This is a genomic window from Haladaptatus sp. HS23 (assembly GCF_056892285.1).
Window position 1 is genome coordinate 1 of sequence record NZ_JBXGLH010000002.1, and the last position, 53,589, is coordinate 53,589.

A 53,589-nucleotide genomic window follows, 5' to 3' on the forward strand; every position below is an offset into this window, starting at 1 on the left:
GGGATGGGATAGCCAGGAGATTCCGGCGGGCTCATAACCCGCAGATCGGTAGTTCAAATCTACCTCCCGCTATTTTCACTCGATTCGTTTCGACATCTACCCAGTCTCTCGTTTTACAAAATCACATACGGCGGTCGAATCATAACCCTTAACTAGCCGACGGCAGTACAAACTGGTAGCGGGATGGGATAGCCAGGAGATTCCGGCGGGCTCATAACCCGCAGATCGGTAGTTCAAATCTACCTCCCGCTATTTTCCGACGATACGTTTCGATATCGACTACGTTTCTCGTTTCCCTCAAAAACGGCCGGTGCCGTCCTACTTATTCCTCGCGACCCGGTAGTACCATCCATGGCATCCGCACTGTTCGTGGTTAGCGAGGAAGGATACTGGGGAGAGGAGTGTATCGAACCGCTACAGACGCTGGACGATGCGGGGGTCGAAATTACGGTCACGACCCCGAGCGGCGGGAAACCGGTCGTCGATGAGCGGTCCGTCGATCCGGAGAACGTCGGCGAGGAAACCGCGGAGCGGGTCCGCGAAGCCAACGAATCGGACCCACGAATACAAAACCCGATTCCGTTGGCGACGACGAGCGCTGACGAGTACGATGCCGTCGTGTTTCCCGGTGGACACGGAACGGAGTGGGACGTAAATCAGGACCGTCACGCTCGGGCCCTTCTCCGCGATGCAGTGGAAACGGGTGACACGAAAGCACTCGTCGTCTGCCACGCCGTCGGACTGTTGGCGTTCACCCGCGATAGTGACGATGAGTTCCTCGTGGACGGTCGAAGCGTCACTGGCTTTCCGAACGACTGGGAGGAGGGAATCGTGGACGAGAACGACTGCATGCCCGACGGACGGAAACTCCCGTACTGGGTCGAGGACGAAGTGAAAGCGGCGGGCGGTGTCTGGGATGCGGAACTCGACGCCGAGACGAGCGTGCGAACCGACGGTGACCTGCTGACCGCCCGCGGCCCGGGGTCGTCTCACGCGGCAGCGAAGTCACTTCTCTCCGCGCTCGATATCGGATAACTGGTGAGCAAAAAGCGCGTGATTTATACCCGATTCGTTCCCAGTTGACACGAGATGATAGGCACGCGTAGCGTTTTGGCAGTAATGGCAGGTGGCGTCATGATAACCGCTATCGTTGCCTTGCGCTCCGGTCGAAAGTCGACGGGACTCTGGTTGCTGACCGCTGGGTTTTTCATCGCTACCATCTGGTCCGGGCTAAGTATCGCTTGGACACAGACCAATTCGGGGATGCTGTCTTTTGACTCACATATTCTCCTCGGTTCGACGGCGCTCGCCGGGACGATCTATTATGGGATGTTGGCTCGAGAAGCGGCCACCGAATAATCGGATTGATTCTAGTGATTTGAGGCCTCTTCGTATCGATAACGGTAACTAGTTTTCCACCGAAGAGGACTGCTATAACACTCATAAAACTAAAAAGTTCTGCCAACCAGTAGTTTTAAATACATCTTCTACAAGTGTTTGGTATGCCACGGCGACGCAACCCGAGTGGTGCTGACGATACCCGAAGGAACTTTCTGAAGGCGAGCGGGGCAGGTGCTGTTGCTCTCTCCCTCGCAGGTTGTTCCAGCAATGGAGACAAGGAGACAACCGATGATGGGAGTACTGACGATGGTGGTGACACTAATGAGACAACTCAAGCTCCGAGTACGAACAGTCTGAGCCCCGACGACATCGAACCCGGCGGAACGCTTCGATACGGGATGGCAGAAGCGCCAGACAGTCCGAACATCATGCTGTCCGGCAGCGTTTACTCCGCGGTCGCCCTCTCCCCGGTCTACGATTACGGTATCGAACAGGACCCGGTGACGTTCGAGGTCAAACCGAGCGTCTTCACGGACTGGACTATCAAAAACGCCGACAAGGAGAAACCGGACGTCTACTTCAACGCCCGCAAAAAGGGTCTCGAATGGAACGACGGAGAGAAGTTCAAGACGGAAGATATCCTGTACTCCTACCAGTTCCAACTCGACAACGAACCGGGACAGTTCTCGGTTTGGAACGACTACGAGATGATCGAGGAGGCGAAAAACGACTGGGACTTCCACATCAAACTGGCCCATCAGGTCGGAACGTGGGATTCGAAGGTTCTCGGGTACCCCCCGATCATCCCCAAACACAAGTGGGAAGGCGTCGATTACAAGAACTACGACCCGACGAAGGAGAACGAGGAGGGTCCGGTCGGAACCGGGCCGGGTAAACTCGTCCAGTGGAACCCGGACACCTCGATGCAGATAAAGTTCCGACGCGACTACATCGAGAACACCTACGCACTCAACAAGCTCGACTGGAAGAAAGAACACGACTCGCTCATCCACGGCGGTCCGTTCCTCGACGGCGTGAACTTCAAGGTGTACGGCGGAACGTCGCCACTCACGCAAGCGTTCCTGAACGGCAAGGTCGACACCCACTACGGGAGTCTCGAAACCTCGAAGATTTCGAAGGTCAAGAAATCGGACGACAAGGGTCTCGTAAAGGGATACGACAGCGGTTTCTCCTACTACGGATTCAACTGTCGTCGCGCTCCGCTCGACGACGTGGCGCTCCGACAGGCGATGTCGTTCATGTACGACGACATATACTGGGTCGAGCAGCTGAAAGGGAACTACGTCATCAAGGGTGACTACGCTCAGTCGCCGGGTTACAAAGGCGTTCGTCCGGAAACCGTCTACGGCGGCGAACTCCTCACGGACCCACGGACGAACGCGTTCGACTTCCGTGGGAAGAAAGGGAGCAAGCAACCTAAAGTCGACGGCGTTCGCAAATTCCTGAAGAACGGAACCGTCGTCGACGGCTCGAAAGGTACCTACGTGGGGAAGGACTTCCCCGGTACGTTCTCCGGTATCAAGTCTAGCCAATCGAAAGCGAAGTACAAGTACACGTTCGGTTCGGTCAAATCTGACAACCTCAAAAACGCGAAGGTCGAGGTTGATAAGGAGATCCGCGTAGACGGAAAGACCATCCCGGAGATGATGGACGGCGACGCCATCAACCTCTTCATCGACCCGCCAAGTGAACAGCCACAGGAGGCGAAAGCCATCGAACAGTGGAAGAAGAACATGCAGCAGGTCGGTATCCCGGTCAAAACCGAACCCGTCGCGTTCAACACCATGAGCGGAAAGGTGTACGAAACCGAAGAGTTCGACGTGTACCCGATGGGTTGGGGCGGAACTAGTCCCTACGGGACATCGCTCTGGTCGTTCTTCCACTCCGATAACGCGGGCGAGGACACGGAGAAATTCGCGTACAACTCCACGGGATACGGAATCTCCGGCGGCAGTGCGGACGAACTGCTTGCCAGTGCATACAAAGAAACCGACCCCAAGAAACGCTCCAAGAAGTACGCGAAGGCGATGGAGCGAATCTATCTCGACATGCCGTACATGCTCCGTGACTACGCAAAATACCGCTGGCCAGTCAACTCGGCGAAGTTCGACGGGTTCGTCGAGAACATCGTCGACCCCGGATACGCGAACTGGAGCACCGAGTACAGCAGTATCTACCTCAAAGAGAACCTGAAGAAGTAACCACGTCTTCGGCCTTCGAGAGTGGTTTTTTCGCACTATTGGGAACGGTAGACCGGTGGCTGAATTTAATACCCAACCGACACGAGAATCACTACATTGATAATGAACGTATGCCATGAATGGCATAGTTACGCAAGAGTAAGACGATATGGTAAGTAGCATACCAAAATCAACGGATGACAGAAAATGACGAGGATTAGCACCCGGTATCTCGCGAAACGTCTGGTAGTCTCCTATCTGACGTTACTGGTCATAATGACGATTCTGTTCGTGCTCATTCGGAGCATGCCCGGGTCGTTCATTTCGAGCATGATAACGCCGGAGATGAAACCGGCACAGATCGCACGGCTTCAGGAGCAGTGGGGACTCAACGAACCGCTGTGGCGTCAGTACGTGGACTTCATGATAAACTATCAGACCGGAAACTTCGGTCGGTCGCCGACCAAGCAGGTTCCCGTTTGGGACGTCATCATTCGACGGTTCCCGCGAACAGTCATCCTGTTCGGTGCCGGGTTCGTCATCTCGTACACTGTTGGCCCGCTCGTCGGCATGTATCTGGGCTGGTGGCGAGGGACGAACAAGGACAAGTTCGTCTACACGTCGGGGCTCACGATGTACTCCATGCCCGCGTTCTGGATTTCGTGGCTCTTCATCTGGCTGTTCGACTACAAGCTAAACTGGTTGCGAAGTGCATACATGGTAGACCAGTTCGGGATACAAGATTGGACGCCCGTACTGGCGATGAGTAGTATCTTACACCACATCGCGCTTCCGCTGGTCAGCGTTGCGTTCGTCGGGTGGGTCGGGTCGATGCTCGTCATGCGACCGTCGATGAACAACGTCACCGGGGAAGATTATGTCTTCCTCGCGCGGGCGAAGGGACTCAGCGAACGGACAGTACTGATGAAACACGCGGCTCGGAACGCGCTGATTCCGGTCGCGACGCAGGCCATCGTCGGCCTCGCGTTCCTCGTGGACGGGAGTGTCATCATCGAGCAGGTGTTCAGTTGGCCCGGAATCGGGAAACTACTGGTCGGTGCAGTCTTCGGCCGTGACTACCCCATCACGCAGGCGGCGTTCTTCATGCTCGCCGTCATGATCATCACGATGCGGCTACTCACGGACGTCGCGTACACTTTCCTCGACCCGAGGATCAAATTCGGAGGTGAGTAACTAATGTCAACACAATCCGAAAACGCATCCACGACGAACGCGCTCAAGGAGCGATGGGAGCCACGAATCGAACGGTTCAAACGCGGATGGAGCAGGTACACGCACCACAAGATGGGTGTCATCGGACTCCTCATCCTCGTCATCTACGTCCTCTGGGCGCTGTTTCCGTCGGTATTCGCGCCGCACAATCCATCGTGGCGCGTCTTCATCGGAAACGACCAGTACGCTCGCATGTCACTTCAGCAGACCCAACAGTTGCCACATCCGCCCGCGTTCGGTGACCCGGCCTTCATCCCACTCGGGACGAATAGGGCGGGTCAGGGGATTTTCACCCTCCTGGTGTACGCTGCGAAAGACGCACTCTACATCGGTTTTGCAGCCGGAATCCTTTCCAGCCTCGTCGGGGTTCCGCTCGGGCTCATCAGCGGATTCTACGGTGACACGTGGATAGACGAGACCATTCAACGAATCGTGGACGTGATGTACGGAATGCCGTTCCTGCCGTTCCTCATCGTCCTCGTCTCGATTCGCGGTATCAGCCAGACGAACATCATCCTCGGCATCGCGATTACGTCGTGGCTCAACAACTGCATCCTCATCCGAGGGGAGACGTTGTCGCTCAAGGAACGGGCGTACGTCGAGTCGGCACGGGTCGCAGGTGCGAGCGACACGCGAATCGTGTTCCGACATATCCTGCCGAATGTCATTCCGCTCGCGTTCGTGTTTCTCGCACAGGACGCGGCAGGCGCGATCATCGCACAGGCGTCACTCGCGTATCTCGGTCTGGGCGACTTCACGAACAACTCGTGGGGAATCATGATCCAGAACATCAAATCCGAAAATTACGTCTTCGAGGCACCGTGGTGGCTCATCCCGCCAGGGCTGGCGATTACGTCCATCGCGGCGGCGTTCTACTTCATCGGATTCTCGGTGGAGGACCTCGCTAATCCACAGGAGTAAACCATGTCACTACTAGAAGTAAACGATCTCTGTGTTCGCTACGACGCCGGGGACAAGCAAGTTCACGCCGTCGATGGCGTCAGTTTCAACGTCGAACACGGCGAGACGTACGGTCTCGTCGGTGAATCGGGTTGCGGAAAGACCACGTTGGCAAAGTCGCTCATGCACTTGCTCGACTCGAACGGGTACGTCGAGAGCGGCGAGATTTGGTTCGACGGGACACTCCCCGAGTGGGAAGACGAACGCGGGAACGCACGTCGAGAGATAATCGACGACGACCGATATCCGGTTCGTGCGGACGGAATGACGGACCTCGCACAGTTGGACAACCAGCAGATTCGAGATATACGGTGGCGAAATATCGCGCTGATTCCACAGAGTGCGATGAACGCGCTCAACCCGGTGTACAAAGTCGGCGACCAAATCGTCGAAGCCATCTTGCGCCACGAACCGGATACGCCGCCGGAAGAGGCCCACGAACGTGCGCGCGACCTCATCGAGCGAGTCGGTATCGACCCCGACCGTGCGGACGACTACGCCCACCAGTACAGCGGCGGAATGAAACAGCGTGCAGTCATCGCGATGGCGATGGCGTGTAACCCGGACATGCTCATCGCGGACGAACCGACGACGGCACTGGACGTCATTATCCAAGACCGCATCTTGGAGGAGTTAGAAGAACTCCAAGAGGAGTTCGACGTCGCCATTCTCGTCGTCAGCCACGACGTCAGCGTCATGGCCGAGATTTGTGATCAACTCGCGGTCATGTACGGCGGAAAGATGATGGAGAGCGGCCCGATGCAGGACGTTCTCGTCGATTCCGCGAACCCGTACACGCTCGGTTTGAAGAACTCGTTCCCGACGGTCGAGGAGGTAGACCAGAACCTCATCTCGATACCCGGGTCGCCGCCGACGTTGCTCGACCCTACCGACGGATGTCGCTTCGCTCCACGGTGTCCGTTCGCCGTGGACGAGTGTCATTCGGCACATCCACCGATGTACGATACGGAGCAGGCAGAAGCCGGAAAACGAACCGAAGCGAGTTCGCCGCACGTCCACCGGTCGGCGTGTTATCGTGTAAACGAACTCGAAACGATGCGCGCGGAGGCTCGTAAGGAGGAAAAATGGCAACAAACAACGCAGACTCACTAGTAGAGATACAGAACGTCTCGAAGTTGTTCGACCTGTCGCAGAGCGCTATCGACCAACTACTCGGTCGAGAGGCACAGCCGGTTCGAGCCGTCCAGAACGTCGATTTGACCATCAACCGAGGCGATATCATGGGTATCGCCGGCGAATCCGGTTGTGGAAAGACCACGCTCGGAAAGTTGCTGGTCAAACTGTACGAACCGACGGAGGGGAGAATCATGTTCGACGGACGGGATATGTCCGAACTGCTACGCGAGAACCAACGGGAGTTCCGAGAGCGCGTCCAAATGATCTTCCAGGACCCGTTCGAGAGTCTGAACCCCCGGATGACGGTGTTCCAGTCGGTCGTCGAGCCACTCAAAATAAACGACATCGGGGACGGCTATCAAGATCGCCGTGAACGTGTCGTTCAGGTGTTGAACGACGTTGGACTCGCCCCCGCGGAGGCCTATTTGAACGAGTTCCCCAAGGAACTATCGGGTGGCGAGCGCCAACGCGTCGCCATCGCGCGTGCGTTGGTCGTCAACCCTGACTTCATCGTCTGTGACGAACCCGTGTCGATGCTCGACGTGTCGATTCGTGCGGGAGTGTTGAACCTGATGAAGGAACTACAGGACGAGTACGGGTTGACCTACGTGTTCATCAGCCACGACCTCTCCCTGATTCGCTACATGTGTGACCGTACCGCCATCATGTATCTCGGGAGCATCGTCGAACAGGGACCGACTGACGACGTGGTGAACGACCCGAAACATCCGTACACGGAAGCGCTGTTCGACGCGGTACCGGAAATCGAACCCGGCGCACAGCGTCGGCGAGCGAACGTGACCGGCGAAGTGCCGAACCCGAGAAACCCGCCATCCGGATGTCAGTTCCATCCCCGATGTGCGAACATCATTCCTCCGGAAGATTGGAGTGGGAGTCAGGAAGCGTTCCGGCGCGGATGCAATTTCAAACGTCGCGTTCAGACCGACGATATTCCGGTGGAAGAGATCACGGAAGAGTACGCCGAGCAGCGAAGGGCGGTCGACGCCACCCTCGAAACGGGTCTCTCGCTGGAACTCCCCGAAGAGCACCAAGTCGCCGGTGACGGAAGGGGAACGGTCGATGTCGATTCGCTCGATATGCCAAGACAGGCCGAAAACGCCCTCCGGTCGGCCACGCGTGACCTCTTAGAAGGAAACGAGGAGGACGCGTTGGAGCAACTCGATAGAGTGTTCAACTCTATCTGTGAGCGACAGTCCCCGGAACTCCGCCAGTCGGGCGAACAGGTGACGGCATGCCATCTCTACGGTTCGTCCGCCGCGAACCGGAAGACGATTGCGCCGGACGCTTCGGACTGAGCGTCGAGATCGCCTCGCACCTCTTTTTTGTGAAAAAGGAAACCCTTACGGTAATGACACGCATAGACAATGTCATCGAATGTCAGGTTCAACCGCTCGTTCCGTCCTCCGGCCAGAACGGCCTCTTCTCGTCGCCGCAATCGTCGTTACGGCACTCGTCACTGCGTGGTTGTTCGTTCCGACCATGCAGGGACACGTTGCAATGATGAACGTCGGTTCCGTCGATGTGACGACTTCGAATACGGCTGTGACCGACGGCGGTGAGTCCCTCACGACGACGCTTTCCATTCACAACCCGACGAGACGGGATATCGTGTTCTACAGCGGGTTGATACACGTTTACGATGGCGAGACGCAGTTATCGGACGGAACGACGACGCCGTTCGGCGAGACGACGATTCCCGCGAAGGAGACGGTGACATTGCAGGTCGAAATCGACCTAAACCCTGACCGGGTTTCCCAGACGAAACGTGCGGTACGCTCGGGGTCTGTATCGTTCTCGGGGAGCCTCCGTGGTAGAATCGGACAGGAAAGCGTACACGTTCCTCTGCACGCGGGAGGTTCGAACTGATGACGGAAACGGAGACGAACAGGAACACGAACTCCGAAACGGAAACGAACGGGTGGTCGACCGATCGCCGTCGCGGAAGCGTCCATCATCGACGATTTGCACTCGTCGGAAAAGGAGCGGTAGTCGGCCTCATCGGCGGAATGGCGGCGTTCACCTACAATCTGTCGGAGCTGATGGTGGTTTCGATGGACCCGACGCTCGTACTCGTCCCCCTCGCTCTCGCGGGCGTGTTTGCTCATCTCGTGGCGCACGATTTGCACGAAAGCATCCGCGTCGGACTCGTCGGGTTCTTCGTCGGTACTGTCGCCTTAGTTTTGGCGTGGGTTGCTCCGCTTTGGATTCTTCCGTACACGGCCGGTGCCCGTGACATCCTGCTTCCGAAACTGACCGGGACGGCTATCGTCGCCGCCATTATCGTCTACGGGGCGGTGTATCTCGGTGCGTATCTCTCCACGCTCATAGTGAGCGCGTACGTGTCAAGCTAAAACCGGGACAGTTTTGGTTCGGCCATCGGTACCCTCGTTCGTGTCGAAAGACGTACCAACCCGGGAGCGGTCGGTTCGTGAGCGTGGAACCTTCGCAAAGCATGGCGACGACCCGACGCTGGCGAGTTACCTCTCTTCGCTCTTTTTCGTCCTCTCGGTACCGGCACTCATCGTGCTAACCTACGGTGGATACTGGTACGGACTCTATTCTTATAGCGCCATCATTCCGGTGTTTGCGGGACTGCTCGTCGCTTCGATTACGCTCGTCTTCGCCATCATGCACGTCCTCACGCGTTAGAACGTGCTGTTGCGAAGCGTCATGTAGAACATGACGACCATCGCCGATACGAGGAGAGCGAACTCCAACCGTGTCGCCGACCGCTGGTTCGAAACCACGAACAGGACGAGACTCGCCCCCCCAAGGAGCGCGACGACGAGGAACAACAGCAGCGAAAAGTTAGCCTCGTCGCTCACCCAGTAGAATAACCGGTTTCCGAGGTCGTCCATGGTGGTTTAGAAGCGCAACCCCTCGTAAACGCACTCGACCGGTTCGAGGACGAGTTGGAGTGCGAGCGCATAGGTCGTCAGCGCGAGTTTCGAGTCGGCGGTAAACGCCGTCTCCTCGTCGCGCCATTCGGCGACGCTGGCAGCGAATCGGACGTGTGAATCGTGAATCGTCATGAGCCACTTCGTTGGCAGTTCATCGGGAGACCCCTTATGCGTCACCCGAAAGAGATATTTGAACGTAGCATCTTCCCGGCCACTGATGTCCTCTCCAGCCTGCAGTTCGGGTAGCTGTGGGGTTCCGAACAACTGGACGAGACGGTACAGCGGAACGCCGATGTTGTCGGTATCGGACGCGTTAGGGTCGCCGCTGAGGTAGGCGACGACGTTCAAGTCCTCTCGTTCCCGAACGTTGTCCTCGACGAGTACGTCGCCAGCGGTCCTTCGTTCCTCGATTTCCTCCCGCGGAACGGGTTCGATGAGAACGTCTTGGAGTTCCTCGAAGTCGGGAGCATCAGGGTGATTTCGAATATCCATACGTCAGTACGCGAAGTAGTGGAATCCTTTCCAGCCGCTGTAGCCGACCGCGATGACGGCGATACCGGTCACGATTACGACGAGCGATTCGCTCTGCGTCATCGTATCGTTCATCTGCGGAATCAACTGGAAGTACAGCGACAGCCCGAACAGGAGGAAAATGTAGCCAATAGCCGCACCAAGTAGGGCAACGATTATCGATAGCAGCCCAATCGGACCACGCAGTGATTTCGGGACACTAGTCTTCAACGCCATGCTTTGTGCTAATGGGGCACAAGCATAAACGTTCTGCAACGAGTTCACTCATTTTTATTCCGCTCTCGTTCGCGAGATTCGAGGTTCTCCATGCTCTCGTCCGACAGCGGAGACATCCGCTGGTCGAACTCCTCGCCCGAATCGTCGGGCCTCGCCGCCGCTTCCCGCCCCGCAAAATACGAGTTGAGGAATTTCTCGTGGTGCTCCCGCAGGGTGTATCCGACCCAGATGAACGCGAGACCGGGCAGTAACCGGAGGACGAACGCAGGCGACGTCACGCCATATGCGCCCACCACGACCGATCCGTGGATGGCGTCACCGACGAGGAGCGCTCCGATTACGAGCGTGGTCGTCGAGGCCATCGACAGGAACTGGCGGGAGAACATCTCACCCGTCGCCGTTTTCGTCGATGATGACGACTTCTCCGTCCTGTACGTCCACGTTGATGAGCGTCTTCACCTGATAGTCGGTATCGTCCAGCTCGTTCGCGCCGACCTTCTTGATGACGGCACACACGTCCACCACGTCCGCGCCGATGTATTCGAGCGCTTGCGTGACGGCCTTCATCGTCCCACCCGTACTCAAGACGTCGTCCAGCAGCAGCACGCGGTCGCCCTCGTCCACGTTGTTGATGAACATCTCGTTCTCGGAGTAACCCGTCTGCTGGGACAGCGAGACTTCGCCGTCGAGTCCGTACTGGCGCTTGCGGATGACCACTAACGGGATGTCGGTCATCAGCGACACGGCGGTCGAGAGGTGAATCCCCATCGCGGCCGGGGTGACGATCTTATCGACGTTCTCCAAGTCCGTCTTGCGGATGATCTTGATGACGATTTCGCGCAGGAGCGTCGGTTCGAGCATCGGAATCCCGTCGCTGATGGGATGTACGAAGTAGTGATAGCCTTCTTTCTCGATGATCGGGGCTTCCAGAAGCGACTCCTTCAACTGGTCCATGCTGGGGGTATTCAGTCCATCAGTAAAAGATGCCGGTATCGCGTTCGACGGCGCGGTACCGTGTCTGTCCGTGACTACCAGCGAGTTCGCTCGCGTGGGTTCTCGTCGATTCCGGGGAAGAATGGACCCTGCTGTCGTCCGTCCACTTTCACCGCGGGTAAGGCTCACGACTTTTACGCTCCTTCGCCTACGAATAAACGCGGGTGGGAGAGACCCGCGACAAATCGATTGCCAACACCCCTACCCTAACCCAGCAGGGTTCGATTTGTTTCCATCCTTTTGAACTAAGATGATATTGTTGTCTGTGCATAGTTCGAAATGAAAAATAGGAATGGAAGAGTTAGTCTACTTAGTTGGCAGTGTAAGTTGCGACGACGTTTGTATCAACATCTACACTTGCGGTAACGGTTATCTTGTCACCTGCTGCGCAGCTATCGACAGTGATAATGTCTCCAACTTTAGTGAAATTAACCGGTGTTGGTGTTCCACAGGCTCCATTCGCCGCGACGGAAAAACTTGAGACATCATTTACATTACCTAGCGACGTCAACTGAATATCAACTGCTGTTGAATTTTGGTCGAACGAAACACCCGCTTGTGCATTCTTATCTACGTTATTCCCCAATCCCATCACGAACGTCCCGATGACTGCCGCCAGAATAACCGTGATGGCAACCATCAGAATCACGCCGATGACGGGACTCACTGCTCGCGTTTCGGATAACTTCGAGGCTACTTTTTCTTTGAGTGTCATGTTTTGGTTTCTCCTTCGACGCGCGGTCGCACCATCTGAACGCTCCGAAGCCGGTCATCGAACCGACAATTATCTCCAAATATATGAAACAGGATAGTTTCGAACCTGATTTATATTTGCAGTTTTCGGATGGTATGCGCGTTATAAGACGACTTACTACTAATGACTAATAAAGATATGGCTGTATATATTCACTCAAAAGTAGATGACATATTTCTTGAAATTAAATGTGTGCCTGGAGATGAATTCCTGAAGACAACTGCTCATTATCGATGTATATCTGGTGCAATGTTGGTATTTCGACTGCAGAACATACCGATTGGTGTCATAATAGATGGATTATCCGCCGAACGGTTCGTAATCCCAGTAAAATTTGACAGTTTGATTCGAAATTCGCCGCAAAGAGCACACAGTTTTGAGAACTGTTAAGGTACGTCCATCGCCATTCTCGTGTGTGCAATCACCATCGAACCCGACAGCCGTAGTTGTGCTTGCGCTGGTGATGCTTCCCTTCGCGGCGGCGGTGGTGACCCCACTCGTCTACCGCGTCCTCCGTGAGCGGACCGCCTACTACGCGGCGGCGGTCGCGCTCGCGTGTTTCGGGATGGTCGCAAGCCAACTCGGCACGGCTCCCTACTCGGTTTCCTTCCAATGGATTCCCTCGCTCGGGGTTTCGCTCCGATTTTACGTGGACGGACTCTCCTTGCTCATCGGCTTCCTCGCCAGCGGGGTCGGCGTGCTAATCCTCACCTACTCCGGTGGGTATATGCACGGCGAACCGGGCAAGGCGAAGTACTACACCGCGCTGCTGGCCTTCATGGGGTCGATGCTGGGCGTGGCGTTCTCGGCGGACCTCATTTCGTTGTTCGTCTTCTGGGAACTGACGAGCCTGTCGTCGTTCATCCTCATCGGCCACTACACCGACCGGCGGTCGTCACAGTACGCTGCCCGGAAGTCGATGCTCATCACCGTGTCCGGTGGACTGTTCATGCTCATCGGGTTCATCCTCATCAATCACATCTCGGGGACGTTCGCGATGTTCGGGCCGGGCGGAATCCTCACGAACGCGGCGATGACGAACGAACAACTCCACGCGGCGGGACTGTTCGTTCCCGCGCTCGCACTCATCGCCGTCGGTGCGGCGGCGAAGTCGGCGCAAGTTCCGCTTCACATCTGGTTGCCGAACGCGATGGAAGCGCCGACGCCGGTTTCCGCGTTCCTCCACTCAGCGACGATGGTCAAGGCGGGCGTCTACCTAATCGGTCGCTTCCGCCCGCTGTTCCTCCCCGAGGAGATACACGTCATCCCCGACTGGATGTTGCTGTTCGCGGTGCTCGGCTTGGCGACGATGACGATTACGGCCATCCTCGCTGTCGCGGCGACGGACATCAAGGAACTGTTGGCCTACTCGACGGCGAGCCACCTCGGACTCATCGTCGCCGGGTTCGGGTTTGCCTCCGAGTACGGTGCCGAGACGGGCGCGTTCCACATTCTGAACCACGCGATGTTCAAGGCCGCACTGTTCCTCGTCGCCGGTATCATCGCACACGAGGCGGGAACTCGGAAGATAAAGCACCTCGGCGGACTGTGGCGTGACCTCCCCATCACGGCGGCCATCACCGTCGTCGCGGCACTCGGGATGGCCGGAGTGCCGCCGTTCAACGGCTTCTACTCGAAGGAGTTCCTCTTCGAGTCGGCCTACCACGCGGCCGAAATCCACGGCGGACTCGCGTGGCTGTTCCCCGTCGTGGCCGTCTTCGGGAGCGTCTTCACGTTCCTGTACTCGATACGGTTCATGATGCTCTTCTTCGGCGAGAAACCGAAGGGATTGGGTCACGTTCACCGCCCGCCGCTGACCATGCTGGTTCCCCCGGCAATCCTCGGAACCATCGCGGCGCTCATCGGACTCGGCGGCGTGACGGACACGTTCGGCGTCGCACCGTCGGCGCTCAATGGCTTCGTCGGAAGCGTGGTCGAGAGTACCCTTCCGCCCGCGGCAACCGCCGAGGCCGCCGAAGCGGTTCACTTCAGCTACCACCTTCCGACGTCGGTCACGCCCGCCGCGACCATGAGTGCGATAACCATCGGAGTCGGGTTGGTCGCCTATCAGTACTACGACGACCTACATCGGGGCATCAACCGCTTGCTCACGGTCAACCCGCTCCGTGCGAACTGGTGGTACGACAACGCGGTGTACGGCCTGAACGACGCGAGCGTCGAGACGATTCCGCACATCCAGACCGGCCTCCTTCGCACCTACGCGACGTGGTCGCTGACGGCGGTGACGCTCCTCGCCCTCGGCGGGTACGCGGCGGCGGGCGTCGCGCTTCCGAGTTTCGGCCTCGCTCCCGGTATGACGCCCTCCCTCGCGCTCGTCCTCGGCGTCGCCGTGGTCGGTGCGTTCGCTGTCAGCATCGCACCGTCGCACGTCTCGGGCGTGCTGACGCTCTCGATTCTCGGATTCATGGTGGCGATATTCTACATTCTGGCTGACGCGCCGGACCTCGCGCTCACCCAACTCGTCGTCGAGACGCTCTCGCTCGTCATCTTCCTCCTCGTCTTGGACCGTCTGCCGACGTTCTACGGCGAGATAAAACGCAGTCGCGCCATTCGCGACGGCGTCCTCTCCGTCGCCGTCGGCGCAACCGTGTTCGTCACGGTGTTGGTCACGACGGTGGCGAACCCGAACTCCATCGCCTCGAAGTTCCTCGAATACGACTTCACGGTGAAGGAGGCGGGCGGCCACAACATCGTGAACGTCATCCTCGTGGACTTCCGTGGCTTCGATACGATGGGCGAGATTTCCGTCATCGCGATGGCCGCCCTCTCGGTGTTGACGCTGATCGCCATGCGGGAACGAGGTGAAACCCAATGACGACCATAATCACACGAACGGTTACGCGCACCGTCGTCCCGCTCATCTTCCTCACAGCGGTCGCGTTGATGTTGCAGGGACACAACCACCCCGGCGGCGGGTTCATCGCGGGCGTCCTGACGACGACGGCGTTCGCCCTCATTTACATCATCTACGGCTTGGACTTCCTCGAAGAGGAGATATTCCACCGGATGGTTCGCGGGCCGGTCGAACACCTCCAACACGGCATCGTGGAGAACTACCGGACCATGTTCGCGTTCGGTTTGGCCCTCGCCGCCGGAAGCGGTCTGGTGGCGATGGCCTTCGGTGACGCCTTCATGAACCAAACGTACGAAGTGTTCCACTTCCCGATTTACACCGACTTCGAGGTTGCAAGCGCGCTCGCCTTCGATACGGGGGTCTACTTCGTCGTCGTTGGCGCGCTCCTGACGATACTCTCGGTGGTGGGTTCCGAATGAGCGAAGCCGCGAACCCGCAGTTGATACTCGCGATAGTCCTCGGGGTGTTGTTCACCCTCGGAACGTTCCTCGTCCTCCGGCGGGACGTGATTCGCGTCATCTGGGGCGTCACCATCATCAGTCAAGCCGCGAACGTCTATCTCGTGACGATGGGTAAACTCGGTGGAAGCGTCCCCATCTTCGGTCACGGCACCCACGGCGGCGGCCACATCACCGACCCGGTCGTGCAGGCCCTCGTCCTGACGGCCATCGTCATCGGGTTCGGGACGACGGCGTTTTCGCTCGTCCTGACGTATCGCGTCTACCAAGAACACGGCACTATCGACCTCAACGAATTGGGTGACTCCACATGAATCAACTCGTCATCGAACCGCTCCTTGTTCCGCTCGTGACGGCGATTCTGACGCTCGTCTTCCGGCGGTATTCGACCGTCCAACGCGCCATCAGTCTCCTCGGCAGCGCGGCGTACGTCGCAATCGTCGCGTTGCTCTGGACCGATGTGGACCCGTTGGGCGCGGCGAGAACCATCCCGTATCAACTCGGCAACTGGCCCGCTCCGTTCGGCATCACGCTCGTCGCCGATCCGCTGTCGGTGTTCATGCTCGGCCTCGCCGCCATCGTCTCGTTCGCCGCGATGGTCTTCTCGGTGCAGTACGTGGACGAGTTCGGCCAGCGCCTGTCCTACCATCCGCTGTATCACTTCATGCTGGTCGGGGTGACCGGCGCGTTCCTCACGGGCGACATCTTCAACCTCTTCGTCTGGTTCGAGGTGATGCTCATGTCGAGTTACGTCCTCGTGGTGTTCTACAGCGGACCACAGCACACCCGCGCGGCGCTCCAGTACGTCGTCCTCAACCTCATCGGGAGCGCGGTCATGCTCCTCGCCATCGGTGGTATCTACTCGACCACTGGGACGCTCAACATGGCCGACTTGGCACACCGACTCGCCAACCCGGCGGCGAACAGCATCACACCGCTTCCCGTGTTGGGCCTGTCGGCGCTCCTGTTTACGGTGTTCGCGCTGAAGTCCGGGCTGGCACCCTTCCAGTTCTGGGTTCCACCGGCGTACAGCGCCGCACCCGCACCCGTTTCCGCGATGCTCGCGGGCGTCGTGAAGAAGGTCGGAATCTACGCCATCATCAGGCTGTACTTCACGGTCTTCTCGTCGCTGTCGATTCCGGCCGGGTTGAGTCTGCCCGGCCTGTCCGGCACGTCCACACTGGACTTTTTCGGTCCGGTCATGTTCCTCATGGCGAGCGCGAGTATTCTACTCGGCGGCCTCGGAGCGGTGGGTCGTGACGACATCGACGGCCTGCTCGCCTACTCCAGCATCGGACAGGTCGGGTTCATCGTTCTGCCGCTCGCCATCGGCGCGACGGCCGCAAACGAGGGCGTCCGACTCCTCGCCATCACGGCCGCGCTCATCTACGCGCTGAACCACGCGCTGGCGAAGGGCCTCCTCTTCCTCGCCTCGGGGTCGGTGTTCTCCTCGGTCGGTTCGACGCGCTTTGCCGACCTCGGTGGCCTCACCCGCAAGGAACCGGTTCTCTCGGCCGTATTCTTCGTCGGGGCGCTTTCGCTCATCGGGATTCCGCCCCTCTCGGGCTTCTTCGGGAAGTTCCTCGTCTTCCGTACCGCCGGTGATGCGGGCGCATACGTCGCGCTCGCAATCGCGCTGTTCGGCGCGATTCTCACCATCGCGTACTTCTCGCGGGCGTGGAACCGGGGCTTCTGGGGTGCCGTGAGCCCGATGGTCGAGAACGGCGGTGCGCCGACCGGCGTGGTCGTCCTCGCCGGACTCGCCGCCCTCGTCCTCCTCGTGGGCATCGGGTTCGACCCGGTGTATCGGGCGGCGGAGGCGGCGGCATCCGCCGCGCTTCACAGACAGGCGTACGTTCAGGCGGTCCTCGGAGGTGGGTCGGCATGAAGAAGTGGCCCGTCATCGGCGTCGTTCTCGCCGTCCTCTGGCTGTTCGTCAGGGGTGTCACGCTCGACCCGACGAGGATACTCGGCGAGTTTCTCATCGGTCTCGCGTTCGGCATGCTCATCGCGTTCATGCTCCGGCGGTTCTACACGCCGGAAACGAACGTCACGCGGAGCGTGCAGGCGTTTCCCTACGCCGGATTGTACATCGTCGTGTTCATCAAGGACCTCATCTTGGCGAACCTCGACGTCGCCTACCGCGTCCTCCTGCCGAGCATGCCCATCGAACCGGGCGTCGTCGTCGTCCCGCTCCGAGTGCAGACGGACGGGGCGATAACGACCATCGCGAACAGCATCACCCTCACGCCGGGGACGATAACCATGGATTACGACGAGGAGACGAACGCGCTCTACGTACACAGCATCGACGCCACGGACATCGACGACATCGTCGACCCGATTCGAACGTGGGAGGATTACGCCCTCGTCATCTTCGACGAGGAGGGCAAACCCGGCGACCCGATACCGGAGCTTCCGATGGCCCACGCGAGCGGCGAACCGACCGAGGGAGGTGTCAAGCGTGGCAACTGAAGCCGCGATGTTCTCCCTCGCGGTGAAAATCGGACTGGTCATCGCGAGCGGATTGACCCTGCTCGCCGGCTACCGCGTCATCAAGGGACCGACGGTTCCCGACCGGGTTGTCGCACTCGACACCATCGGGACGAACGTGGTCGCCATCGCGGTCCTGTACGCGCTCCAAACCGGCGAAGGGTTGTTCGTCACGGTGAGCCTCGTTCTCGCCATCATCGGGTTCATCAGCACCATCGCGGTCTCACAATACGTCATCGAAGGGGACATCATCGAATGAACATCGTTCAAGAAATCGTCATCACGTTGCTCATCACCGTCGGGAGTTTCTTCCTCGTGGTCGGCACGGTCGGCCTCCTCAGGCTTCCCGACGTGTACAACAGAATGCACGCGACCAGCAAGGCGACGACGCTCGGAACGGCCTCGCTCTTCCTCGCCGGTCTGGTCTACTTCGGCCCGGAGGGGGCCGGACTCACCTCGCTGGTGGGAATCATCTTTCTGTTCCTGACCGCGCCGACCGGTGCCCACATGATTTCTCGCTCGGCGCAGAAGATGGGCATCGAGTTCTTCGGCGACGCCGAATGGCCCGGCGACGAGTAGCGGCTTACTCGTCTACCGTTCGGTAGTCGTTCATCCGTTCGAGCGCGTCCATCGTCTCTTCCGTCAACACCGACACCAGTTCGCCCGCCGAGCGGACCGTCTCGGTCAACCCTACGCTCTGGCCCGCATAGAGTGGTAAGGCTCCCACGTCTCCGTCCATGCCGGGAACCGCGAGCGAGTCCTCGTATCGCAGAACGGGGTCTCCGTCCGGTGTTTTTGCGACGATATCTCCATCACCGGGTCGGTCAGTTTCGGGGGTGCCCGCGGACGCCCATTCTTCGACGGTCGAATTCTCGATGACTCGGTGGGGTACGTCCGGCCAACCTTCGTCGAACAGGGTCGAATGGACGGTTGCCGTCTCGGTCGCTTCGAGAACGCGCCGTCGATACCGCCGGTGTACGTGTGCCTCTTTCGTGGCGAGAAAACGCGTTCCAAGCCATGCGCCATCCGCTCCGAGCGAGAGGACGGCCGCGATTCCCCGTCCGTCCGCGATACCGCCAGCGGCGATGACCGGCGTGTCGGGAACTGCATCCGCGACACGCGGCACCAGCGGCATCGTTGCGACGTCGCTCTGAACGTGTCCCCCCGCTTCCCAGCCCTGTGCGACGACGATATCGACGCCGTTTTCGACCGCATTCCGCGCTTCCTCGGCGCTGCCGACGGACTGAAGAACGGTTCCACCTTCCGCGTGAATTCGGTCCACGAAGGGTGCGGCTTCACCGAAGGAAAATGAGAACACGTCCACACCTTCATCGAGGCAGATATCGACGTGTGCGGCCGTGGGAATCTCCTTTGCGGACGAATCCGCGACGATGTTGACCCCGAAGCGACCATCGGTTCGGCGTTCGATTTCAGTGAGGTGTTCTCGGGTGGTCGCTTCGTCACGCCACGTCACCGCGAGGGTTCCGAGCGCGCCCGCGTCGGCGACGCCAGCGACGAGCGAGGGGCACGTGGCACTCCCGATTGGTGCCTGGACGATTGGAACGTCGATTCCGAGCGTGTCGGTAAGGGGTGTCGAGAGCCGTGACATTGGAACACGTGTCCAACCATGAACGGCGTTCCCATGGTTCTGGCGACCCGAACCGTTCTCCGGTGGCTACGCGTCGTTCGTAACCTCTCGGGCGAGTTCTTCTGCGACGTAGAATCCGAGTTCGTCCTTGCTCCCGCCGTGTTCGCGGACGCTGTTCTCGCGGACGAACAACGTTCTCGTCCCGTCAGAACCCATCACGCTCGCGTCGTTCGCGACGACGAACGAGAGGTTCGCCCGTTCGAGCGTCTCGCGCGCGGCGGCGACCATCGCGTCGTCGTCCCCGCTCGTTTCGGCCTTGAACCCGACGATGGGGAGGTCGGGATGTTCCGCTCGAACCGTATCGATGAGCTTCGGCGTCGGATGCAAATCGAGGGTGAACTCCCGTCCGGAGCGAATCTTTTCGTCGGCACCGTCGGCCGTGTAGTCGCTGATGGCGGCGACGGAAACGAGGGCGTCCGCCGGAAGCCCGTCGACGTGCTGTCCCACGGCGTCGAGCATCTCGGCGCTGGTTTCGACGTTCTCCACGGTCGCGTAGGGTACACCCGGACCGTCGTGAACCAGCGCAACGTTCGCACCGTAGACGTAGCAGGCGCGGGCGACCGCCCGTCCCATCTTTCCGGAGGAGCGACTCGTCAAAATCCGAACCGGGTCGACGGCCTCGCTCGTCGCGCCGCTGGTGACGACGACGTGCTTTTCGTCGAGGAGGTCCGGCGTCGTGACGCGGGCGACGTCGAGCGCGATGGCGTCCTCGGTGGCTATCTTCGCCTTGCCTTCCTCGATTCGCGGGGAGACGAACTCAACGCCCCACGACTCGACGCGTTCGATGGCGTCGAGAACGCCCGGATGGTCGTACATCGGTTCGTGCATGGCCGGGGCGATGACGACCGGAACGTCGGCACCGAGCGCCGTCGTGGCGCACGTCGTCACCGGCGTATCGTCCACCGCGGCGGCTATCTTTCCGACCGTGTTCGCCGTGGCCGGTGCGACGAGGAGCACGTCGGCCCAGCCATCGCGGCCGCAGAGTTCGACGTGTTCGACCTTTCCGGTGATTTCGGTGACGACCGGATTGTCCGTGGCGAACTCGACGGCCCACGGGTTGATGATTCCCGTCGCGCTCGGCGACACCACCGCACGGACGTTCGCGCCGCGCCTGCGCAGTTCGTGTGCCAGTTCGACCACTTTCACCGCCGCGATACTTCCCGTCACCCCCAACGCCACGTTCACTCCGGACAACATTACCCGGTACTGGGTGGTGTACCCCGAAAAAAGTCACTGGTTCGACTCTTGACTCAGCTGACTCGCGCTGGCACGCCGGGACGCCTCCATCACGAACTCCTCGGAGAGCGCGTCGATTTCCCCGGCCTGCACGCGCCAGAGGTCGGCATAGAGTCCGTCTCCGTCGAGGAGTTGCTCGTGAGTACCGCGCTCCACGATTTTGCCGTCTTCGACCGAGAGGATGACGTCCGCCCCCTTCACCGTCGAGAGGCGATGGGCGATGATGAACGTCGTGCGGTCCTCGGTGAGCCTGTCAAGACTGCGCTGGATGAGCATTTCGGTCTCCGTGTCCACCGCACTCGTCGCTTCGTCCAACACGAGGAGTTCGGGGTCCGCGAGAATCGTCCGCGCGATGGAAACCCGCTGGCGCTGGCCGCCCGAGAGTTTGACGCCGCGCTCGCCGACCCGCGTGTCGTAGCCGTCGGGAAGGTTGGTGACGAACTCGTGTGCCTCCGCGGCTTTCGCCGCCTCTTCGATTTCGTCGTCCGTCGCGTCGAACGCCCCGTACGCGATGTTCTCCTCGACGGTGCCGTCGAACAGGAAGGTGTCCTGTCCGACGTAGCCGATATGTTCTCGAAGGCACTGAACGGTGATGTCTCGTACGTCGTGGCTGTCCACGCGAATCTCACCGCCCGTCACGTCGTAGAGGCGCGGGAGGAGTTTGCAAATCGTGGACTTCCCGGCCCCCGTCGGGCCGACGAGTCCGACCGTCTCTCCCGGTTCTGCCGTGAACGTCACGTCGGAGAGGACCTCTTCGCCGTCCTCGTAGGCGAAGTCCACGTGGTCGTACTCGACGCGCCCTCGAATCGAATCCAGTTCGACGGCGTCCGGACTGCTCGTGATGGCCGGGGAAATCGACAGCAGACCGAAGATACGCTTGGTCGACGCCTTCGCGTCCTCGTATCGGTCCACCACCTCGCTCATCTGGGTGAGCGGTTCGACCATGCGCTGGGTGAGGATGAGGAACGTGACGAGGTCCCCGACGGTGGGTGCCGGGCCCGAAATGCCGAGCGGCGGGTCGGCGAGAAACCACAAGCCGCCCACGACGAACGTGGCGGCGAAGGCGACGGACGTGAGCAACTGCATGCCGGGGCGGTAGACGAAGTTCGTCCGAAGCGCCTGCCAGTCGCGCTTGAAGTACTCGTAGGAGGACTGCCGGACGCGCTCGTCCTCGAACGACTCGGTTCCGGCGGTTTTGATGACCTCGATTCCCGCGAGGTTGTTCTCCAATCGCGTGTTCAAATCCCCGACGGACGACCGAACGTCCGCGTAAAACGCCTCGATGCGCTTCATGAACCACCACGTGAACAGGGCGGCGACGGGGATGATGGAGAGCGTGACGAGGGCCAACTGCGCGTTCATATCGAACAGCAGCCAACCGATGCCGATGATGAGGACGAGGAGTTGGATGGCGCTCCCCATCATGTTGTCGAGGAACAGTTCGAGGCGGTTCGCGTCGTTGTTCAGGATGCTCATGAGTTCCCCGGTCTTGTGGTCGTCGAAGAACCGCATGTCGAGGCGTTGCATCCACTGATACGTCGACGTTCGAACCTCGTGTTTCACGCGGTGGGAGAACAGGTTCAGGCTGGACGCCCGGGCGAAGTTGAACACCGCCGCGAGAACCATCGCAACGCCCATGATTTCGGCCGAGAACCAGAACTGGGCCATCCGTGCCGTCGGAATCCACGCGTCCGGCAGGAGCGGCAGTTCGTAGGCACGCGTGCCGTTGAACACCGCGTCCAACGCGACGCCGAGGACGAGGGGTGGGACGAGCGAGAGGAATCTGGTGGCCATGCTCGTCGCCACCCCGATGACGAACCAGTGGAAGTGGTCGCCGCCGTACTCCGTGAATAGCCGTAGCATCGGCCGCTCCACTGACTCCCCCAACTCCTCCGGGTCCACCTCGTCGGCACTCATTCTGTAAACGCTTCAAAAGGGATTCGTAAAGAGGCACGGGTTTCGGCAGGCTGGGAACGCAAGACATAGCCGTCGCCCGTCCAGAGAACCCGGTATGTCGTGGAAGGTGCTGATAGTCGCTGGGGTGTTCGAAGTCGCGTGGGCCATCGGGTTGGAGTACTCGGATGGCTTCTCGAAGTTCTGGCCCTCCGTCGCCACCGTCGTCGCGCTCGCGGTCAGCATGGTGTTGTTGGCGAAATCCCTCCAGACGCTCCCCGTCGGCACCGCCTACGCCGTCTGGACGGGCATCGGCGCGGTGGGCACCGCGACGCTCGGCATCGTCCTGTTCGACGAACCCGCCGACCTGCTCCGAGTCGCCTTCATCGGCGTCATCGTCGTCGGCATCGTCGGCCTGCATCTCTCCTCGGGTGGACACTGAGATGGGAATCGTCGAGAGGGACTGAACGACCCCGGGCGCGCCGTTCCGTTGAAGCGTGCGAGGTCTTCGTGAGTGACGACGGAACGAACGAGTGGCTCGTCAGAGCGTGCTCTGACGGTGGACGACCGGGGGAGCGATGCGGGGAGGGAGTCGGTTGGGGAGGGTGTGGTTGTCGCGGTTGCGGTCGTTTGCCGTCTGTAGTTGCTCACATAGGCGTCATATCGACAAGCAGTCGCCGTACCATACGAACGAGGGCAAACTCTCGAAGCGTCCGCTGAAACGACTGCGCTCACACCACAATCATCCACGACCTCACGAAAAACACCACCCCGTACGTTTCAGTTCACGTTCTCGACGAAACTCGGGTGGGGAACCGGTCGCTCGTCCTCCCACTCCTCCAGATAGTCGCGCAGGCGGTCGTGGGCCTTCCGCGCGCGGCGCTGGCGTTCGTCCTCCGAAATCTCCTCGCAGCCCTCCGGAACGTCGCGGTCGCGGTTGGTGAAGTAGCCCTCGGGGACGACCCAATCGTGGTAGAAATCGGGGTCGGCGTCGTGTACTACCGTGATGCCGACCTGCGACCCGTGGCCCGCCGAGACGATGGCTTGGTGGTACTGCTTTGCGATTCGACCGGCGGCGTAGAGTCCCTCGACGTCGGTTCGACCGTCGTCGTCCACCGGAACGTACCGCTTGCTTCCCGACTCTTCGAGTTCGAGGTCCAACCCGTCGAGGTACGAGGAGTCCGACCACGAGGTGATGACGATTCGTTCCGCGGAAATCGTCTCGCCGTCGTCCTCGCCGCCGTTCGTTTCGACGACGAACCCGCCGTCGTCCGCGTGGTCCACGTCCGTGACCTTGGCGCCGAGACGCGCGCATCCGGCGCGTTCGGCCTGCTCTTGGAGCATCAGGGAGAACAATCGCGAGTCGATTCCCGCGGGGAATCCGGGGAAGTTCTCCAAAATCGCGTTGCGGTACAGGATGGAAACGCCGTCGTTCACGACTCCCGTATCGAGGTCGGCGCGCGCGGTGAACGTGGCCGAGGAGAGTCCCGCGACGCCGCCGCCGATGATGAGCACGTCGTAGTCCGTCATGGTCGGTGGTTGTCGGCGGGATGGTATAAACGCTTAGAGTGGACGGTCGTGCGCGTCGCTATCTCGCCGGAATGTTTACTTTCAGTCGAACAGAATCGAAACGCGTGGACCACCTCGAACTCAGTACCGTCGTCTACGTGCCGCCGGAGGAGGCCTACGAGTTCCTGCTCGACTTTCCGGGGTACGCGAACTACTCGGAACACCTCACGCGAGTCACGTACGAGGGCGACGGCGGGCCGGGAACCGAGTACGACATACACCTCAAGTGGTGGAAAATCCAGTACACCGTCCGCTCCGAGGTGACGGAACTGGACCGCCCGAACCGCATCGACTGGAAGATAATCAAGGACATCCGCGCCCACGGCAGTTGGCGGGTGGAGGAAGTTCCCGAGGAGGCACCCGACGGCGAGGAAACCGCCTCGCGGGTCTGGCTCTCCATCCGCTTCGACGCCGACTCGGCAAGTTCGGGAATGCTCAACCTTCCGGCGTTCGTCTCGCTCGGGTGGGTCGTGAACAAGGTGAAACCACTGGTGCTTACCGAAGCCGAGAAAGTCGTCGAACGCATCGTCGCGGATTTGGAGGGCCAACCGCGGGACGTGAACCTCGAAATTCACAGCAAACCGAACTCGGTCTGAGTTTCGTTCTCGTTCTAACGATACCGAATCCGAACGTCACTCCAACCGAACCAGTGTTGCAGTCACGAACCGCTCGAAGCCAAGGCTTTCTGCCAGCGCGACTGACCACGGCCACTCGTCCGAGGTTCGGTACTGGGGCAATAGCCCGTCGGAAAGCGCTTGCTCTGTCGCTCGGGAAACGACGGAACGACCGTGTCCCTTCCCTCTGTGATTCGGATGCACGACGACTGCGATATGTGCGAGGAAGTCGTCCCACACGGTGTATCCTGCGGCGGCGATGAGTTCGTCGTTATCAAACAGGCCAAAGACCGTACCGGAACCACGCTGTGGCCCACCGTTTTCCCACTCTTCGTCGGGAATCTTCGTACGAAATCGCTCGTAAGCGGAGGTGTCGGTTTCCGTCAGCAAGCGAGTATCCGAAGCGACGGGAACGAACGACCCCTCATCAGCATAACCGTAGAACGTCGGGCCGAACACGGCGCTCACGGTACCGAGGGGGTCGAGTCTCCGTAGAAGAGCGTTCCCTTTCGTCACGACCGACGAATCACGACAGGTGAACCGTTTGCGCACTTCCATAACGTACGACTCCGGCGCACCGACGACGAGCGTCTCCCCGCGCTGAAACAGTTGTATTCCGCCTTCGTCAGCTGAACTGACCGTCACCCCGGTTCGGCCGAACGCGTCATCGTCGACGCCGAGGCGGGTCGCCCAGTACGAGACGAGCGAGTCGAGAGTACCAGGGGAGAGCGTCACTGTTGACCGATATTTCACCCATCGAGGAAAGTTTTCGGTGGGGATGTGAAAACGACTCACTGCTCGGGGTCGCTATCGCCTAAAAAGAAAACGAAATCGCCGATTCAGACCAGACTACGGCCTTCGAGTTCGCTCGACGGGTAGTCGACTTCCATCAGGTCGAGGATGGTCGGAGCGATGTCGAGGAGGTCCGTGTCCTCCGGGACGTTCGCGTTCGGGTCGTCCACGAACAGCGTCGCGTTGTCGAAACTGTGCATGCCGTTGCGAGGACCGACGCCGAACACCTCGTCGTGGCCCTTGAATCCGGCCTTCAAATCGAAACCGTGGTTCGGGATGGCGACGAGGTCCGGTGCGATGTCCTCGTGGTCGCCGTCGAACGCATCTTCCTTCTCCACGACGCGCCAGCAGACCTTCTCGCCGTCCGGCCCTTCGAGGTTTTCGAGTTCCTTCTTGAGTTCGGCGCGCTTCTCCTCGTACTCGTCCTGCGGGACGCTACCGCGCGGTTCGCGGCCTTCGAGGTTGATGTAGAACCGACCCGGAATGAGCGAGTAGGCTTCGGTGTCGTCGCTGATGTCGCCCAACTCCTCGTGGTCGTCGTCCTCGTAGGAGAGCCAGCCCTCCTGTTCGAGCCACGAGTTGAAGTGAACCTCGTGGTCGAGGCTCGTAAAGCCGTGGTCGCTGGCGACGACCATCGTCACGTCGTCCGGAAGCGAGTCACGGAGCTTCCCGAGATACTCGTCGAGCTTTTGGTAGAACTCGATGAACTCCTCTTTGTACTCGCCGTCCTCCTCGTAGTGTTTGAACAGGAAGTGGTTCACGCGGTCGGTCGTCATGAAGACGCCGAAGAAGAGGTCCCAGTCGTCCTCGTCGATGTAGTGCTGGAAGGACTCGTAGCGGGCTTCGAGCGTGTCGTGTGCGTTCTGGATGAACTCGGATTTGTCCTCCTTGTGTCCCAACTTCGCGTTCGCGTCGATGGGGTAGTCGATGGAGTTCAGGTAATCCCGCATCTCGTCGGGGTAGGCACCCTTGTCCACGCCGGGCGAGAGGAATCCCGAGACCATCCGCTGGACGTTGCGCTGTGGCGGGAACGTGACGGGGACGTTCATCACCGTGGCGTCCCGGCCCGCGTCCGTCACGCGGTCCCAGATGCGCGTCGATTGCACGTCTCGACCCATTGGGACGTACGTGTCGTACGAACCGACTTCACGGTCTTGGAAGCCGTACACGCCCGTTTGGCCGGGGTTGGTTCCGGTCGTGAGCGTCGGCCAGCAGGCGGAGGACTCCGGCGGAACGATGCTGTTGATCGCTCCGGCGCTTCCCTCGCTCGCGAGGGACGCGATGTTGGGGAACTCCGAGGCGTTTTCCTTCAGGAAACTGTACGGCACGCCGTCGATGCCGAAGAAGGCTACCCGCGGAGCGTCGTCTCCACGAAGCCTATCGAATAGACCCATACGCCGCTCTACCACAGGCGGCTACAAGAACCTTCGTTTCCATGCTACAACCTCTCAAGTTTTCGTCTACGAACTCTCGAACGCGGTGAACAACGCCTTCCGCGTACTCGTGTCGATGAGCGAGTCCAGCGTGTTCGCATGCTCCGAATCGACCCGCGCGAAGATGCCGAGCGAAACCCGTGCCGTCGCGGCATCCGCGTTTCCGCCCGTCGTTTCGCTCGGGTCGAATGCACCCGTCAGGATGTCCACCGCGCTGGTACGCACGTCTTCCGCCCGGCAGGAGATGACGATGGTCTCCTCGTGGAGGCCGAACACCGCGGCCGTCGAAACGCCTTCGAGTCTGAGGAGGGAGTCCGCAGCCTCCTCTAATGCGCTCACCGATGGAACGACGCCGACGTTCGCCACGGCGAAACTCGCCCGGCGTTCCCGACTGGCGATGGCCTCACCGAGGACGTCGAAGGTGTCGCTGCTGACGCCCGGCGAACGCAACTCCTCGATTCGCCCGAGGTCGGCGTAGGTGTGGAGAAATCCGGCGGCGTCGTAGTCGTTCAACCCGTTCGCCCGGCGGAACTCGCGGGTCCCGGCACGAATCCCGTAGAGGAGTGCGGTCGCCACGCGTTGGTCGGGAACGAAGTCGATTTCGCGTACGAGTTCGGTCACGACGGTCGACGTCGCACCATCGTCGGTGCGTGTAATCGCGAGAATGTTCTCCTCGGCGGCCGGTCGATGACGAACGACGGCGAGGACCGGAGGGTTGTTCGATAGACGGGGAACTGCACCGCCGCCGCCGATAGCGATTCCACCGTCGCAGTTCGGGAGTCCTTCACCGTGTTCGTCGAGGACGGTTACGTCGATGTCGAAGATGTTGCAAAACGCCTTGCTGTCCTCGCCAGTTATCTCCCCTTCGGCGGCGAGCCGTGCCGCGACACCCCAATCCTTGCAGAGGGATTGAACGCCGACCGCCGCCGCCAACGAGTCGATGCTCGGGCTTTCCGGGACGACGAGCGCGACGCGGTTCTGTCCGGCGACGACGTCCCGGAGCGCTTCGGCCGACTCCGCGGTCCGAGTGCGACCTAACGACCGAAATTGGGTCGCGTACAGGACGCCGCCACCGGAGAGGAGCAAGAAGAGTGCCGTGGCGACGACGGGTGCGTTATCGGTGACGAGTCCGGCGAGCATTGCTAACGCATAGCTCTCCCCACTCGTATAAAATTCCGGGTGTATACAATGGCATCTTTATGTGATATTCGTTAGCTCTTAATCCTAAAACCCTCACACAACATCCTCTGTGTTGGTATTCGGAGTCCTCTAAAAATGGAGGACGAGTCAGAATATCTGAACGTAATACGTTGCTCAGTTGAACTTCTCGTCGTACAGCTCTTGGGAGTGTTCGATGGCGTCGTACGCGGCCTGCTTGTCTTCCCAACCCAGCGTCTCGACTTCCTTTCCGGCTTCGAGGTTCTTGTACGTGGAGAAGAACTCGTCTATCTCGTCTTTCGTCTGTTGTGTGATGTCCTCTACGTCCTCGATGTGGTCGAAGCGCGGGTCCTCAATGGGGACGGCGATGACTTTGTCGTCCTGCTCGCCGTCGTCGTCCATCTTCATCATGCCGACGGGGCGGGCTTCGATGACGCAGCCGGGGAACGTCGAGTCCTCGACGAGGACGAGGACGTCGAACGGGTCCTCGTCGTCGTAGAACGACTGCGGGATGAACCCGTAGTCGCCGGGGTAGTGAACGTTGCTGTGGAGGACCCGGTCGAGCATGACACCGGGGATGTCCTTGTCGTATTCGTACTTGTTGCGGTCGCCTTTGAGACACTCAACAACTGCGTAGATTTCCTCGGGGGCATTCGGGCCCGTCTCGAGGTCTTCCCAGAGATTCGTCATGGGTCGCTTTGAACTCGACGGGAAGACCAAAAAGTCCTTTCGGGATGGGCGTAAACAGGCGATTTGTGCTCGTGAAACCACTCATAACTGTGACACCCTTCCGCAGTCGATGGGTATGTGTAGAGCATTAAAATCGACGGAAAGAACGGAGAAACACCAAGAAACTTGAGAAGGGTTAAATATCTCGGTTACATATTCCGTCGTGTCAAAGCCAATGTCAGAGGCACAAACACTCACCGAAAGCAGTACCGCCCGCGACCTCACCGCGTTCCAGCGAAACATCCTCATCGTCCTCACCGAGGAACCGATGTACGGACTCGCTATCAAGCGAGAACTGGAGAACTACTACGACGAGGAAGTGAACCACGGTCGCTTGTACCCCAACCTCGACACGCTCGTCGAGCGCGGACTGGTCGAAAAGAGCGAACTCGACAAGCGAACCAACCAGTACGGCCTGAGTCAGGACGGACTCGAAGCCGTCGAGGACTCGTTCGCGTGGTCACTCTCGAAGTTCATCACGGACGATGCGCGTGCGGACAAAGTTCGTGCGCTTATCGAGAAGTACGACTGACGCAGTCAAACACGAGTTCGACCGACTCCTGTACCGATTTTTTCTGCTCCTCGCTCGGCCACGCGTTCCGCGGGAAGTACTCCGTCAGAAACTCGTCCACCTCGACGCTCGTCGCCGACTCGACCGGCCGAGCGTAGTGGTTGCCCATGAAGTCCGCGAAGGCCTCCGCGTTCGCGCCGTGGATATCGCCGTGTTCGTCACGGACGCGCTCCGCGACGGCGCGGTTGTGTTCGTCGATTTCGTCCCAGTCGTCGGGGTCGCCCGCACCGGTGAGCGGGATTTCGACCGCTCGGTCCGTGTCCTCGATTCGCTCGACGCGAATGGTCCCGTCTTCGACCCACTCGTCCGGATGGAGGACCAACACGGTCCGCGTTTTCTCCTCGCGGATTCGCGCCACGAAACCGTGTTCGTCGAGGAGTCGTTCCCGTTCCTTTCGATACGCCTCTGCCTCCGCTTTCTCTTCCCCATCCTCCCGGTCACGGGCGAGGTGGGTCAGTCGTTCCGCCTCCGAAATCGTGTCGTCCGGCAGTTCAGCCATCGTCTAACGCCTCGTTTGCCAACTTGTCGGCGCGTTCGTTTACCTCCCGCGGAACGTGTTTCAGGGACCACTTGTCGAACTTGTCCAACAGTTCCCGCGCACGGACCCGCCGCTCGCGGAGTTCGGGGTTGTTCGTCTTCCACGCCCCCGTCACCTGTTTGACGATGAGCTGGGAGTCACCCTTCACGTCCACGGAGTCGAACCCGTAGTCGCTCGCGGTTTCGAGCGCCTCGATGAGCGCCTCGTACTCGGCTTGGTTGTTCGTCGCCCGGCCGATTTTCGTTCCGCCCTCCGCCGCGATTCCGTCGCTGGTGACGATGGTCCATCCGGTCGCCGCCGGACCGGGGTTTCCGCGACTGGCTCCGTCGAAGTAGAGATAGGCGTGTCCGCCGGCGTCGCGGAGTATCGCCTCGATGTCCTGCGGGTTCGCTCCCTGAATCACGAGTTTGTCGTCGTATGCGATGGCGACGGCATCGCCGTGTCTCGCTCGCCACTGTTCGTACTCGGACTTGCCGTCCGAGACGATGATTCCGGCGTCGGCGAGCGTCCGGCGTGCCTCGTCCACGTCACACTCGATGACTGGCATTGCCCACAGTCGTCCGCGTGCGAGTAAACAGATTCCGGTCTACCGAGGTGGTGTGTGACAGTGTGTCAGATACATATAGGTTTTGCCCAAGGATTTAAATGTTTGGGAGTTACTACTATAAAAGTGCGATGACACGGTCCACTCGTCAGCGGGAGCGCCAACTCGAAGGGGAGCAAACGGCGAACGAACGAGAGGGAGAGCGTGCTTGTCCTGAATGCGGGTCCGAAACGTTGGTCAAGAGTACCGACCGAGCCGAACTGGTCTGTGACGACTGTGGGTTGGTCGTCGAGGAAGAGCGGATAGACCCCGGTCCGGAGTGGCGTGCTTTTAACCATCAGGAACGACAGCAGAAGTCGCGCGTGGGAGCGCCGACGACGCAGACGATGCACGATAAGGGGTTGACGACCACTATCGACTGGAAGGACAAAGACGCCTACGGTCGGTCTATTTCTTCCAAGAAACGCAGTCAGATGCACCGCCTGCGAAAGTGGCAGGAACGCATCCGAACGAAGGACGCGGGCGAGCGAAACCTCCAGTTCGCCCTGTCCGAAATCGACCGCATGGCGTCGGCGCTCGGCGTTCCACGGTCGGTACGCGAAGTCGCATCGGTTATCTATCGGCGGGCACTCAAGGAGGACCTCATCCGTGGTCGCTCCATCGAAGGCGTCGCAACGAGCGCGCTGTACGCGGCCTGTCGAAAGGAGGGAATTCCGCGAAGTCTCGAAGAGATTTCCGAGGTTTCCCGGGTCGAACGAAAGGAAATCGGTCGGACGTATCGGTACATCTCTCAAGAACTCGGTTTGGAGATGAAACCGGTCGACCCGAAGAAGTACGTTCCGCGGTTCTGTTCTGAACTCGAACTCAGCGAAGAGGTGCAGTCGAAAGCGAACAACATCATCGAAACCACTGCCGAAAAGGGATTGCTGTCGGGTAAATCCCCCACCGGCTACGCCGCCGCCGCGATTTACGCCGCGTCGCTTCTCTGCAACGAGAAGAAGACGCAGCGCGAAGTCGCCGACGTGGCACAGGTGACGGAAGTCACCATTCGAAACCGGTATCAAGAACAGATCGAAGCGATGGGTATCCACAGCTAACCGCGTCATCCTTCCGTTTTCTCCCTCTTGAGCGACTGCCAGCGCGCCCTCGGCCTCTTTTCCCGTCCGATTGCCGAACGTTGAAGCCCTTCGCCCCCCTACGGTTCGTGAATGCGGTTGGACGAGTACATCGACGACTTGCGCCCGGACGAGGAGGAGCGCCGCCGCCGTCTGGCCGAGGAGAAGTCCTACGAGATTCTGGATTACGTGGACGATTTCGAGGACCGCTTTTCCGAGGTCGCACAGGGCGATTCGCTCTTCGGAAGCACGTCTCCCTCGGTGTTCGTCAGCCGGTCGTCCTACCCGAACGTCTCGACCGGCATCCTCTCGCCGGTCGGTGCCGAGGAGAACGCCTCCGAGTTCGCCACGAGCGGCGACTGGTACCAGCGCGGCCTCGACATCGACAACGTCCTCCAGTACCGAACCGGCCTGCTGAACTCGAACCGCTCCGCGAAGGTGAACGTGGACGACGTATGGGACGGGTTCGTCGGCGTCCAGCGCGAAATCGCCATCGCCGACCGGCCGGTGGACGTGGAAATCGGCCTGACCGAGAAACTCGACTTGGACGTGAACGTGGACGATATCGCCACCCCTACCGGCCCGACGGCACGCGCGTCCTCGGCGGACCTGACCGAAAACCCGCACGTTCCTCGCGCCGTGAAGAAGACGCTCGAAGACGACGATTGGCAGGCCCAAGGCGCGATGAACTACCTCTACCGCCGCGGGTTCGACGTGTACGACATCAACACCATCCTCTCGGCGGGCGCGCTCGGACGGGGGCAGAACCGAAAGCTCGTCCCGACGCGCTGGTCGATAACGGCGGTGGACGACACCGTCGGCCAGTACCTCCGCGGACGCATCCGCAACGCGCCGAGCATCGACGAGACGCAAGTCTGGATGAACGAGTACGTGGGCAACCGGTACTGGGTGATTCTCGCGCCGGGCCAGTGGGAGTTCGAACTCGTGGAGATGAAGGCCCCCGGCAGCATCTGGAACCCATCGCCGACCGGCGACATCTGGATGGGAAGCGCCCACGAGGGGTTCGAGGGCAGAACGAGCTACGTCGACGAAACCGCCGGGGCGTACTACGCCTCCCGACTCGGCGTGCTCGAGCATCTCGAAGACATCGGCCGACAGGCCAAGGCCCTCGTTCTCCGCGAGGTCAGCGACGACTACTGGGCACCCGTCGGCGTCTGGCAGGTGAGAGAAAGCGTCAGAAACGCCTTCGATGGCCGGTTCGGTGAGTCCGAATCGCTCCACGCCGCGGTTCGGGAAATCGTTCCCCAACTCCCGATTTCGATGAACTCCCTCCGCCGGAAGTCCGAGATGGTCTCCGGAGTGCAGGCAAACCTCTCGGACTTCGGCCGCTGATTCACAACCAGCCCGATTCGCGGAAGTAGACGACCAAAATCGCACTCATGAGGAACATGCCGAGCATCACCGCCGGATAGCCGTAGGTCCAGCCCAGTTCGGGCATGTTGAACGGCCCGTTCTGGAAGTTCATGCCGTAGACGCCCACGATGAGCGTCAACGGCAGGACGATGGTGGCGACGACGGTCAACTTCTTCATCACCTCGTTGGTCGACACCGAGAGCATGTTGAGGTAGATGTCGCGCGCGCCGCCCGCCAACTCTCGATACGTCTCCGTCAAGTCCACCAGTTGGACGAGGTGGTCGTACACGTCGCGGAAGTACTTCTCCGTATCCGGGCGCACCTCCTCGGGGTCGCCGCGGGCGAGGTAGCCCACGGCTTCGCGGGTCGGCCACGCGAGTTTTCGGAACGCGAGGAGTTCTCGGCGGACGCCGTTTATCGACTCCAACGTCTCGATGCTCGTGTCGCTGATGACGGCCTCCTCCACGAGTTCTATCTGGTCCTCTATCTGGTCGAGGACGGCGAAGTAGCCGTCCACGATGCCGTCGCAGACGCGGTACGCCGTGAAGTCCGGCCCGCGTCCGATGATTCGTCGGTCCCCGGCGAGCGCGGCCTCCCAGATACGCCGAACGGCGTCGATTTCGTGTTCCGAGAGGGTGACGAGCCAATCCTCGCCGACGAACATGCCGACGGATTTCACGCGGGTCTCCTCCTCGAAGGTGGTCTCGCCGCGCGAGAGTTCGACGGTCTTCAGCAGGACGAACGTGTAGCCCGTGAACTCCTCCGTCTTCGGACGGACTCCGTTCCTGATGTCCTCGATGGAGAGGTGGTGGATGTCGAACGATTCGGCGACGCGTTCGAGTTCGAGCGGCGTCGCGTCGCTCGCTCGCACCCAGACGGTTCCGGGTTCGGCACGCGCGGCGTGAAAGTCGTCGACCTGTTCGACCTCGCCGTCCGAAAATCGAAGCGATTCGACGGTCACTGTACGTCCTCCGGTTCGTCCGCGTTGGCGATGGCGGCGAGCGTGATGCCGACCATGATGCCCGTAATCGAGAACGCACGACCCGGATACGGCGCGAGGAGACCGATGACGTAGCCGACCACGCTGAGGACGGTGAGGCCGAGTCCCGAAGCGAGAGTTCGGTTCATACGCTTCATACCGACAGAGAGAAGAAAAAACGTTGCCCGGTCAGTCTTGATGCTGGACACCGGAGAGGAGTTGGGCGACGCTGTCCGATTCGTCGAGTTTTTTCGGGTACACCGCGAGGACGACGATGAAATCACCGTCGTGTTTTATCTTCGTGGCCTGAATCGTCACGTCCACGGTCGCGCCGTGTGAGCGCGCGGTGGCGCTGAACTCGGTAACGGTCGTCTTCGTCCCCAGCAGCGTCGTCCGTCTCGACCCGACGGTTTCGATATCGTCGACGTTTCCGTACCCGGCGACGAACTTCTCGACCAAATCACGATTGTCGAACTCGTCCAGCGGGTTGAACGACTTATCCGCTATTTCGACGTTCGGACTGCTGACGACGACGAACTTGGCGGCCGTCTGTTCGGCCACGCCCTCGATGCCGATGGTCTTGTCGTACTGTGCGACCCAGTTCGTTACCCTCACCTCACGGCTCTGTCCCGCCGCCTCGTACGTCCGTTTTACATCGACCGATTCGACTTTTGCCTTCTCGTAGCCCGTTTGCGAGAGGGCCGAATCGCTGACGGTCCCCTTCGAAGCGCTGACTTCGAGGGTATCGCCGAGGATGAACCCGAGACAACCGCTCGTGAGGACGAGCATCGTCAGAAATGCGCCTGCGATCAGTTTCCGGTCCATGTCTACCCCCGATACTCAAGCACCTGCTATAAACCCGATGGCTACGGGAGCTTGAACGAAGGACCGGAGTCGGAATCCTGAACGTCCACGCCGAGTGCCTGTAAGTCGTCGCGGAGCGCGTCGGCGCGTTCGTAGTTTCCGGTGTCCCGCTCGCTCTCCCGAAGGTCGAGAACGAGTTCCACGAGGTCCTCCGCGAGGCGCACGTCGCCGCCCGTCTCTCCGCCCAACGAGAAGCCGAGCACATCGCCGCCGAGTTCCTCGAAGGTCTCGACGGCCGATTTGAGGCCGTCGTAGTCGTACTCCTCGTGGTCGTCCGCGTGGCGGTTGACCGCCGTCACGAGGTCGAGGAGGGCGGCTAACGCCCGACGGGTGTTGAAGTCGTCGTTCATCGCGTCGGTGAACTCCTCGCGCACGTCGTCCACTGCTCCGCGCAGTTCGTCGTCTTCGACCGTCGTCCGGGCGTCGGGGCCGTCGAGGGCATCGACGACCCGGTCGTAGCCGTCCGAGAGTCGGTCCCAGCGCTCTTCGGCCTCGCTCACCGTCTCGTCGCTGAACGTCTGGCGGTTGGCGTAGGAGGTCGAGAGGAGGAACATTCGAACGGCGTTCGCTCCGATTTCGGAAATCGCGCCGCGAACGGTCGAGTAGTTGCCGAGGCTCGAACTCATCTTTTCGCCGTCCGTTTCGAGCAGGCGGACGTGCAGCCAGTATCGGGCGAACTGGTGGCCGGTCGCGGCCTCGCTCTGTGCCACCTCGTTTTCGTGGTGCGGGAACACGAGGTCCTGCCCGCCGACGTGGATGTCGATGGTTTCGCCGAGGTGTTTCATGCTCATCGCCGAGCACTCGATGTGCCACCCGGGACGTCCCTCTCCCCACGGGGACTCCCACGTCTCGCCCGGCGGATGCGAGACGGAATACTCCGTGTCGGAGTTCCGGTGTTCCTCGATGGAACGCTCGCTCACGCCATCGGCCTTCCAGAGGGCGAAATCACCGGGATGGCGCTTTTCTCCCCGCTCGTCGCTCTCCCCTTGTGCTTCCATCTCCTCGACCTTCTGGTTCGAGAGCTTGCCGTAGTCCTCGAAGGAGGTCACGTCGAAGTAGACGGAACCGTTGGATTCGTAGGCGTACCCCTTCTCGACTAACGTCTCGATGAGGTCGACGATGTCGGGGACGTGTTCGCTGACGCGGGGATACACGTCTGCGCGCTTCAGGTTCAGGTCGCGCATATCGCGGATGACCTGCGTGATGAAGGTGCGGGCGACGTCGGCCTCGCTGTCTCCGAGGTCGTCCTCCCCCACGCGGGCGGCGATTTTCTCGTTCACGTCGGTGAAGTTCTCGACGTGATGAACGTCGTAGCCGAGGTGTTCCAGCCAGCGGTGCATCACGTCGGTGTGAATCCACCCTCGTGCGTGGCCGAGGTGCGCGAAGTCCGAGACGGTCAACCCACAGTAGTAGAGGAGGACGGAATCGGGGTCGCCGGGTTCGAACGGCTCCCGCTCACCCGTGAGCGTATTGGTTACGAAGAGTGTCATAGGGCACGGTAGTGTCACCAACCGTTTTAAATCGTCGGAAACGACACCAACCGCCTCAACTCTCCCGTTCTGGCACGGCGTCGAGCGCGTCCTCGACGAACCGAACCGCGTTCGCGCCGTCGCGGCGCTCGACGACGACGACTACCGAGTCCGCTACGGCGGCCGCGATTGGTTCCACGTCCTCCGCCACGAGCCTGGAGAGGACGGCGGAGAACGCCACGGCGTCCACCTCTCCGGTGACCACGACCGCGGTCAGTGACCCCGAACCGGGGGCGAATCCGGAATCGCCGACGACGAGGAGGGCGTCGTCCGTCCCCTCCGTCCGACCTAATCCGCTTTGCATGGTGACGCGTGCGTTTCGTGATTCGGCTTCGTAGCTCCCCAGTTCGTCGGCAAACCGCGACAGTGCGGTCGAAACCGCGTCCGTATCGTCGCCGACCGCGATTTCGTCCGCGAGAAACCGCGCGGCCGCTGTGTAGTTCACCACGTCAGCACGGAGCGCCGCGACGAGAAAGGGCCGTCGCCGAACGGCCTCTCGGGTGGCCTTTGCGAGTGACATTATCGACCACCACGACCAGAGCGGGAAAAAGGAGTACGATTAGCTGGTGAGGAAGTACCCGGCCGCACCGAGGCCGACGAACACCATAATCGCGCCGAACAACGCGACGACCCAATTGACGAGAAACCCGACGCCGAGGACGAGGACTAAGGCTAGCGCCCCGAGGACGACGAGCGGGAGGTTTCGTGCCAACTCCGACGGTTCGTCGGTCCCTTTGCTTGGCCGCCGTTTCGGTTTCGAGAGGGACTCGTCTATCGGTATCGTGTTGGGTTCGGGATTCTTTTCCGCGATATCGACGTCGACGTAGGCCGACTCGGCCCCGTAGCCCGTGACGACTTTCAACTTTCCACTCGCGGGACCGTCGTGAACCCTGACGCGGACGACTTCCGTAGAGTCCGCTTCGATGTAGTGGTTCGTTGCGGACAGCGATGCCACATCGGACAGGTCGTCGTCCAAGTGGAGGTGAACGTGAATCGGTGCACCGTGATTGACGAGCGAGACGACGAACGAATCGTCGGTTTCGAACGACGGCGCTACGTCGATGTCGTGTAGACCGCCACGATTGATGTGTGTTAACAACGATTCTGACACGGTGCTCTTTCCTGTTAAGTTGGAGTAAAATGCTCAGCTATTAAAAGATTCAGGCCTCTCGCATGTCCGGGGGTAGGAGGTTTGGGATGCCGTCTTCGATCGGATACTCCTCGCCGCACTCGGTGCAGGTGAGCGTCCCGAAGATAACCTCCCCTTCTTCCTCCTGTCGAACGTCGAGTTCGAGTTCCTGTTTGTCCAGTGGACAGCAGATGATGTCCATCAGGGATTTCTTCATAGTCGGGTGCACGAAGGGGTGGGCCAAAAGCGTGACGGGTTGCGTGGTTCGGTGGTTCCCGCTTCCGAAACGATTCTTATCCCCGCGTGAGACGAGTACCCATGAACTACATCGGATGGGCCATCGTCGCCCTCATCGGATATACGGCACTGCCGCCGCTCGTCAGCGTCGCAACGCAGGATATCCCGGACACTGTCGCTGCACTGGTGGCCAACGGCATGCTCGTCGTCGCGGCCTTCGCGGTGACCATGTACGAGGGAGAGCAAGTCGTCCCGTATCTTACCAGCGACAAAGCACCGTACATGTACCTCGCGGGCGTGTTCCTCGCCATCGGTATCCTCGCTTACTATCGCGCACTGGCGACCGGACCGGTCAGCGTCGTGGTTCCGATTTTCGGCCTGTTCATCGCCACGAGTTCCATCCTCGGTATCGCGTTCCTCGACGAACCTCTCACGGCGCGAAAGGCTGCCGGAATCGGGTTCGCACTGGTCGCGATTTACCTCACCGCGGTCGAGTAGCGGTCGGGAGAAGACGGAAATCCGAAGAGGAGAGCCGAAGATGTCCGATTCCAGTTATTCGAACGGGTGTTCTATCACGACGGTATCTTCCCTGCTCGGCCCGATACCGACGGCGTAGATGGGTGCGTCGAGTTCGTCGCTGATGTATTCGAGATAGGTCCGCGCGTTCTCGGGAATCGCCTCGTAGCCCTCGTCGGCGACCTCGCTCCAGTCCACTTCCGGCCAGCCGTCGAACGAGCGGAGGTTCGGCTCACAGCGAGCCCATCGTTCGGTGGTGGCGGGTATCGTGAATATTTCCTCGCCGTCGACATCGTAGCTGTAACCCACCTTCACCTCATCGAGGCCCGCCAGCACGTCGACGTGGTTGACGGCGAGACCCGTGAAGCCGCTCGCGCGGGCGGCGTGGCGGAGCATGGGCATGTCGAGCCATCCGACCCGGCGTGGGCGACCGGTGACGGTTCCGTACTCGCCGCCTTCCTCCCGAATGTATTCGGCGAGGTCCTCGTTTTCGCCCGCTCCCTGTTCGTCGTAGTCGGGGGTGTCACCGACGACGCCGCCGAGTTCGGTCGGGAGCGGACCGCTTCCGACCCGCGTCAGGTAGGCCTTCACGATGCCGATGATTTCGCCGTCGCCGATGACGCTGGGGCTGAGGCCGGTCCCCGTGGCTGCACCGCCTGCAGTCGGATTCGAGGAGGTGACGTACGGATAGTTACCGTGGTCGATGTCGATGAGGGTTCCCTGTGCTCCCTCGAAGATCACTTCGTCGCCGGCGTCGAGGCGCGATGAGAGGAACTCCCCGGATTCGACGGTCATGTCCTCTTCCTTTAGGCGCTCGCCGTAGCGCTCGTACTGTTCGTGGAGCGCATCGATATCGAACGCGTCGCCCGTTTCGACGCCGTCGGACGAGTCCGACGAGCCTCCGCTCGCTTCGCTCACGGAGATGCCGAAGACGTTCTCGGCGAGCGCACGCTTTTGCGGGACGACGTATTCGAGCTTCTCGCGGAGGAGTTCGGAATCGAGCAGGTCGCCGACGCGGATGCCGCGCCGACCGGCTTTGTCCTCGTAGGTCGGGCCGATTCCCCGCCCCGTCGTTCCCACTTTGCGGTCCGAATCGCTCTTCGCCTCCTCCTCGACCCCGTCGAGGACGCGGTGATACGGGAGGATGACGTGCGCGCGGCGCGCCAACCGGACGTCGGGGTCGAGTCCGCGTTCTCGAAGCGTGTCTATCTCGTCGAACAGCGTGTCGGGATTGATGACACAGCCGTTTCCGAGGACGCCGACCTTCCCGCGGACGACGCCGCTCGGGACGAGGGAGAGTTTGTATTCGTTACCACCCTCGACGACGGTGTGGCCTGCGTTGTCGCCGCCCTGATAGCGAGCGACAACGTCAGCGGACTCGCCGTAGAGATCTACGACGCGGCCCTTGCCTTCGTCGCCGAGTTGCGAACCGACGATAGTTACGGTCATACCGGAGGTGGTTTCTCGCGCACCTCGTAAACAGATTACGGTCTTGGAACCATGATGATGCACGAACGTGCGTATTTCGACTGTTTCGAGGGGGCAATTCTAGCAGTTTCGACGACATTCTGCGCCACAATCCGGAAGTGTTAACTCGTCCCACGAGAAACGTTTGTTCTACGTTTCTGCTTGCGATGCGGACAATAACCTTTAAAAGGCTCTAAGACAAGTTAACACATGCCATGATAGATCGACTGGAGAAGGAAGTCGATATGCTGGAACGCCACTTGCAGGTCCTGAAAATGGTCATTGAGAACGAACCTATCGGCATCGTGAAGATGTCGAACGAGACGGGGTACCCCCATCACAAGGTTCGCTACTCCCTGCGAGTACTCGAAGAAGAAAACCTCATCTCGCCCTCCAATCAGGGTGCGATCACGACCGACCGAACCGAGGAGTTCGTTTCCGAACTCGACGAGAAACTCTCCGAGATTACGAACAAACTCGACACGATGAAGATCGGCGAGAAAGCCGAAGCCGAAAACTAGAGTTCTGGGACCGTCAAGTGGAATTCACCGTTACGTGATTCGACCAGACACAGATGGTATCCTCGTTTGCGGGATAGCTTGACGAAACTTTCCCTCTTTTCTCGCGTCAACAGTCCACCACTGGTAGCGTCCTCCGTCGTCTCCAACGCGGCCGGTTCGAAGAAGCTCTTCGTGACCTGGAAGGCCGCGCTGAGTTCGTCGCTCGCGCTCGATACGTCCGTCGCCGCGTCCACGAGCGACCCCAACATCTCGCCCGTCGCGGGGTCTCGCGAGTCGTTGATGTTCGCCACGACGAGCGGGTTTCCCATCCGGTCACGGAGGATGACGTCGAACGGTCGTTCCGTCTTTCCGTCCTCCTCGTTCTCCGTGACCAGCGACCCGCGAAGTTCGACTCGGTCGATTCGCTGAATCGCTTCGAACAGGTCCTTCAAGCCGCGCTGATGGCCCGTCTCCAAAATCTCGTACAGGAGGTCGACGACGAACCACGAGACGAACTTGTACTCCATCGAGTCGTGGAGGAACGCCTCGAACTCCCGTCCGTCCACTGCAACACCGTCCGTGTCGAACTGCGTGTGGTGTTCGAGTTGTAGGTTCGACTCGACGGTGTCACGGTTGGCTTCGCCCGCCGCCGCGTCGGCCAGTGTTCCCTTCCCCTTCGACCCGTAGCGGACGAAGAGGTTCGTCTGCGTGAGCGCCTGTTCGGCGGGCAGTTGGCGCTCCGCGGAGACGCCCGGACTCTGCTCCCGGACCGTTTCGAGTTCGTCCTGTAGCTCCTCGACCCGCGCCGTTAGTCGGTCACGCTCCGCCTTCAGTTCGTCACGTTCGGCTTCGGTTTGCGCGAGTTTCGACCGAAGCGCCTCTATCTTCTCCGCTCGTGCGGTGAGTTCGACCTCTATCTCCTTCGCTCGGTTCGACTGTTCCCGCCGAGAAGACCCCCCCTGTGTCGATTGTCGGCCCGCGGACTGCCGTTGTGGGGTCCGTCGTTGCGTTCGTCGCTGTTTGACGCCCGCGTCCCGCGACTTCGCCGAACTGCTCTTTTCGGGGTCTAACGACGGAATCCTCGTGGTTTCCCGCCACTGCTGTTCGTCCGAGAGCGGGTCCGATGCTCCCGTTTCGCCGTCGCTCTCCGACTCCTCCCCGCTCGGGGTCGCGGCTTCCGAGGACTGTGCGTTTCGTTCGGTCGCTTGCTGGGCGTCCGCTGGTGCCTCCGAGGACCGCCCCGCTTCCGCCGTTTCGGCTGACGTTGGAGCGGTCGGCGTGGACGACTGGTCTCCATCTTCGTCCGGCGCGTTCGAGGAGGACGCCTCCTCTGCCGGTGCCGAATCCGACCCCGACGCGGCTGATTCGGGTGTCGATTCCGGGAGGTCGACGATGTCCACGTCCGTCGCGACGACTTCGTAAATCCCTACCTCGTCGTTCGCACGCGAGAACGCCTCGTCCCCGGTAATCAGCTGTTCGCTCTGCCCGACGTAGGCGGCGCTCATCGACCGCCCACCGTGGTAGACCACGTAGTAATCGCCGCTGAGGACGTTCTCGCTGAGTTCGATGTACCCCGTGAAACCGTTCGAAGCGAGCGTTTCGCTGGCCTCCTTCAGCGGCGTGTCGTTCGTGTAATACTTCGCCTGGGTCGTCCCACCTCGTTCCTGCATGCTGAACAACAACGGAAGCGAGGGGTGTGGGGCCTCGAACTGCGTCCCATCGGACTCCTCGAACGTATCGAGGGAGCCCTCGAAAACGCCGATGACGCGGCCGTTCAACATGAACAGCCACGCGCCACCCGCTTTGACCGCCCCGGAAAACTCCTCGTCGGCGAGCGCGTGGAGCGTCTCCAACCCCCCGGAGAAGGGGCGGGAACTCCACTCGGTTATCTGCTCGACTATGCGCGCATCCATATTACGTCAAAACGGAATCCTCCTCAAATACTTTCGGGTTAGCCGGGTCCACGTATCAAGTGCGTGGGAGAGCTTTCAGAGGACGTCGTTTGCACGAGCGCCTCTGCAGGGGACGTTTCGTGCCCGTTCGAGTTCTCAAACGAGCGACACTGTCGTCCAAAAATCAGATCTTCTGTTCGGCGTCGTCGGCGAGCTCCTCCATTCGCTTACCGATACGTCCGGCCTCGCTGAACTCGTCTTCGCTCATGACGTCGGCGAGCGAGTTTCCGAGCACGAAGACGGCGTGTTTGTGTTCGCTCTTGGACTTGTGAACGTGGGACGGGTCGACGTCGAGTTGGTCGTAGGCATCGAACGCACCGGTCGGGATACCGTCCTGTTCACGGAAATATTCCATAATCGTCACCATCTGCTCGTGTAGCTCCAAAAGCTCGTCCTTATGCATGCAGAGCCATTGGAAGCTAGGCGGTTTAAGAGTTTCTGAGAACTATTCACACGTCGAGGGAAGGCGTCGTTAGAAGACGTACTCGTCTTCGTGACCCATCATCCCCTCGTCTTCGAGTCCCGGTTCTCTATCGTTGTCCATCGGGCCACTGGTCTTGTACGCCTTGAGACCAGTTGCGAGCAAGTCCTCGATGGCCTCCTCACGGTTGACGAATTCTCCCTGGTCAACCATCTGGGCGATTTGCATTTCGAGGTGCTCGGGGACGGTAATCTCTACCTTTGGCATTGGAACAGTTGTGGGCTTCGGGAGGGGTGTTCTTAAGTCTGACGGGTAGATAGTACGGGTATTGCAAACACAAATTCCCTACCCAGAAGTTTTGATTCTTCTCCCCAGAACATTCTTTTGGAAATTCTGAATATTGGTCGACTATAGAACCGAAGAAATGAAAACTTGTCCGTCTGCGCTCACCGGTTGCCGAACATCTGGTCGAGCGAGTTGATGATGCTGCTCGGTTTCATCGACTCCAACCGCTGCTCCATCTTCTTCTGGTTGAAATAGCTGGCGAACGCGAGGATGGTCGGCGGCCACAGACCGATAAAGAGGCCGCGCTCGCGGTTCCCCCTGATGAAGAACTGATGCCACGACAGGAGTACCGACGCTGCGGATGCGAGTATCGCGATGTCGGTCGTCGACTCCTGTGCTGCGCCCATCGCCGGGCGCTCTCGAGTGCTGGTTTGTTGCTCTGCTTCGGACATGCGTCAGTCGGTTGTGGCACACCGTTCTTTGTTATTCAGGAGGTACCCAACGATAGGTTCGTGTTAGACGTGGATACGACCGTTACCCCGACGCTAACACGACCTTTCCCCGTGACCGACCGTGTTCGGTACATCTACGTTTCCGGCCTCCCTGCGTTCGGGTATGAGCGTTACGGACAAGACGAACATCCATCGTGAGTTCGACGGGAAGCGGCTGCCACCCGGACAGCGCGAGACGAGCAAGTTCCCCGTCCTCTCGAAGGGAAGTACGCCCGAATGGGACCCCGAATCGTGGGAATTTTCGGTCACCGGGGCGGTCGAGAACGAACTGACCTTCTCGTGGGAGGCGTTCCGTGACCTGCCGAGCGAGACCCAAAAGCAGGACTTCCACTGCGTTACCGGTTGGAGCAAGTTCGATTGCGAGTTCACGGGCGTCACCTTCCCGACGCTCGCGGAGCGCGCGGGCCTGCACGACGACGTGGTTCACGTGATGTTCTCCGCGCTCGACGGCTACACGACGAACCTCCCGCTCGAAGATTGCATGCGCGATGACGTACTGTTCGTCTGGGAGTACGACGACGACGCGCTTCCCCGCCAACACGGCGGCCCGCTTCGCGTCGTCACGCCCCACAAGTACGCCTACAAGGGTTCGAAGTGGGTGAACGGCGTCGCGTTCCTTACCGAACCCGAACGCGGATACTGGGAGAAACGGGGGTACTCCAACACCGCGAACCCGTGGAACGAGGAGCGATATAGTTAGGCTGAAGGGTCAGCGTTCCCGAGTTATCACCCAATGCCACCGCACCGTGACGGTCAACTGTCGGCGGGTTCTCCGCTCGTAACGCGAACGTGTAGGGTACCCGACGTTTCGTTTCGCTCGTTTCTCGCCGGGGGGTCGGCACCGCGTCTCTACTGGACGTCGCCCGATGGCCTCGAAATCGCCGCAAGCGGCGCAGTCGCGCGTCTCTCCGCGAACGGCGAGGGTCGATTCGACGAAATCCGGGAGGACGCCGCGGAACTCTTCGAGTCCGTGACGTGGGACGACGGACCGGATTCGGCCCGTCCCCGTCTGTTCGGTGGATTTTCGTTCGACGCGGAACACGAACCGACGCTGCCGTGGAGCGGATTTCCCGGAACGGAGTTCGTTCTGCCACGTATCCAACTGACGCGGACGGAATCCGGAACGTGGCTCTCCGTCTCCGCCCGTGAGACGACCGAGGGAAGCGCCGAGGACGTACTCGCCGAGGCACGGGCGGAAATGGAAACCCTGCCCACGATGCGACCCCGAAGCGACTCGCCGGGTATCGAATCGACCCACCCCATCACGTCGCGGGACGAGTGGTGTTCACAGATTCGCCACGTGACAGACCGAATTCGGGACGGCGAGTTGAAGAAGGTCGTCATCGCAACCGCGTTGGAGGTCGAACTCGACGAGTCCGTCGTCGTCCCCGACATCCTCGAACGCCTGCGAACGTCCTATCCAGAATGTTATCGCTTTCTCGTCCAACCCTCCTCGTCGGGCGGCTTTTTCGGCGCACCCCCGGAACGGCTCGTCTCGCTCCGCGGTCAGATGGTCGAGACGGAGGCACTCGCCGGGTCGGTCGGCAGGGGAGAAACCCCCGAGAAGGACGACGAACTCGCGGCGGAACTCGCAGATAGCGAGAAGGTTCGGGAGGAACACGAACTCGTCGCACAGACCATCCGTGACGGACTCGAACCCCTCGCCACCTCGGTCACGGTGGGTGACCGGCGGCTCAAACGCCTGTCCACCATTCAACACCTACAAACGCCGATTTCGGCCGAACTCGACGAGACGGAACACGTTCTCTCCGTCGTCGAAGCGTTGCATCCGACCCCCGCGGTCGGCGGCCTACCCCCGGAAGACGCCATTCGAACGATTCGGGAGACGGAACGCTTCGACCGCGGTTGGTACGCCTCGCCTGTCGGATGGTTCGACGCCAACGGTGACGGGGAGTTCGCGGTCGGAATCCGTTCCGGTGTGGCGTCCGACGACCGCGTGACCCTCTTCGCCGGAAACGGCATCGTTGCCGACAGCGACCCGGAGGCGGAGTGGGACGAAGTACAGTTGAAATTCCTGCCGATTCTGAACGAACTCGAATGACGCATCCGAACCGAAACACGCTGTGGGCCGAAGCGTTCGTGGACGAGTTGGCCGCGGGCGGCGTCGATGCCGTCTGTCTCGCCCCCGGCAGTCGCTCGACGCCGCTGACCGTCGCGTTTGCCCTGCACGACGACATCGAGGTGTTCTCGCATTTAGACGAGCGCTCGGCGGCGTTCTTCGCGCTCGGCCGAGCGAAACGCACGGGAAAGCCCACTCCCCTCGTCTGTACGTCGGGAACCGCGGCCGCGAACTTCCATCCCGCCGTCATCGAGGCGGACAGGGCGCGGGTTCCGATGCTCGTCTGCACGGCCGACCGGCCGCCGGAACTCCGCGATAGCGGCGCAAACCAAACCGTCGATCAGGAGAAACTGTACGGAAGTGCGGTTCGCTGGTACGCCGACGTGGCCGAACCGGAGGCGACCGGGAGAAAACTCCGTTATCTTCGGACGACGGCCGCCCGAGCGCTCGGGTCGGCGACGGGAACCCCACCCGGACCGGTTCACCTGAACTTCCCGTTCCGAAAGCCCCTCGAACCGGTCGAAGTCGAGGGTGACGTTTCCGAGTCGTTCGATGCCGAGAACCCGCTGGCGGCCAGGGGGCGTGACGGTCCGTTCGTCTCCGTCTCGAACGGCGTTCCGGAACTCGACTCAGCCGCATTCTCCCGACTCGTCGATGCCGTGAACGACGCCGAACGCGGACTGCTCGTGGCCGGTCCCGCCGACGCGCCGACGCCCGAACGCTCCGCGTTGGCGGCGCTGGCCGACGTGACCGGATTTCCCGTACTCGCGGACCCGCTTTCGGGCCATCGATTCGGCCACGACCGAACCATCGTCGGTGGCTACGATTCGTACCTCGTCCCCGACGTCACCGAGGGATGGCCCGACCCCGACGTCGTGATTCGCTTCGGCGCGTCACCGACCTCGAAAACACTCCGTCAATACCTCGAACGCGTCGAAAGCCGCCAGTTCGTCGTGGACGCGGCCGGCGGCTGGCGCGAGGCGAGCTTTACCGCGACGGACCTCCTCGTGGCCGACTCGACACGGTTGGCCCGCCGACTCGCCGATGAACTCGAACAGAGGACGGCCGAAAACGAGACGTGGACGGCGCGGTTCGAACGCGCCGAGTCCGAACACTGGTCGCTCGTCGCGGATTCCGAGGAGCACTTCGAAGGAAACCTCCTCGCAACCGTCACACAGGCGCTGCCGGACCCGGCGACCTTGTTCGTCTCCAACAGCATGCCAGTTCGGGATTTGGACCGTTTCGCCTCCCCCCGGTCCGCCGACGTGACGGTACTGGGCAACCGTGGGGCGAGCGGTATCGACGGTATCATCAGTTCGGCGTTGGGTGCCGGAAGCGCGACGGACGACCCCCTCGTCCTCGTCACCGGCGACCTCGCGTACTATCACGATATGAACGGCTTGCTTGCGCTCGACCGCTGTGGCGTGGATGCGACCATCGTCGAAATCAACAACGACGGCGGCGGCATCTTCCACATGCTCCCCATCGAATCGTTCGACCCGCCGTTCACCGGGCAGTTCAGAACGCCACACGGCCTCGATTACGAAGCGACGGGCGACCTCTACGGATTGGACTTCGAGCGCGTGAAAACGCGTTCCGCGTTCCGGGATGCGTTTTCGGATTCCCTCGATAGTTCGGGGGCGCAAGTCATCGAAGTCCGAACGACCGCCGAAACGAGCCACCGGATTCGGGAACGGTTACAAGACCGTCTCGTCGCGGAACTCCGCCCCTGATTTTCACAGCATCCAAACATCGTGCACGAGGGATGATGTGACGGCTCGGAACGCTCTCACCGCTATTTTCTATCCCGCTCTTCGAGTTCCGCTCGCAGTTCCCGAACCTCGTCTTTGAGTTCATCGACGTCCCGTTTCGACCGCCGATGCGCCAAGAACAGTCCGCCGAAGATTGTCAACGGCAGTCCGAACATCATGAGCGCGACGATGAACATGACGACCAACTCCATTCCGCCGGGAATGGGACCGAACAGGGGAATCATACTGCTCGGTTGACAACCGACCGGCAAAAGTCTCGTGGTCACACGCTCACCATGAGCGGTCCCATCAACACCCCCATCAGATGCACGCGCCGACAGCCCAATCGCGGCGGGAGCACTCCGAGAACGGCGCTGCAAACGAACAACCCGACGCCGAGGAACCCCGCAAACAGAAACGAGGTCGCGACCAACAGGCAGAGGACTCCCACGGAAAGCCGCCGGTAGTCCATTCGACCCACCGTTTCGAGATAGGTGTCCCCGAGGAGCAGTACGAGAACGAACCCGACGAGTCCGGCGATGCCCGCGCTGACGAGGAGCATCGGAAGGTCGAGCGGTGCGTTCGTCTCCCGAAGCGCGACCATCACGCCGGTCCGCGGAGTGCCGAGGGAGACGAGGGCGAAGAGCGCGAAAATCGTGTTGGCGGTGTTGACGCCGCTACTCGCAACGATGAAGCCCCGTGCCTCGGTTCGGGACGAGCGCGAGCGCGAGAACCGCCGCAATCGCGCTCGAAACACCGGGGAGATACCCGACGATGGCTCCGGCGAACGCACCCGCGAGCGCGGTGATTAGTATCATGGTTCGCGACAGTGTGAGCGTCGTCCCCGCCTGTTCCGGGACACCGGTACCACCCATCGCATCCACGAGAACGGGTGCGCCGAACAGCCCCGCGAACAGCGGTGTGAGAACGCTTCCGACGCCGAGCGGTGCGCTCGGCGACAGTGGCAGTGCGAGGATGCCGAGGACTGCACTCGCGGAAAACGCCACGACACCGCCGACTTTCGCCCTCGTCGTCGGTTCCGTGAGCACCAGAAACGCCGTCGTACAGAGGAGGACCAGCGGGAGACGATTCCGAAGGATGGGGTATGCACCCGTCATGACCGTCGTTACAGGGAGGGCGAGCGGAACCGCGATGGCGACTGCCAGCCCGCTTCCTAACGCCGAGAGCCGAATCGCTTCCCGTCCTCGTCCCTCGATGACGAGTCGGTGGCCGGGAAGTGCACTCGCCGCCATTACAGGGTCGGGAACCCCGAGCGCGAGCGCCGGAACCACGTCGAGGAAGGAGTGGACGACACCCGCGGCGAGGATGGCCGCGCCGACGAGTTTCGGCGGCCCGGCTATCGACGTCGCCATCGACGCCAGCAACAGCGCGAGGTTGTTGACGTGAACGCCCGGTGTCAACCCGCTTATCGTCCCGATTCCGACGCCACCGAGGACGAAAGCCAACGTCGTTCCCGTCGCGGCCGAGTCGAACAGCAACCGCGTTCCGAACACCTCCATCGGGGGGGAGTGGTTCCGTTTTCGTATTTAAACGTTGGCAGTCGCTACCCGGATAGCGCACGAAAAAAATTTCGAGTTGGGAGTGCCGCGTTTAACCGAAGAGCTCGCCGAGGCCCTCGCCACCGGCGTCCTCGTCCTCGTCGTCCTCTTCTTCTTCTTCCTCTGCGGCTTCCTCTTCTTCGGCTTCGTCAGCGCCTTCGTCGTCGCCACCGGCGGGTGCCGGGGAGGCACCACCAGCGGGGACGGCGGCGGCCTGTTCGACGGCCTCCTCGATGTCCACGTCTTCGAGTGCGGCGACGAGCGCCTTGACGCGGGATTCTTCGACATCGACGCCTGCAGCGTCGAGGACGTCCGTGAGGTTTTCTTCGTTGATCTCTTCGCCCGATTCGTTCAGGATGAGTGCAGCGTAAACGTATTCCATTGTTAGTTATCCGAACATAGCGCCGAGGCCTGCTCCTGCGTCTTCGTCGTCATCGTCGTCGTCATCGTCATCGTCTTCAGGCTCGGCTTCAGTTGCTTCTTCGTCAGTCGATTCTTCTTCCTCGGCCGCGTCGCCCGTCGTCGGGGCTTCGACACCGCGAAGCTCCTCAGGCAGCGCGTCCTCGTCGTCGATTTGTGCGGCAAGTGCGCGCAGTTGTGCGTCCGCCTTGCTCACGAGGTCCGGCACGACGTCCGGGCTCTCGATGGCGGCCTGCAGACCGAGGCTCTTGGCCTCGCCGGTCGCCTTCGAGATGAGCAGCGGTGCGGTCTGCTCGGTCGGGTACACCGCGTTGACGGAGAGGTTGCGGGCAAAGGCCGCAGCCGTCTCGATGTCCGCGCGGTACTCGTCCACGTCGATGGCGAGTTCATCCGACTCGAACATGACGCCGTCGGAATAGACGGCGCGCAGGTCGAGACCGACCTCCTTCGGCTCCATGCCGAGTTCGGAGAGAACGTTCGCGAGTTCCACCGAAACCTCGTCACCTTCCTCCGCGACGAGGCTGTCCTCGGTCACGTGGATGGAGCCGTCCATGATCCGTGCGGATGCACCGGCCTGCTGGAGTTCGCCGACGAACGGTCCGGGGTCGACACCCGTGTCACCCTCGGGGATGAGGATGTCGTTCGGGGAGATTTCGCCAGCCGAGATGGGTGCCGGACTCTTCGATTCTTCCAGTTCCTTGTACAGTCCGAACGGGTTGTCGTTCGTGCCGATGAGGCCGATTTGGCCGAAGACGTACTCGTCTAGGTCTTCGAAGCCATCGCCGACCGAATCGAGCGCGCGCTTCACCAGCGTGTTACGGCTGACGCGGAGTTCCGCGCTTCCGTGAAGGCCGCGACGCATGTTCTGGAGCTGTCTGCTCGGAATGCCGGTGATGTTGACGACGCCGACACTGTTGTAGTTCTCGACGAAATCCGTCAGCTCATCGACTTCCTCACGCTTCCACTCCGGAATGGTCTCTGTCTTGCGTTCGGCTTCTGCGGACATTCTAGGCTACCTCCACCGACGGACCCATCGTCGTTTTCACGTAGATAGTATCGACGTTGAGCGGTCCTTTCTCCAAGTTGGAGTGCAGACGTCGAACGATAACGTCGATGTTCTCGGAGATGTCCTCGGCGGACATGTCTTCCGCGCCGACGAGCGTGTGGAACGTTCGTCGGTCGCCGCTCCGAAGCTGGACGGTGTTTTTCATCCGGTTGACGGTTTCGACGACGTCGTCGTCGGGTTGCAACGGCGTCGGCATCTTACCGCGCGGACCGAGGACGGTACCGAGGTAGCGACCGATGTTCTGCATCATCGACGCCTCGGCAATGAAGAAGTCCGTGTCGTCCGCGAGGTCTTTTGCCGCGTCGTTGTCGTCGCCAAGGTCCTCCAAGTCGTCGCCCGAGAGAACGTCGTCCGCGACGTCCTCGGCACGAAGGGCGGTTTCACCCTCCGCGAAAACGACGATTTTGGTGTCTTGGCCGGTTCCGGACGGGAGTACGATACTCTCGTCTACACGATTCGACGGATCGTTTAAATCGAGGTCGCGCAGGTTGATTGCGAGGTCCACCGTTTCGCGGAAATTCCGCTCGGGGGAGTCCTCGAGTGCGCGAGAGACTGCTTGCTCTATCTCATTATTTGCCATCGTTCACCTCCGTAGTACGCAGGAATGCTCCTACGGGTCAGTGAAACAGGCCATGCCTGTCTCACCCGAATTTGACGCATGCGGAACTTAAACCCGTCGAACCATTTCGGTCCGGACGGCCGTCAGAGCCGTCACTGGTATGCGGTTTGGGGTCGCATCACAGGCACGAACGATGACGACGATGACGCCGTTCACTGGTATCGTAGCAGTTGCGCTCGCCCTCGTTCACCTGAGTGCGGGACGGGTTCGAGCGTTTCGGGTGGTTCCGCGCAGCATGTGGCTTTCGGCCGCCGGTGGCGCGTCGGTGGCCTACGTCTTCGTTCACATCCTCCCCGAACTCCGCGGTGGGACGATACTCGAATCGGTTCCCCTCTTCGCCGGATTCCTCGAACGCCACGTCTTCCTCGTCGCGCTCACCGGATTCGCCCTGTTCTACGGGTTGGAGCGCTTCGCACAGGAATCCGGCCGCGACACAGACGTCCGTCCGGAGGTGAACACGACCGTCTTCTGGATTCACATCGGAGCGTTCACCGCGTACAACGCGCTCATCGGCTACCTCCTCGTCCATCGGGAACAACCGGGTCTCGCGGGGTTGGTGCTGTACGCCGTCGCCATGGGATTGCACTTCATCGTCAACGATTACGGCTTCCGAGCGCATCACCGGGAGATATACGACCGCATCGGACGCTGGGTGCTGGCCGTCGCCGTCGTGGCCGGATGGGGTATCGGCATCAACACGCACGTCGACGAAGCCGTCGTGAACACGCTCTTCGCGTTTCTCGCGGGCGGCGTCATTCTGAACGTCATCAAAGAGGAGTTACCGGAGGAACGCCAGAGCCGTTTCTGGTCGTTCGCTATCGGTGCCGGTGGCTACTCGGCGATACTGTTGTTGGTATAGTGGAAGAAGAATCGAGTTACGCGGAGAGAGCGTCGTCGTACTCGCCGTCGTCGACCTTGACTTTGAACTCGCGTGCGTCGTCACCCTCGATGGTGACACCGAGCGAGGCACACGTGCCGACGACTTCCTTCGCCGCGTTCTTCGTGTCGTAGGCGAGGAGGTCGGGTTTCTTCTGCTCCGCGATTTTCTTCACTTGGTCGATGGAGAGGTCGGCGACGAAGTCCTTCTGGGGTTCGCCGCTGCCCGTCTCGAATCCGGCCTCGTCCTTGATGAGCGCCGCCGTCGGCGGGACACCGATTTCGAGGCTGAAACTGCCGTCGTCCTCGACGAAGACGGTGACGGGGACTTCCGTCCCGTCGAACGCTGCCGTCTGCTCGTTGATTTCGTTGACGACTTCCTGTACGTTGACCGCGGTCGGGCCGAGTTCCGGGCCGAGTGGTGGGCCGGGATTGGCCTGTCCGCCGGGGACGAGTACTTCGATCGTATCTACCATACGTAACCGAAATCTCGCCGGAGTTTTAAGGATTTTCTTTTGCGGCGTCGTCGAACGGTGGATTCCGGCGTCGAGAGTGCCAACTGTTCACTCGCGAATGAGCCACCCAAAACGAAAACTGATTCGACACGACTACGGTAGACTCACGCCGTGTCGTCCCAAGAACTGACTCGCGTTCTTGATCTCGACGGGACTTCCGATGAGTCGGAATCGCTCGTCGTCCATCCGGACGATGGTCAGCATGAACTTGCATTCGAGTTCGCTACGAATCCCGCTAAGAGCGCTTCGATGGAGGACTATCTGTGTGCTATCTCGGAGATGAGCGGGATTCGGCATTTGCCTACGTGTGGGTTCGCGGGGCGCAACCTATTAACGTGTCGAAATGCGCGACAGAATCTCACTGACGAGAAAGAACAAGTTTTTCGGCGGTCACGGCCGACGTGTTGCTAATGGGACTGGAGGAGGAAATCGAAGCACTCCGCGAGGAAATATCGGACACGCCGTACAACAAGTCCACCGAGAGCCACATCGGTCGGCTGAAGGCGAAACTCGCGGAGAAAAAGGAGAAGCTACAGAACCAGTCCTCCGCCGGTGGCGGAGAGGGCTACGCCGTCGAGAAGACGGGCGACGCGACGGTCGCGTTCGTCGGGTTTCCGAGCGTCGGTAAATCGACCCTACTGAACTCGCTCACCGCCGCGGAGAGCGAAGTCGGGGAGTACGAGTTCACGACGTTGAACGTGAATCCGGGGATGTTGCAGTACAACGGCGCGAATATCCAACTCCTCGACGTTCCCGGCCTCATCGAGGGTGCCGCCCACGGGCGAGGTGGCGGACAGGAGGTCCTGTCCGTCGTCCGCGCCGCGGACCTCGCCGTCTTCGTCCTCTCGGTCTTCGAAATCGACCAGTACGAGCGGCTTCGGGAGGAACTGTACGAGAACAAGATTCGACTCGACTCCCAACCGCCGAGCATCTCCATTGCGAAGAAAGGTCGGGGCGGAATCAGGGTGACGTCCAGTGCGGACCA

63 protein-coding genes, 1 tRNA gene and 1 pseudogene (1 of these 65 only partly in view) are annotated in these 53,589 nt (G+C 60.7%); 30 read left to right on the forward strand and 35 right to left on the reverse strand.

All coding sequences use genetic code 11. The features are described 5' to 3' along the window. Positions 1-177 precede the first annotated feature (177 nt). From AC1XDK_RS06095 to AC1XDK_RS06145, 11 genes are all read left to right on the forward strand, one after another. A tRNA-Met gene (locus AC1XDK_RS06095) sits at positions 178-252 on the forward strand. A 99-nt stretch (positions 253-351) separates the two neighbouring features. Then, the gene (locus tag AC1XDK_RS06100; RefSeq protein WP_483348924.1) at positions 352-1,035 is read left to right on the forward strand and encodes a type 1 glutamine amidotransferase domain-containing protein; all 684 of its coding nucleotides are present in this window, start codon (positions 352-354) and stop codon (positions 1,033-1,035) included. An 84-nt stretch (positions 1,036-1,119) separates the two neighbouring features. Next, on the forward strand, positions 1,120-1,359 hold the full coding sequence (locus tag AC1XDK_RS06105) for a hypothetical protein (RefSeq protein WP_483348925.1): 240 nt from the start codon (positions 1,120-1,122) through the stop codon (positions 1,357-1,359). Positions 1,360-1,502: 143 nt separating this feature from the next. Beyond that, positions 1,503-3,563, forward strand: a complete 2,061-nt coding sequence (locus AC1XDK_RS06110; RefSeq protein WP_483348927.1) for an ABC transporter substrate-binding protein — start codon at positions 1,503-1,505, stop codon at positions 3,561-3,563. 186 nt (positions 3,564-3,749) lie between these two features. Further along, a complete protein-coding gene (locus tag AC1XDK_RS06115) occupies positions 3,750-4,736 on the forward strand; it encodes an ABC transporter permease (RefSeq protein WP_483348928.1) in 987 nt (328 codons plus the stop codon). A gap of 3 nt (positions 4,737-4,739) precedes the next feature. Beyond that, positions 4,740-5,696, forward strand: coding sequence for an ABC transporter permease (locus tag AC1XDK_RS06120; protein ID WP_483348929.1), 957 nt, complete (start codon positions 4,740-4,742; stop codon positions 5,694-5,696). Between the two features lie 3 nt (positions 5,697-5,699). Continuing rightward, a complete protein-coding gene (locus AC1XDK_RS06125; RefSeq protein WP_483348930.1) occupies positions 5,700-6,848 on the forward strand; it encodes an ABC transporter ATP-binding protein in 1,149 nt (382 codons plus the stop codon). Further along, positions 6,821-8,188 (forward strand): ABC transporter ATP-binding protein, encoded by a 1,368-nt coding sequence (locus AC1XDK_RS06130; RefSeq protein ID WP_483348931.1) that lies wholly within the window; start codon positions 6,821-6,823, stop codon positions 8,186-8,188. The genes AC1XDK_RS06125 and AC1XDK_RS06130 overlap by 28 nt, the downstream gene beginning before the upstream one ends. 79 nt (positions 8,189-8,267) lie before the next feature. After that, on the forward strand, positions 8,268-8,759 hold the full coding sequence (locus tag AC1XDK_RS06135) for a hypothetical protein (protein ID WP_483348932.1): 492 nt from the start codon (positions 8,268-8,270) through the stop codon (positions 8,757-8,759). Then, positions 8,759-9,244: a hypothetical protein gene (locus tag AC1XDK_RS06140; RefSeq protein ID WP_483348933.1), complete on the forward strand. Its 486-nt coding sequence runs from the start codon at positions 8,759-8,761 to the stop codon at positions 9,242-9,244. The genes AC1XDK_RS06135 and AC1XDK_RS06140 overlap by 1 nt, the downstream gene beginning before the upstream one ends. A gap of 40 nt (positions 9,245-9,284) precedes the next feature. Continuing rightward, complete coding sequence (locus tag AC1XDK_RS06145) at positions 9,285-9,542, forward strand: hypothetical protein (protein ID WP_483348935.1); 258 nt, start codon at positions 9,285-9,287, stop codon at positions 9,540-9,542. On the opposite strand, the gene AC1XDK_RS06150 is transcribed toward AC1XDK_RS06145, so the two are convergent. The 6 genes from AC1XDK_RS06150 to AC1XDK_RS06175 all read right to left on the reverse strand — a co-directional run bounded on the left by AC1XDK_RS06150 (position 9,539) and on the right by AC1XDK_RS06175 (position 12,248). Continuing rightward, positions 9,539-9,751, reverse strand: a complete 213-nt coding sequence (locus AC1XDK_RS06150) for a hypothetical protein (RefSeq protein ID WP_483348936.1) — start codon at positions 9,749-9,751, stop codon at positions 9,539-9,541. The genes AC1XDK_RS06145 and AC1XDK_RS06150 overlap by 4 nt on opposite strands. A 6-nt stretch (positions 9,752-9,757) precedes the next feature. Next, positions 9,758-10,285 (reverse strand): hypothetical protein, encoded by a 528-nt coding sequence (locus tag AC1XDK_RS06155; protein ID WP_483348937.1) that lies wholly within the window; start codon positions 10,283-10,285, stop codon positions 9,758-9,760. Between the two features lie 3 nt (positions 10,286-10,288). Beyond that, on the reverse strand, positions 10,289-10,540 hold the full coding sequence (locus AC1XDK_RS06160; protein WP_483348938.1) for a hypothetical protein: 252 nt from the start codon (positions 10,538-10,540) through the stop codon (positions 10,289-10,291). 44 nt (positions 10,541-10,584) lie between these two features. Beyond that, positions 10,585-10,926: a hypothetical protein gene (locus tag AC1XDK_RS06165; protein WP_483348939.1), complete on the reverse strand. Its 342-nt coding sequence runs from the start codon at positions 10,924-10,926 to the stop codon at positions 10,585-10,587. 1 nt (position 10,927) lies between these two features. Beyond that, positions 10,928-11,494 (reverse strand): hypoxanthine/guanine phosphoribosyltransferase, encoded by a 567-nt coding sequence (hpt, locus tag AC1XDK_RS06170; RefSeq protein ID WP_483348940.1) that lies wholly within the window; start codon positions 11,492-11,494, stop codon positions 10,928-10,930. A 349-nt stretch (positions 11,495-11,843) separates the two neighbouring features. Next, positions 11,844-12,248: a type IV pilin domain-containing protein gene (locus AC1XDK_RS06175; RefSeq protein ID WP_483348941.1), complete on the reverse strand. Its 405-nt coding sequence runs from the start codon at positions 12,246-12,248 to the stop codon at positions 11,844-11,846. Positions 12,249-12,750: 502 nt separating this feature from the next. Between AC1XDK_RS06175 and mbhE the strand changes: the two genes are divergently transcribed. Genes mbhE through mnhG form a run of 7 tightly spaced genes read left to right on the forward strand, consistent with a single transcriptional unit; the run spans position 12,751 to position 18,692 of the window. Beyond that, entirely contained in the window at positions 12,751-15,123 is a 2,373-nt protein-coding gene (gene mbhE / locus AC1XDK_RS06180; RefSeq protein ID WP_483349841.1) for a hydrogen gas-evolving membrane-bound hydrogenase subunit E, read from the forward strand. Next, positions 15,120-15,581, forward strand: a complete 462-nt coding sequence (locus tag AC1XDK_RS06185) for an MnhB domain-containing protein (RefSeq protein WP_483348942.1) — start codon at positions 15,120-15,122, stop codon at positions 15,579-15,581. Before mbhE ends, AC1XDK_RS06185 begins: the two co-directional genes overlap by 4 nt. Then, entirely contained in the window at positions 15,578-15,934 is a 357-nt protein-coding gene (locus AC1XDK_RS06190; RefSeq protein ID WP_483348943.1) for a sodium:proton antiporter, read from the forward strand. Before AC1XDK_RS06185 ends, AC1XDK_RS06190 begins: the two co-directional genes overlap by 4 nt. After that, positions 15,931-17,508 (forward strand): complex I subunit 5 family protein, encoded by a 1,578-nt coding sequence (locus AC1XDK_RS06195; protein WP_483348944.1) that lies wholly within the window; start codon positions 15,931-15,933, stop codon positions 17,506-17,508. Before AC1XDK_RS06190 ends, AC1XDK_RS06195 begins: the two co-directional genes overlap by 4 nt. Next, positions 17,505-18,095, forward strand: a complete 591-nt coding sequence (locus AC1XDK_RS06200) for a Na+/H+ antiporter subunit E (protein ID WP_483348945.1) — start codon at positions 17,505-17,507, stop codon at positions 18,093-18,095. The genes AC1XDK_RS06195 and AC1XDK_RS06200 overlap by 4 nt, the downstream gene beginning before the upstream one ends. A 7-nt stretch (positions 18,096-18,102) precedes the next feature. Next, on the forward strand, positions 18,103-18,372 hold the full coding sequence (locus AC1XDK_RS06205; protein WP_483349842.1) for an MrpF/PhaF family protein: 270 nt from the start codon (positions 18,103-18,105) through the stop codon (positions 18,370-18,372). Then, a complete protein-coding gene (mnhG, locus tag AC1XDK_RS06210; RefSeq protein ID WP_483348946.1) occupies positions 18,369-18,692 on the forward strand; it encodes a monovalent cation/H(+) antiporter subunit G in 324 nt (107 codons plus the stop codon). The genes AC1XDK_RS06205 and mnhG overlap by 4 nt, the downstream gene beginning before the upstream one ends. 4 nt (positions 18,693-18,696) lie before the next feature. Here mnhG and AC1XDK_RS06215 read toward each other — a convergent pair whose 3' ends face one another. From AC1XDK_RS06215 to AC1XDK_RS06225, 3 genes are all read right to left on the reverse strand, one after another. Then, entirely contained in the window at positions 18,697-19,722 is a 1,026-nt protein-coding gene (locus tag AC1XDK_RS06215) for an NAD(P)H-dependent flavin oxidoreductase (protein ID WP_483348947.1), read from the reverse strand. Between the two features lie 66 nt (positions 19,723-19,788). Beyond that, a complete protein-coding gene (coaBC, locus tag AC1XDK_RS06220; protein ID WP_483348948.1) occupies positions 19,789-20,958 on the reverse strand; it encodes a bifunctional phosphopantothenoylcysteine decarboxylase/phosphopantothenate--cysteine ligase CoaBC in 1,170 nt (389 codons plus the stop codon). Positions 20,959-20,991: 33 nt separating this feature from the next. Beyond that, a complete protein-coding gene (locus tag AC1XDK_RS06225; protein WP_483348949.1) occupies positions 20,992-22,914 on the reverse strand; it encodes an ABC transporter ATP-binding protein in 1,923 nt (640 codons plus the stop codon). Between the two features lie 94 nt (positions 22,915-23,008). Between AC1XDK_RS06225 and sugE the strand changes: the two genes are divergently transcribed. After that, a complete protein-coding gene (sugE, locus tag AC1XDK_RS06230; protein ID WP_231183761.1) occupies positions 23,009-23,332 on the forward strand; it encodes a quaternary ammonium compound efflux SMR transporter SugE in 324 nt (107 codons plus the stop codon). 338 nt (positions 23,333-23,670) lie between these two features. Here the strand turns inward: sugE and AC1XDK_RS06235 are convergent, their stop codons facing one another. Beyond that, on the reverse strand, positions 23,671-24,420 hold the full coding sequence (locus tag AC1XDK_RS06235) for an NAD(P)/FAD-dependent oxidoreductase (RefSeq protein WP_483348950.1): 750 nt from the start codon (positions 24,418-24,420) through the stop codon (positions 23,671-23,673). A 104-nt stretch (positions 24,421-24,524) separates the two neighbouring features. On the opposite strand from AC1XDK_RS06235, the gene AC1XDK_RS06240 reads away from it, so the two are divergent. After that, entirely contained in the window at positions 24,525-25,055 is a 531-nt protein-coding gene (locus AC1XDK_RS06240) for an SRPBCC family protein (RefSeq protein ID WP_483348951.1), read from the forward strand. 36 nt (positions 25,056-25,091) lie between these two features. On the opposite strand, the gene AC1XDK_RS06245 is transcribed toward AC1XDK_RS06240, so the two are convergent. The 4 genes from AC1XDK_RS06245 to AC1XDK_RS06260 form a co-directional block, all read right to left on the reverse strand. Next, positions 25,092-25,808 (reverse strand): GNAT family N-acetyltransferase, encoded by a 717-nt coding sequence (locus AC1XDK_RS06245; RefSeq protein ID WP_483348952.1) that lies wholly within the window; start codon positions 25,806-25,808, stop codon positions 25,092-25,094. A gap of 104 nt (positions 25,809-25,912) precedes the next feature. Continuing rightward, the gene (locus tag AC1XDK_RS06250) at positions 25,913-27,259 is read right to left on the reverse strand and encodes an alkaline phosphatase family protein (RefSeq protein ID WP_483348953.1); all 1,347 of its coding nucleotides are present in this window, start codon (positions 27,257-27,259) and stop codon (positions 25,913-25,915) included. A gap of 66 nt (positions 27,260-27,325) precedes the next feature. Next, positions 27,326-28,438: a DHH family phosphoesterase gene (locus AC1XDK_RS06255; protein WP_483348954.1), complete on the reverse strand. Its 1,113-nt coding sequence runs from the start codon at positions 28,436-28,438 to the stop codon at positions 27,326-27,328. Between the two features lie 174 nt (positions 28,439-28,612). Beyond that, positions 28,613-29,146, reverse strand: coding sequence for an inorganic diphosphatase (locus tag AC1XDK_RS06260; RefSeq protein ID WP_483348955.1), 534 nt, complete (start codon positions 29,144-29,146; stop codon positions 28,613-28,615). 214 nt (positions 29,147-29,360) lie between these two features. Here AC1XDK_RS06260 and AC1XDK_RS06265 point away from each other — a divergent pair, with 214 nt between their 5' ends. Further along, a complete protein-coding gene (locus AC1XDK_RS06265) occupies positions 29,361-29,717 on the forward strand; it encodes a PadR family transcriptional regulator (protein WP_483348956.1) in 357 nt (118 codons plus the stop codon). Here the strand turns inward: AC1XDK_RS06265 and AC1XDK_RS06270 are convergent. Together AC1XDK_RS06270 and rnhA are read right to left on the reverse strand one after the other, a co-directional pair. Next, positions 29,698-30,255 carry a DUF7108 family protein gene (locus tag AC1XDK_RS06270; RefSeq protein WP_483348957.1) on the reverse strand — a complete coding sequence of 186 codons (558 nt, stop codon included), beginning with the start codon at positions 30,253-30,255 and terminating at the stop codon, positions 29,698-29,700. The genes AC1XDK_RS06265 and AC1XDK_RS06270 overlap by 20 nt on opposite strands. Then, a complete protein-coding gene (gene rnhA / locus AC1XDK_RS06275; protein WP_483348958.1) occupies positions 30,248-30,841 on the reverse strand; it encodes a ribonuclease HI in 594 nt (197 codons plus the stop codon). Before rnhA ends, AC1XDK_RS06270 begins: the two co-directional genes overlap by 8 nt. A 128-nt stretch (positions 30,842-30,969) precedes the next feature. Between rnhA and AC1XDK_RS06280 the strand changes: the two genes are divergently transcribed. Then, entirely contained in the window at positions 30,970-31,935 is a 966-nt protein-coding gene (locus AC1XDK_RS06280; RefSeq protein ID WP_231183776.1) for a transcription initiation factor IIB, read from the forward strand. A 111-nt stretch (positions 31,936-32,046) separates the two neighbouring features. Then, on the forward strand, positions 32,047-33,306 hold the full coding sequence (gene nreA / locus AC1XDK_RS06285; RefSeq protein WP_483348959.1) for a DNA repair protein NreA: 1,260 nt from the start codon (positions 32,047-32,049) through the stop codon (positions 33,304-33,306). 1 nt (position 33,307) lies between these two features. Here the strand turns inward: nreA and corA are convergent, their stop codons facing one another. The 7 genes from corA to AC1XDK_RS06320 are packed head-to-tail and all read right to left on the reverse strand — an operon-like array spanning position 33,308 to position 38,045. Then, a complete protein-coding gene (gene corA, locus AC1XDK_RS06290; RefSeq protein WP_483348960.1) occupies positions 33,308-34,288 on the reverse strand; it encodes a magnesium/cobalt transporter CorA in 981 nt (326 codons plus the stop codon). Next, positions 34,285-34,455, reverse strand: a complete 171-nt coding sequence (locus AC1XDK_RS06295; RefSeq protein ID WP_483348961.1) for a hypothetical protein — start codon at positions 34,453-34,455, stop codon at positions 34,285-34,287. The genes corA and AC1XDK_RS06295 overlap by 4 nt, the downstream gene beginning before the upstream one ends. 40 nt (positions 34,456-34,495) lie before the next feature. Continuing rightward, positions 34,496-35,131, reverse strand: coding sequence for a DUF6517 family protein (locus AC1XDK_RS06300; protein ID WP_483348962.1), 636 nt, complete (start codon positions 35,129-35,131; stop codon positions 34,496-34,498). Between the two features lie 41 nt (positions 35,132-35,172). Next, positions 35,173-36,660, reverse strand: a complete 1,488-nt coding sequence (gene cysS, locus AC1XDK_RS06305; protein ID WP_483348963.1) for a cysteine--tRNA ligase — start codon at positions 36,658-36,660, stop codon at positions 35,173-35,175. 55 nt (positions 36,661-36,715) lie between these two features. Beyond that, positions 36,716-37,219 carry a DUF7523 family protein gene (locus AC1XDK_RS06310; RefSeq protein ID WP_483348964.1) on the reverse strand — a complete coding sequence of 168 codons (504 nt, stop codon included), beginning with the start codon at positions 37,217-37,219 and terminating at the stop codon, positions 36,716-36,718. A gap of 39 nt (positions 37,220-37,258) precedes the next feature. Then, a complete protein-coding gene (locus AC1XDK_RS06315) occupies positions 37,259-37,810 on the reverse strand; it encodes a DUF7524 family protein (protein ID WP_483348965.1) in 552 nt (183 codons plus the stop codon). Between the two features lie 49 nt (positions 37,811-37,859). Next, positions 37,860-38,045: a methytransferase partner Trm112 gene (locus tag AC1XDK_RS06320; protein WP_483348966.1), complete on the reverse strand. Its 186-nt coding sequence runs from the start codon at positions 38,043-38,045 to the stop codon at positions 37,860-37,862. A gap of 101 nt (positions 38,046-38,146) precedes the next feature. On the opposite strand from AC1XDK_RS06320, the gene AC1XDK_RS06325 reads away from it, so the two are divergent. Beyond that, entirely contained in the window at positions 38,147-38,563 is a 417-nt protein-coding gene (locus tag AC1XDK_RS06325) for an EamA family transporter (protein ID WP_483348967.1), read from the forward strand. Between the two features lie 54 nt (positions 38,564-38,617). On the opposite strand, the gene AC1XDK_RS06330 is transcribed toward AC1XDK_RS06325, so the two are convergent. Then, positions 38,618-40,030 (reverse strand): adenylosuccinate synthase, encoded by a 1,413-nt coding sequence (locus AC1XDK_RS06330; protein WP_483348968.1) that lies wholly within the window; start codon positions 40,028-40,030, stop codon positions 38,618-38,620. A 233-nt stretch (positions 40,031-40,263) separates the two neighbouring features. On the opposite strand from AC1XDK_RS06330, the gene AC1XDK_RS06335 reads away from it, so the two are divergent. After that, positions 40,264-40,569, forward strand: a complete 306-nt coding sequence (locus tag AC1XDK_RS06335) for a hypothetical protein (protein WP_231183788.1) — start codon at positions 40,264-40,266, stop codon at positions 40,567-40,569. Here the strand turns inward: AC1XDK_RS06335 and AC1XDK_RS06340 are convergent. The 4 genes from AC1XDK_RS06340 to AC1XDK_RS06355 all read right to left on the reverse strand — a co-directional run bounded on the left by AC1XDK_RS06340 (position 40,566) and on the right by AC1XDK_RS06355 (position 43,613). Beyond that, complete coding sequence (locus AC1XDK_RS06340) at positions 40,566-42,461, reverse strand: FtsB family cell division protein (RefSeq protein ID WP_483348969.1); 1,896 nt, start codon at positions 42,459-42,461, stop codon at positions 40,566-40,568. The genes AC1XDK_RS06335 and AC1XDK_RS06340 overlap by 4 nt on opposite strands. A gap of 163 nt (positions 42,462-42,624) precedes the next feature. Next, positions 42,625-42,903 carry a UPF0058 family protein gene (locus tag AC1XDK_RS06345; RefSeq protein ID WP_483348970.1) on the reverse strand — a complete coding sequence of 93 codons (279 nt, stop codon included), beginning with the start codon at positions 42,901-42,903 and terminating at the stop codon, positions 42,625-42,627. A 69-nt stretch (positions 42,904-42,972) separates the two neighbouring features. Next, entirely contained in the window at positions 42,973-43,188 is a 216-nt protein-coding gene (locus tag AC1XDK_RS06350; RefSeq protein ID WP_231183791.1) for a ribbon-helix-helix domain-containing protein, read from the reverse strand. Positions 43,189-43,367: 179 nt separating this feature from the next. Continuing rightward, entirely contained in the window at positions 43,368-43,613 is a 246-nt protein-coding gene (locus tag AC1XDK_RS06355) for a hypothetical protein (RefSeq protein ID WP_483349843.1), read from the reverse strand. A gap of 208 nt (positions 43,614-43,821) precedes the next feature. Between AC1XDK_RS06355 and AC1XDK_RS06360 the strand changes: the two genes are divergently transcribed. Genes AC1XDK_RS06360 through menD form a run of 3 tightly spaced genes read left to right on the forward strand, consistent with a single transcriptional unit; the run spans position 43,822 to position 47,531 of the window. Beyond that, the gene (locus tag AC1XDK_RS06360; protein ID WP_483348971.1) at positions 43,822-44,418 is read left to right on the forward strand and encodes a sulfite oxidase-like oxidoreductase; all 597 of its coding nucleotides are present in this window, start codon (positions 43,822-43,824) and stop codon (positions 44,416-44,418) included. Positions 44,419-44,451: 33 nt separating this feature from the next. Next, on the forward strand, positions 44,452-45,780 hold the full coding sequence (locus AC1XDK_RS06365) for an isochorismate synthase (protein WP_483348972.1): 1,329 nt from the start codon (positions 44,452-44,454) through the stop codon (positions 45,778-45,780). After that, positions 45,777-47,531, forward strand: coding sequence for a 2-succinyl-5-enolpyruvyl-6-hydroxy-3-cyclohexene-1-carboxylic-acid synthase (gene menD / locus AC1XDK_RS06370; protein ID WP_483348973.1), 1,755 nt, complete (start codon positions 45,777-45,779; stop codon positions 47,529-47,531). The genes AC1XDK_RS06365 and menD overlap by 4 nt, the downstream gene beginning before the upstream one ends. Before the next feature lie 62 nt (positions 47,532-47,593). On the opposite strand, the gene AC1XDK_RS06375 is transcribed toward menD, so the two are convergent. From AC1XDK_RS06375 to AC1XDK_RS06395, 5 genes and pseudogenes are all read right to left on the reverse strand, one after another. Beyond that, the gene (locus tag AC1XDK_RS06375) at positions 47,594-47,794 is read right to left on the reverse strand and encodes a hypothetical protein (RefSeq protein ID WP_483348974.1); all 201 of its coding nucleotides are present in this window, start codon (positions 47,792-47,794) and stop codon (positions 47,594-47,596) included. 38 nt (positions 47,795-47,832) lie between these two features. Further along, positions 47,833-49,069: pseudogene (locus AC1XDK_RS06380) on the reverse strand (tripartite tricarboxylate transporter permease). Positions 49,070-49,160: 91 nt separating this feature from the next. Continuing rightward, positions 49,161-49,490 (reverse strand): 50S ribosomal protein P1, encoded by a 330-nt coding sequence (rpl12p, locus tag AC1XDK_RS06385; protein WP_483348975.1) that lies wholly within the window; start codon positions 49,488-49,490, stop codon positions 49,161-49,163. Between the two features lie 6 nt (positions 49,491-49,496). After that, positions 49,497-50,534, reverse strand: a complete 1,038-nt coding sequence (locus tag AC1XDK_RS06390; protein ID WP_483348976.1) for a 50S ribosomal protein L10 — start codon at positions 50,532-50,534, stop codon at positions 49,497-49,499. 1 nt (position 50,535) lies between these two features. After that, complete coding sequence (locus tag AC1XDK_RS06395; protein ID WP_483348977.1) at positions 50,536-51,174, reverse strand: 50S ribosomal protein L1; 639 nt, start codon at positions 51,172-51,174, stop codon at positions 50,536-50,538. A 172-nt stretch (positions 51,175-51,346) separates the two neighbouring features. On the opposite strand from AC1XDK_RS06395, the gene AC1XDK_RS06400 reads away from it, so the two are divergent. Beyond that, on the forward strand, positions 51,347-52,072 hold the full coding sequence (locus AC1XDK_RS06400; RefSeq protein ID WP_483349844.1) for a hypothetical protein: 726 nt from the start codon (positions 51,347-51,349) through the stop codon (positions 52,070-52,072). Between the two features lie 16 nt (positions 52,073-52,088). Here the strand turns inward: AC1XDK_RS06400 and AC1XDK_RS06405 are convergent, their stop codons facing one another. Then, the gene (locus AC1XDK_RS06405) at positions 52,089-52,565 is read right to left on the reverse strand and encodes a 50S ribosomal protein L11 (protein WP_483348978.1); all 477 of its coding nucleotides are present in this window, start codon (positions 52,563-52,565) and stop codon (positions 52,089-52,091) included. A 132-nt stretch (positions 52,566-52,697) separates the two neighbouring features. Next, positions 52,698-52,901 carry a VNG_1110C family protein gene (locus tag AC1XDK_RS06410; protein WP_483348979.1) on the reverse strand — a complete coding sequence of 68 codons (204 nt, stop codon included), beginning with the start codon at positions 52,899-52,901 and terminating at the stop codon, positions 52,698-52,700. Positions 52,902-53,014: 113 nt separating this feature from the next. On the opposite strand from AC1XDK_RS06410, the gene AC1XDK_RS06415 reads away from it, so the two are divergent. Beyond that, positions 53,015-53,589, forward strand: partial view of an OBG GTPase family GTP-binding protein gene (locus AC1XDK_RS06415; protein ID WP_483348980.1) — the 5' portion only. Its footprint extends 535 nt past the window's final position; the window shows 575 of its 1,110 coding nt (coding positions 1-575); it begins with the start codon at positions 53,015-53,017; its stop codon lies beyond the right edge, outside the window.

Excerpts from the sequence above, each read along its gene's own strand:
- AC1XDK_RS06195 (WP_483348944.1), top strand. The coding sequence starts at position 15,931 with ATGAATCAACTCGTCATCGAACCGCTCCTTGTTCCGCTCGTGACGGCG.
- AC1XDK_RS06185 (WP_483348942.1), top strand. The coding sequence starts at position 15,120 with ATGACGACCATAATCACACGAACGGTTACGCGCACCGTCGTCCCGCTC.
- AC1XDK_RS06120 (WP_483348929.1), top strand. The coding sequence starts at position 4,740 with ATGTCAACACAATCCGAAAACGCATCCACGACGAACGCGCTCAAGGAG.
- AC1XDK_RS06330 (WP_483348968.1), bottom strand. The coding sequence starts at position 40,030 with ATGACCGTAACTATCGTCGGTTCGCAACTCGGCGACGAAGGCAAGGGC.
- AC1XDK_RS06340 (WP_483348969.1), bottom strand. The coding sequence starts at position 42,461 with ATGGATGCGCGCATAGTCGAGCAGATAACCGAGTGGAGTTCCCGCCCC.
- AC1XDK_RS06270 (WP_483348957.1), bottom strand. The coding sequence starts at position 30,255 with ATGGCTGAACTGCCGGACGACACGATTTCGGAGGCGGAACGACTGACC.
- AC1XDK_RS06375 (WP_483348974.1), bottom strand. The coding sequence starts at position 47,794 with ATGATTCCCCTGTTCGGTCCCATTCCCGGCGGAATGGAGTTGGTCGTC.
- AC1XDK_RS06365 (WP_483348972.1), top strand. The coding sequence starts at position 44,452 with ATGCCACCGCACCGTGACGGTCAACTGTCGGCGGGTTCTCCGCTCGTA.
- AC1XDK_RS06125 (WP_483348930.1), top strand. The coding sequence starts at position 5,700 with ATGTCACTACTAGAAGTAAACGATCTCTGTGTTCGCTACGACGCCGGG.
- coaBC (WP_483348948.1), bottom strand. The coding sequence starts at position 20,958 with ATGTTGTCCGGAGTGAACGTGGCGTTGGGGGTGACGGGAAGTATCGCG.
- AC1XDK_RS06250 (WP_483348953.1), bottom strand. The coding sequence starts at position 27,259 with ATGGGTCTATTCGATAGGCTTCGTGGAGACGACGCTCCGCGGGTAGCC.
- AC1XDK_RS06175 (WP_483348941.1), bottom strand. The coding sequence starts at position 12,248 with ATGACACTCAAAGAAAAAGTAGCCTCGAAGTTATCCGAAACGCGAGCA.
- AC1XDK_RS06360 (WP_483348971.1), top strand. The coding sequence starts at position 43,822 with ATGAGCGTTACGGACAAGACGAACATCCATCGTGAGTTCGACGGGAAG.
- AC1XDK_RS06110 (WP_483348927.1), top strand. The coding sequence starts at position 1,503 with ATGCCACGGCGACGCAACCCGAGTGGTGCTGACGATACCCGAAGGAAC.
- rnhA (WP_483348958.1), bottom strand. The coding sequence starts at position 30,841 with ATGCCAGTCATCGAGTGTGACGTGGACGAGGCACGCCGGACGCTCGCC.
- rpl12p (WP_483348975.1), bottom strand. The coding sequence starts at position 49,490 with ATGGAATACGTTTACGCTGCACTCATCCTGAACGAATCGGGCGAAGAG.
- AC1XDK_RS06225 (WP_483348949.1), bottom strand. The coding sequence starts at position 22,914 with ATGAGTGCCGACGAGGTGGACCCGGAGGAGTTGGGGGAGTCAGTGGAG.
- AC1XDK_RS06130 (WP_483348931.1), top strand. The coding sequence starts at position 6,821 with ATGGCAACAAACAACGCAGACTCACTAGTAGAGATACAGAACGTCTCG.
- AC1XDK_RS06350 (WP_231183791.1), bottom strand. The coding sequence starts at position 43,188 with ATGCCAAAGGTAGAGATTACCGTCCCCGAGCACCTCGAAATGCAAATC.
- AC1XDK_RS06355 (WP_483349843.1), bottom strand. The coding sequence starts at position 43,613 with ATGGGCGCAGCACAGGAGTCGACGACCGACATCGCGATACTCGCATCC.
- AC1XDK_RS06115 (WP_483348928.1), top strand. The coding sequence starts at position 3,750 with ATGACGAGGATTAGCACCCGGTATCTCGCGAAACGTCTGGTAGTCTCC.
- AC1XDK_RS06100 (WP_483348924.1), top strand. The coding sequence starts at position 352 with ATGGCATCCGCACTGTTCGTGGTTAGCGAGGAAGGATACTGGGGAGAG.
- AC1XDK_RS06405 (WP_483348978.1), bottom strand. The coding sequence starts at position 52,565 with ATGGTAGATACGATCGAAGTACTCGTCCCCGGCGGACAGGCCAATCCC.
- AC1XDK_RS06255 (WP_483348954.1), bottom strand. The coding sequence starts at position 28,438 with ATGCTCGCCGGACTCGTCACCGATAACGCACCCGTCGTCGCCACGGCA.
- hpt (WP_483348940.1), bottom strand. The coding sequence starts at position 11,494 with ATGGACCAGTTGAAGGAGTCGCTTCTGGAAGCCCCGATCATCGAGAAA.
- AC1XDK_RS06135 (WP_483348932.1), top strand. The coding sequence starts at position 8,268 with ATGTCAGGTTCAACCGCTCGTTCCGTCCTCCGGCCAGAACGGCCTCTT.
- AC1XDK_RS06205 (WP_483349842.1), top strand. The coding sequence starts at position 18,103 with ATGTTCTCCCTCGCGGTGAAAATCGGACTGGTCATCGCGAGCGGATTG.
- AC1XDK_RS06335 (WP_231183788.1), top strand. The coding sequence starts at position 40,264 with ATGATAGATCGACTGGAGAAGGAAGTCGATATGCTGGAACGCCACTTG.
- cysS (WP_483348963.1), bottom strand. The coding sequence starts at position 36,660 with ATGACACTCTTCGTAACCAATACGCTCACGGGTGAGCGGGAGCCGTTC.
- AC1XDK_RS06400 (WP_483349844.1), top strand. The coding sequence starts at position 51,347 with ATGACGACGATGACGCCGTTCACTGGTATCGTAGCAGTTGCGCTCGCC.
- AC1XDK_RS06300 (WP_483348962.1), bottom strand. The coding sequence starts at position 35,131 with ATGGACCGGAAACTGATCGCAGGCGCATTTCTGACGATGCTCGTCCTC.
- AC1XDK_RS06155 (WP_483348937.1), bottom strand. The coding sequence starts at position 10,285 with ATGGATATTCGAAATCACCCTGATGCTCCCGACTTCGAGGAACTCCAA.
- menD (WP_483348973.1), top strand. The coding sequence starts at position 45,777 with ATGACGCATCCGAACCGAAACACGCTGTGGGCCGAAGCGTTCGTGGAC.
- AC1XDK_RS06295 (WP_483348961.1), bottom strand. The coding sequence starts at position 34,455 with ATGAACCGAACTCTCGCTTCGGGACTCGGCCTCACCGTCCTCAGCGTG.
- sugE (WP_231183761.1), top strand. The coding sequence starts at position 23,009 with ATGTCGTGGAAGGTGCTGATAGTCGCTGGGGTGTTCGAAGTCGCGTGG.
- AC1XDK_RS06390 (WP_483348976.1), bottom strand. The coding sequence starts at position 50,534 with ATGTCCGCAGAAGCCGAACGCAAGACAGAGACCATTCCGGAGTGGAAG.
- AC1XDK_RS06345 (WP_483348970.1), bottom strand. The coding sequence starts at position 42,903 with ATGCATAAGGACGAGCTTTTGGAGCTACACGAGCAGATGGTGACGATT.
- AC1XDK_RS06200 (WP_483348945.1), top strand. The coding sequence starts at position 17,505 with ATGAAGAAGTGGCCCGTCATCGGCGTCGTTCTCGCCGTCCTCTGGCTG.
- AC1XDK_RS06260 (WP_483348955.1), bottom strand. The coding sequence starts at position 29,146 with ATGACGAATCTCTGGGAAGACCTCGAGACGGGCCCGAATGCCCCCGAG.
- AC1XDK_RS06235 (WP_483348950.1), bottom strand. The coding sequence starts at position 24,420 with ATGACGGACTACGACGTGCTCATCATCGGCGGCGGCGTCGCGGGACTC.
- AC1XDK_RS06105 (WP_483348925.1), top strand. The coding sequence starts at position 1,120 with ATGGCAGGTGGCGTCATGATAACCGCTATCGTTGCCTTGCGCTCCGGT.
- AC1XDK_RS06265 (WP_483348956.1), top strand. The coding sequence starts at position 29,361 with ATGTCAGAGGCACAAACACTCACCGAAAGCAGTACCGCCCGCGACCTC.
- AC1XDK_RS06395 (WP_483348977.1), bottom strand. The coding sequence starts at position 51,174 with ATGGCAAATAATGAGATAGAGCAAGCAGTCTCTCGCGCACTCGAGGAC.
- AC1XDK_RS06160 (WP_483348938.1), bottom strand. The coding sequence starts at position 10,540 with ATGGCGTTGAAGACTAGTGTCCCGAAATCACTGCGTGGTCCGATTGGG.
- AC1XDK_RS06325 (WP_483348967.1), top strand. The coding sequence starts at position 38,147 with ATGAACTACATCGGATGGGCCATCGTCGCCCTCATCGGATATACGGCA.
- nreA (WP_483348959.1), top strand. The coding sequence starts at position 32,047 with ATGCGGTTGGACGAGTACATCGACGACTTGCGCCCGGACGAGGAGGAG.
- AC1XDK_RS06320 (WP_483348966.1), bottom strand. The coding sequence starts at position 38,045 with ATGAAGAAATCCCTGATGGACATCATCTGCTGTCCACTGGACAAACAG.
- AC1XDK_RS06150 (WP_483348936.1), bottom strand. The coding sequence starts at position 9,751 with ATGGACGACCTCGGAAACCGGTTATTCTACTGGGTGAGCGACGAGGCT.
- mbhE (WP_483349841.1), top strand. The coding sequence starts at position 12,751 with ATGCTTCCCTTCGCGGCGGCGGTGGTGACCCCACTCGTCTACCGCGTC.
- AC1XDK_RS06215 (WP_483348947.1), bottom strand. The coding sequence starts at position 19,722 with ATGTCACGGCTCTCGACACCCCTTACCGACACGCTCGGAATCGACGTT.
- AC1XDK_RS06410 (WP_483348979.1), bottom strand. The coding sequence starts at position 52,901 with ATGCCGAATCCCGCTCATCTCCGAGATAGCACACAGATAGTCCTCCAT.
- AC1XDK_RS06165 (WP_483348939.1), bottom strand. The coding sequence starts at position 10,926 with ATGTTCTCCCGCCAGTTCCTGTCGATGGCCTCGACGACCACGCTCGTA.
- AC1XDK_RS06280 (WP_231183776.1), top strand. The coding sequence starts at position 30,970 with ATGACACGGTCCACTCGTCAGCGGGAGCGCCAACTCGAAGGGGAGCAA.
- AC1XDK_RS06190 (WP_483348943.1), top strand. The coding sequence starts at position 15,578 with ATGAGCGAAGCCGCGAACCCGCAGTTGATACTCGCGATAGTCCTCGGG.
- AC1XDK_RS06140 (WP_483348933.1), top strand. The coding sequence starts at position 8,759 with ATGACGGAAACGGAGACGAACAGGAACACGAACTCCGAAACGGAAACG.
- mnhG (WP_483348946.1), top strand. The coding sequence starts at position 18,369 with ATGAACATCGTTCAAGAAATCGTCATCACGTTGCTCATCACCGTCGGG.
- AC1XDK_RS06310 (WP_483348964.1), bottom strand. The coding sequence starts at position 37,219 with ATGTCACTCGCAAAGGCCACCCGAGAGGCCGTTCGGCGACGGCCCTTT.